Origin of the sequence: Bhargavaea ullalensis, assembly GCF_042432615.1 — a bacterium.
Taxonomy (GTDB): domain Bacteria; phylum Bacillota; class Bacilli; order Bacillales_A; family Planococcaceae; genus Bhargavaea; species Bhargavaea ullalensis.
The window spans coordinates 1-56,875 of record NZ_JBHLWY010000031.1; the positions used below are offsets into that span (position 1 = coordinate 1).

A 56,875-nucleotide genomic window follows, 5' to 3' on the forward strand; every position below is an offset into this window, starting at 1 on the left:
GAAGGATGTTCAGGAAAAAGAAAAACTGTAGCCAAAGGAGCATTAGGCTCACTTTGTCTACAGTCTGAGCCGACACAATGTGAGTGTCGGCTCTTATTCAGCGACCTCTTGGGGCCAGCCTTTTTCATCCGTCATTTTTTCCAAAAGTCATCATACACATTGATCGGCAGGTGCCGCTTGTGGCGGGATCTCAAGTAGAGGTCTTCGAGTTTCTTTTGGGCTTCTGCCGAAACTTCCTTTCCCTCCAGGAAATCGTCGACGTCGTCATAGGTGACGCCGAGCGCCACTTCGTCCGGCAGTGCCGGCTTGTCTTCTTCCAGATCAGCGGTCGGCACTTTTGTGTACAGGTGCTCCGGACAGCCGAGTTCTTTCAGCATCATCTTGCCCTGGCGCTTGTTGAGCCGGAAGAGCGGCATGATGTCCGCACCGCCGTCGCCGAATTTCGTATAGAAGCCGGTCAGCGCCTCGGCCGCCTGGTCGGTTCCGATGACGACCGCATTTTTCATAGCGGCGATCGAGTACTGCACCTTCATCCGTTCCCGGGCCTTTTCGTTTCCTTTGACGTAGTCGGTGAGGACGACACCGGCTTCCGCCAGCGCCGCCGCGCTCGCGTCGACCGCTCCCTTGATGTTCACCCGGTAAGTGACGGACGGCGAGATGAAGTCGAGGGCGTCATCGACATCCGATTCGTCGAACTGCACGCCGTACGGCAGTCGGACGGCGTGGAATTTGTACCGCTCTCCGCCGTCTTCCGCATTCAGTTCATCGACGGCGATTTGTGCGAGCTTGCCGGCGAGCGTCGAATCCTGGCCGCCGGAAATCCCCAGCACGAACCCTTCAAGGAACGGGTGCCGGCGGGCATAGGCTTTCATAAAGTCGACGGACACACGGATTTCATGAGCCGGGTCGATCTCCGGCTTCACTTTCAGTTCTTGGATAATCTCTTGCTGCAACGTCATCGGCAGTTCCTCCTTCTTGTTCTCACGCCCCGGTTGAAGTTTCCGCAAGGGCCCTGTCTGTCAGTCCAGCTCTTTCTCGTGGAGTTCAAAATCATGGATGCGTTCGCGGACTTCGTGGATGTTGCGCATCTTGTTGTCCCAGCACTTCTGGCTCAGGTCAACCGGATATTCCTCGGGATTGAGGGAGCGCTTGTACTCGTCCCAGAACAGGCTGAGCCGTTCATGGGAAAAATCGACGATTTCATCGAGCGTCGGCAGCGTGTAGATGACCTCTCCGTCTTCGACAACCTTTGTATGCAGGTTGACCGCATCGAAATTCGTCACGAATTTCGAGATGAACGTGTGAACGGGGTGGAACATCTTGAGACGCTTTTCTTTTTCCGGCTCTTCGTCTGCAAGGGTGATGTAGTCCCCTTCCGACTTGCCGTTTTCCCGGTCAATGATCCGGTATACTTTCTTAATCCCCGGCGTTGTCACTTTTTCGGCGCTGGAGGAGATCTTGATCCGGTCTTCCATCTCACCCATTGAGTTTTCCACGGACACCAGTTTGTAAACCGCCCCGAGTGCCGGCTGGTCGTACGCGGTGATGAGCTTCGTCCCGATTCCCCACTGGTCGACCTTCGCCCCCTGCAGGTGCAGGTTCATGATCGTGTATTCATCCAGGTCGTTCGACACGATGATCTTTGCATCCGGGAAACCGGCTTCATCGAGCATCCGCCTTGATTCCTTTGACAGATAAGCGATGTCCCCGCTGTCGAGACGGATGCCGTGGAAATTGATCTTGTCGCCGAGCTCTTTCGCCACGCGGATCGCCGTCGGCACGCCGATCTTCAGCGTATCGTACGTATCCACAAGGAACACACAGTCCTTGTGCCGGCGGGCATACGCATGGAATGCCTCATACTCGCTTTCATAAGCCTGCACCATCGAGTGGGCATGCGTGCCGGCAACCGGAATGCCGAATAGTTTCCCCGCCCGGACGTTGCTCGTCGCCTCCACCCCGCCGATGACCGCCGCACGCGCGCCCCAGATGGCCGCGTCCATCTCCTGGGCACGGCGGGAGCCGAATTCCATGACGACATCGTTTTTGACGACTTGTTTGATCCGGCTCGCCTTCGTGGCGATGAGGGTTTGGTAGTTGATGATGTTGAGCAGCGCGGTTTCGATCAGCTGCGCCTGAATGAGCGGCGCCTCCACCCGGATGAGCGGCTCATTGCCGAACACGACCTCGCCTTCCGTCATCGAGTACACATCTCCCGTAAACCGGAGCTCCGCCAGATAAGACAGGAAATCCTCCCGGAACCCGAGCTCGTCCCGCAGATAGCCGATATCACTCTCCGTGAACCGGAAACTCCTCAAGTAATCAAGCACGCGCTCAAGCCCCGCGAAAATCGCATACCCGTTCCCGAACGGCAGCTTGCGGAAATAAAGATCGAACACCGCCTTCCGCTCATGGATGCCGTCCGCCCAGTAGGACTCCGCCATGTTGATCTGATACAAGTCGGTATGGAGCATCAGGCTGTCATCTGCGTACTTCGTCGACATGAAAAATCCCTTCTTCCGAAACATGTTTGCGATTAGTATACACTATCCTTCACTTACCCCGTCCGCTCTGAAGACAACCCTGCGAACGAATTTGTCATCAGAACCCGAAAAAGACCCCGTGCGATGCACAGGGCCCTTAATACCCGTCAAGGCATTGTTGTTTCACATGGCGGAAGCAGGTGAACGACATAGTAGGTCACAGACAGCTTGGTGTCAATTTCACAGAAAGAGCATCCAATTGCGAAGGAGACTGTGTTCTCGTTGCAGAAGTCCGGGCATGTATTAAGCCCGGAATCAACGCAGAGTTGCTGATCCACACAGGTCGTGCCGGTTGCCGTGATGGCAAGCGGTACACTAGCACCACAGTTGTTCGCTCCGTTGTTGAAGAACGTCTCGAGTTCAAAGCAGAGATGCCAGTTGATGTGGCCGGTTACACGGATTTCCATACCGTTCACTGGATCTACCGGTCCGCAACCGCACGGGGAGGAAGGAATGCCCGGAACCGGGTCTTCCGTCTCTCCTTCGCAGCATCGGAGGAAGAATGGATCGTTTCTTACTTCTGCGTACAATGGAGGGAACTCGAGCAGTGAATCATTCGGCAGAACAATCGTCGCCAAATCAACGACTACCCGGTTCGGATCGATGATCGACATCTGATTCTGCAGGTTCTGAAGACCGCGGACTTCCGCATTCCGATTGCCCATCGACTGTGCCATGTTTATGGCGTTGCTGATTTTTTCTCCAAGCTCTGCTTGGGTCATGCCAGTCGGCATTGTTCTTTGAGATCTTTTCATCATTTCTATCACCTCCTTTCACTGCTTATTGGCCTTGCTCTATCAATCTATTCAGGGGAACCATTTGTGCACGGGCGAATCTACCGGTGCCCGCCGGTTGTTTCGCCCTGAATCTCGGATAAATAGAAAACCGCACAGCCGGCAGGAGCGCCGCTGTGCGGTTTGGGATAAAAATGGGGACAGTCCGCCCGCCCTGGGTCTAATCGCCCGGCCGGGATGGTAGAACCGGGACAGGGCGGTGGGTGAGGTTAAGAATCTTTCCGGCAGGACCTGCATGGTAACCACATAAAAGATGAATCGTACGCATCGGGCCTTGAGTCGTACGGGTCCGCCTCCGAGTCGTACGGATTCAACCTTGAGTCGTACGGGTCCGCCCCCGAGTCGTACAGTTCGGGCAAAAATTCAAATGAAAAAAGCCCCTCCACGGAAAACGGGGATTTCCGCATTCCGTGAAGGGGCTGCTCGCGCTGTTATTTGTCCTCCGTGCTTTCCTCCGCCTGCTTCATCTGCCCTTTGCCGCTTTGTTCCGGTTCGAAGTCGGGCATCTGGCCGTCCGGCATGCCGGTGAACTGGTTGTCGCCGTCGGGGCCGAGCGCCAGCTTTTCGGGATCGTCGGACCGTTTCACTTCATCTTTTTCCGGTCTGTTTTCTTGCTGATTGTCCTTTTTCATTGCGGATCACCCCTTCCTCGTCTCGTTTACTTTACCCGAACCGAAACCCGGACAATCAAAAAAACAGCGGCTCCCCGCGCACAAAAAATCCCGCCCGCTCCATTCGGGAGCTGCGGGACGGATTTTATTGGTTGGCGGAAGCCGTTTCTTTTTCGTAGAACTTGATGAAGTTGTCGACGACGCGGTCCAGGAAAGCGACCGTCGCTTCGTCGGTGAGGGTGCCGTCTGCGTCCAGTTTCGCATGGACCGCTCCGATGTACACTTCGTTTTGAGGAAGGATCGCCGGTGCAAGGTTCGGGTTCGACAGGATTTCGCGCAGATGTTGCTGGGCTCGGACTGAGCCGAGGTTGCCCATCGAGGCGCCGATGATGAATGTCGGCTTGCCCTGCAGGACGAGTTCGCCGCGGGACATCCAGTCGATCGCATTTTTCAGCGTTCCCGGAATGGAGAAGTTGTATTCCGGAACGGCGAACAAGACGGCGTCGGAATCGGCGACCTCCGCTTTGAAGTCCAGCACGTTCGGCGTCGGGTCGTTTTCGATGTCGATGGCAAACGGCTCGAGTGCATTGATGAAGACCGGGGTGATCTCCAGCTTGCCGGCGTAGCGCTTGCGCATGAATTCGACGACTTTCAAGTTATAGGAAGTGGAGCTGGTGCTCCCGATGATGGCTTTTACTTTAATCGGCATATGGAAAACTCCTTAAGTTTATTTCTTCTCCATCATAACAGGATTTTGCCCCATTCCGCCTGTAATATGCCTTGAAGCCAAGGTATCCGCCTTGTAAACGATTACAGAGAAAACCTAAAGGAAATAGCTTGTTTCCGCCCCCGAAAGGTGGTAAGGTTGGTTTATCGAATTTTTCGAACTATTCCACTTACAACTTCATCAGCGATTCTTATCAAGAGAGACGGAGGGACTGGCCCTGCGATGTCTCAGCAACCTGCCTGTCGGCGAAGGTGCTAATTCCAGCGGATTCCACACGGAGGATCCGGAAGATGAGAAGACGATTCCGCATCATTTGCCGGGCCTTCTTCTTCATTGGAGGGTCCGGTTTTCATTTTCCCAAAAGAGAAAGGAACGAAGAACCATGACAAAGAAAAGCATTTCCACGCTGCTCGCCCAGCTCGGCAACCGGAACGATCCGCTCACCGGCGCAGTGAATCCCCCGATCCACTTGTCGACCGCCTATGAACACCCCGGGCTCGGCCGGTCCACGGGCTATGATTATTCCCGAACGAAGAATCCGACGCGCGCACTTCTTGAAGAAGGGTTCGCAGAGCTGGAGAGCGGCGACGCTGCGTTCGCCTGTTCTTCCGGCATGGCGGCCATCGGGCTCGTTTTGTCCCTGTTCCGGCCGGGTGACGGCATCCTCGCGCCGGAAGACCTGTACGGCGGAACGTATCGCCTGTTTGAGCATTACCGCAGGCAGTACGGGGTGCCCGTCGACTATCTGCCGTTTGGCGACCTTGCCGAAGTGGAACAGGCGATCACCGGCGGGACAAAAGCGCTGTTCATCGAATCTCCGACAAACCCGCTTCTTCAGGAGATCGACATCCCCGCTTACGGCGAACTCGCCAAGAAACACGGGTTGCTCCTCATCGTCGACAACACATTCTACACGCCGATTCTCCAGCGGCCGATCGAGCTCGGGGCCCATATCATCATCCACAGCGCGACGAAATACCTCGGCGGCCACAACGATGTACTCGCAGGGCTCGTCGTTGCAAAAGGCGAGGATCTTTGCGAGCGTCTCTCAGCCCAGCACAATGCGGAAGGCGCCGTGCTGTCTCCGTTTGATTCGTGGCTTGTCATCCGCGGGCTGAAGACGCTCCCGCTGCGGATGAAGCAGCATGAGGCAAACGCGAAGGACATCGCTCAATGGCTGCAGTCCGAACCGTCTGTGGCAGACGTGCTTTATCCCGGCAAGGGCGGCATGCTGTCCTTCCGCGTCGACAATCCGGCGCTCGTCGCCCCGCTGCTTGAGAAACTGGAGCTGATCGCGTTCGCGGAAAGCCTCGGCGGCGTGGAGAGCTTCATCACGTATCCGTCGACCCAGACCCACGCCGACATCCCGCTTGAAGAGCGGACCAAACGCGGCATCGATGATTCCCTGCTCCGGCTGTCGGTCGGCATCGAAGACGCACAGGACCTCATCGGCGATTTAGAACAAGCTTTCGAACTGGCACGTTCCTCCCTGGCGGCAGGCTCGGCAGGGCAGGCTTGAACACTCCATTTATAACCACTCCATAAAATTAGAAAGAAGGAATATCAATGACCATCCGCACAGAAACCACACCGCGCGTCCGCGCACCGTTCAAAGCAGATCACGTCGGCAGTTTCCTCCGTCCCGCCCGGCTGAAAGAAGCACGGCTCCGGTTCGGGGACGGAGACCTTTCCCGCGAGGAACTGACCCGCATCGAAGACGAGGAAATCCGGCGTCTCGTAAAGGCCCAAAAAGAAAACGGCATTCAGGGAGTCACAGACGGGGAATTCCGCCGCAGCTGGTGGCACCTTGACTTTCTGGCGGGGCTGGACGGCATTGAACTGTATCAACAGCCGGAAGGAACCCGGAAATTCCAGGGCGTCGAGGTCCGGCCCGGCGGTATCAAAGTAACAGGCAAAGTGGGCTACAGCGGGAGTCATCCGTTCATCGGCCATTTCAAGTCACTAAAAGAAATTGCAGGAGAAGACACTGCCGTAAAATTCACCATTCCGAGCCCGAACCTCGTGGTTGCCCGCGCCCGGTTTGAGACCGCTGCCTACGACAGGCCGGAAGATGTATATGCCGACTTGATTCCGGCCTACCGGGCGCTGATCCGGGATTTGTACGATGCCGGATGCCGCTATCTCCAAATCGATGATACGGCGTGGACTTCGTTCTTTACCGATGAAGAGAGAAACCGGATCCGGGAAGGCGGGTCCGATCCGGATGCACTCATCCACCGGTTTGCGGAGGCGATCAACGGCGTCATTGACGGCCGGCCGGACGATCTGCTTGTGATGATGCACATCTGCCGGGGCAACTTCCGCTCGCATTACTTCACAAGCGGCGGCTACGAGCAGGCAGCAAAAGTGATTTTCGGAGAACTTCAGGTTGACGGACTGTTTCTGGAATTTGACGATGAGCGCTCGGGAGGATTCGAGCCGCTCCGCTTCGTGAACCGGCCGGACCTGACTGTCGTTCTCGGACTCATCACGACAAAGCGCCCGGAGTTGGAAGATGAAAAGGTGATCAAGGCACGGATCCTGGAAGCGGCCCGCTACCTTCCGCTTGAGCAGCTAGCCCTCAGTCCGCAGTGCGGTTTTGCTTCCACAGAGGAAGGCAACAACCTGACGGAAGAAGAGCAATGGGCGAAAATCCGGCATGTGGTGAGCATCGCCGAAGACATCTGGGGACCGGGCGCCAGATGAACTGAAGAACCAGGCCGGGCATCCGTGCGTTTCTCTTTCAATGCCCGAACGGGACTTCCGTACCAGAAACCGCCGGACGGCCACTTCCGTATAAAAAGCGGAAGGAGTGAACTCCATGGCCTCAAAAACATATCGGGTGAAACTGAATTGGCCCTTGAAGATGCTGAGCGTCTTTTTGTCCGCACTGCCTCTTGCGGGAGCTCTGCTCACAGCTGCCGGCGTCATTTATACCCTGATTCTCGGCGAGTGGGCCGTCGCTCTCTTCTTGCTCGCCATCACGGCCTTTCTGTTGCCGCTCGGCTGGTGGGTGCTCCGAATTTCCATCCGGGTTCCCCGCCGGGAAGATATCGTGCAGGTGACCGGGTCCGGAATCGTCCATGAATGGGCACTGCCTAAAACCGGTGATGCGGGGAAAGAAGAAATTCCCTTCAGCCGGATGACCAGTCTTTATATCCTGCCCCACGCCCAGCGGTTCATGGCGGGGAAAACCCCTTTCTATGCAGAGTACCCGCGGCTGGTTGCCGAGTGGAGGGAGGACGGTGAACGGCGGTTGCTTTCCATCACCGAAAAACGCCCGGAAGATTTTTGGAAATTATACGAACAGTTTCCGCCGGGCATCCCCGTAAAGACCGGGTATTTCAACATTGCACATTATCCGGACTACGCCCTGGGTCCGGTGCTGGATGAGCATGAATATCGGGAGATTCTCACCGGCGAGCCTCTTTTGCTGCCGTTTGTCCCCGGGCGGATCACGCTGTTCGGGCCGCCGACGCCGAGGCTTCTCATGCCGGGAGAAGAACGCAAGCGGTATGTGTGGATTTTCGACCTGAGCGGGGTTGCGGTCCTGATGGTCTGCCTCTCGATCATGCTGATCGGGCTCGTCCGGAGCATGCCGGGCTGGGAAATCGAGAACGGGATGTTCGTCTCCGATGATGAATATAACTACGTCCTTCTGTTCCTGGTCCCCCTGTTCTTCTTTTTCCATATTCGAAAACGGGCTTACCTGGTTCGTCTGATCATCCAGGCAGCCGTCATTGTTGCCATCTGGCTTTTTGCCGGCTGGATTGCCGCCCGGTCCCACCCGGTTCATCCGGATTTCATGGAAAGCGTCCGGTTTTCCGCCATCCTGACAACCGTTTGGATCTTGCTGTCTTATGCTGCCGGCAAACTGATCGCGGGAGCAGGCGTCCTTTATGCCAGGTGGGAGGAAAAACGCCGGCTGAATGCTTAAGATGAAAATCATATTGACTTTTCATGCATGCATCATTATAGTATGGACAATCGTGGTTGAACGATTTTTTTCGGGCCCTTGATCACAGGCCCGAAAAATTATTTGGCTCAAATCCCGACTATTCCACTTAACATTTAATATTATACATTATCGGAGGAGGCGTTCAGCGTGAATTTATGGATTCAAACAGAGCAACAGAGACAGTGGGCGGAGCGGCTGGAAACACTCGGCCGACAGTTTGCCGAAAATGCCCAGCAGCGCGATGAAGACGGAGAATATCCGGAAAAGCAGATTCGAGAACTGGCCGCTTCCGGCTACACGGCGCTCGCCGTTCCGGAAGCGTTCGGCGGTACCGGGATTGGCGTGTACGAAATGGTGCTGTTTCAGGAAACGATCGCCAAGTACGATGAAAATGTGGCTCTTTCCATCGGCTGGAACCTGGGCATTGCCGGCAGTATTTTCGAGAAGCGGGACTGGACACCGGAAATGCTTCGTTTTTTTGCAGATGAACTGCTCGGAGGGGCGCTCGTCAACCGTTCGGTCAGCGAAGCGGTCACCGGCAGTCCTTCCCGCGGCGGTCGGCCGGGAACGACCGCTGTTCGTGACGGAGGCTCCTATCTTCTGAACGGACGGAAGGCCTTCACGACCGGCTCCCCTACCTTGACTTATTTCATCACATCGGCATGGGTGGAGGATCAGGAGCAGATCGGGTTTTTCCTGTTGCATAAAGACCTGGACGGCCTGCAGGTCGAAGAAACCTGGGATGTGATTTCGATGAGAGGGACCGGGAGCCATGACCTGGTGCTCGACAATGTCCGTGTCGGTGAAGAGGCGCTGGTGGAGCTGCCCGGAAAATCTTCCGGCGGTCCGAAGTTTGACGGCTGGCTTCTCCATATTCCGGCCACTTATCTGGGAATTGCCCAGGCGGCACGGGACTATGCGATTTCATTTGCCGATCAACACTCGCCGAACAGCATCAAGGGGCCGATCAGCGAACTGCCGAATGTCCGCTCGCTCATCGGGGAGATTGAGTTGGAACTCACACAGGCCCGCCATTTGATTTACAGCGTTGCGCAAGCCTGGGACAATCCGGATCGCCGTCCGTTCCTGACAAATGAAGTACCCGCGGCGAAGACGGCCGTGACGAACGCCGCTGTTTCCATCGTTGACAAGGCAATGCGGATTGCCGGCGCCAAAAGCCTGCAACGCACAAATCCGCTCCAGCGGCTGTACCGGAATGTCCGTGCCGGCCTCCACAATCCGCCGGCGGATGACATCACCATCCGCGCGCTTGCAGAGTCCGCCATCGAATCTGTCCGCCGGCGAAATTCTGTCCAAAACGGCCACCGCCAAAAAGCAAATCCAATCAGGGGGGAAATGAAATGAAATTCGGCAAACGTTTAAAAGTGTTCATGCTCGGAGCGTCAGCGGCGCTTCTGCTTGCGGGTTGCGGAGCGGGAAAAGCGGCGGATGAGGACGGCGTCCGGAAAGTGAAAATCGCGTACGACCAGTCTTCCAAGCCGATGTCGTGGCTTGATGAAAACGGGAATCCGACCGGCTATGACGTGGAAGTGATGAAACTCGTGGATGAAGCACTGCCCGAATACGAGTTTGAATTCGTCGGCACGACAAGCGACGACCTCCTCATCGGCGTCGAACAGGGCAAATTCCAGGCGGGGGTGAAAAACGCGTTCTGGACGGAAGAGAGGACGAAAAAGTTCCTTTATCCCGAACAGTTTCTCGGGCTGAGCAGCGCGGGGCTCGTCCTCCGAAAAGAGGATGAAGCGATCAAGTCTCTCGAAGACTTCGCCTCTGCCGGCTACTCGCTCGCCCCGATTGCGGCGAATAACGCACAGTACACCGTCATCGAGGAATACAACCTGGCCCACCCGGACAACCAGGTGAAGCTGAAGGCCGGGGATTCGTTCACGGTCGACGTCGTCCAATGGGTCAATGAAGGACGGGTCGACGGCGGCGTCATGATCGAGGGGCCGTTTGAAAAGCAGGTGACGGCGGAAGACGGGCCGTATCACCACTTGAAAGACGAAGTGGTCTACAACGAATTCGCCGTGATCAAAACATGGCCGCTGTTCAACCGGAACGAAAAAGACCTCGCCGCAGCCTATGACGGGGCAATCGAGCAGCTGAAGAAAGACAAAAAGCTGGAGGAACTGAGCGAGAAATTCTACGGGCGCAACTTGTTTGACGTGCTGGAAAGCGCCGAGCGGTAACGGGCGGCCCGGCAGATGATTGAAAAGTATTTTGACGCTTCATATATCTGGAGTTCGTTTCCCCAGTTGCTTCCGTTCCTCGGTGTGACGTTTCTCGTCGCCGGCCTGTCGGTCCTGTTCGGCACCGCGGCCGGACTGCTTCTCGCCGCAGCGAAGCTCGGCCAAAGCGGGACCGCCCGCAGACTGGCCGACGGATACACGACGATCATGCGGTGCACGCCGTCGATCGTCCTTCTGTTCCTTGTCTATTACGGCGTGCCGTTTCTCGCCGGGCAGTTCGGGCTCAACCTGCACGATGTCCATACCGCGGTTTTCGTCGTCATCACGTTCACCCTGCAGTTCGCCGCGATCCTGTCGGAAGTGGCCCGCTCGGCGATTTTGGCGATCAACCGCGGGCAGTATGAGGCGGCGGTGAGCGTCGGGCTGAGCCCATTGCAGGCCTACCGGCGGATTGTGTTGCCGCAGGCCGCAGTGGTGGCGCTTCCGAATTTCGCAAACGGGCTCATCGCCCTTCTTCAGGAAGGGGCGCTCGCCTATACGATCGGCCTGATCGATATCGTCGGCAAGGCCAATCTGATCGTGGCGGCAAATTTCAACGCCCACGCCCTGGAAGTGTTTATCGCCCTGGCGCTCCTTTACTGGGTGTTGTCGATCTTGATCGGGCAGTTTTTCGGTTTCCTCGAAAAGCGGCTCGGCAAGGGGCGGCGCACCGTGAAGGCCGCTTGAAAGGAGGTGCCGGAAAATGCAGCAGAGCCTGAACATCCCCTTCCTGATCGAAACGTTTTTCACCGCGCTGTCCGGTGTGCCGGTGACGCTTGCCGTCACGGCCGTGGCGCTCCTCTTGTCGGTTCCGGCCGGATTCCTTCTGGCCCTTTCGAGGATCCGTGAAATCCCGGTTCTGCGTGAATTGGCAAAAGTGTATGTCTCGTTCGTCCGGGGAACGCCGATCATCGTGCAGATCTTCATCACGTATGCCAGCGTCCCGCTTTTCCTGACCGCTTTCTTCGAGAAGTACGGCATCCGGGCGAATGTGTATGAGATCAATCCGATCTGGTATGCCTTTATTGTGTTCACGTTCAGCACGACGGCCATCTTGTCGGAAGTGTTCCGCTCGGCACTGGCCACGGTCGATCGCGGCCAGCTCGAGGCGGCTTGGTCGGTCGGCCTGACGGGATTCCAGGCGTTCCGCCGGATCATCGTTCCGCAGGCACTCGTGTCGGCGCTTCCGAATTTGGCGACCGCCACGGTCAACCTGATCAAGGCCACGTCGCTCGGCTATGCGCTCTCCCTCCAGGAAATCACCCTGAAGGCGAAAGTCGCGGCGAACGCCGGATACAATTACATCGAAGCATACATCGACATTTTCCTCGTGTACCTGATTCTCTGCATGCTCGTGGAGTTTGCATTCAAGAAATACGAACAGCGTGCTTCGCGCTTCATGGTGCGGCATGCTTGAAAAGGGGCAATCCGATGCTTGAATTCAAAGAAGTCCGGAAGTCATTCGGCCCGCTCGAGGTCCTGAAAGGCGTCGATCTCACCATCAGCAAGGGGGATGTCGTCGTCATCCTCGGCCCGAGCGGCTCCGGCAAGACAACGCTGCTCCGCTGCCTGAATTTCCTGGAGCGGGCGGATGCGGGTTCGGCGCGCTTGTCTTCTCTTGAAGTGGATCTTCGCAATGCCACAAAGAAAGAAGTCCATGCCGTCCGTCAGAAAACTGCGTTCGTCTTCCAGAACTACAACCTGTTCAACAACAAAACCGCGCTGGAGAATGTGATGGAGGGTCTTGTCACCGGCCGGAGAATCCCGAAAGAGGCGGCACGGGAGAAGGCGCGCCGGGCACTCGACAAAGTCGGGCTTTCCGACAAACTGGACGCTTATCCCGTCCAGCTTTCCGGCGGCCAGCAGCAGCGGGTCGGCATCGCCCGTGCGCTCGCGCTCGATCCGGAAGTGATTTTGTTTGATGAACCGACGTCCGCGCTTGATCCCGAACTGGTCGGAGAAGTGCTGGGAGTGATGCGCCAGATCGCCGCGGACGGCACGACAATGCTTGTCGTCACGCATGAAATGCAGTTTGCAAAAGAAGTCGCCAGCCGGGTCGTCTTCATGGACGGCGGGGTCGTCGTCGAATCCGGCACACCGGAGGATATCTTCGGACGGCCGAAGGAGGAGCGAACGCGGCAGTTCCTGCGCCGGGTGCTGCCGGAGGAATACAACTACTCGATCTGACGAACCCGGACAGTCCCCTTTCAAATCTATCACCTCCCCGCCATTCGCCCCGCCGGTTCCGCCGGCACGGCATATGGTAAATGGAGGAGGTGAACATAATGGCAAACTGTTCCTGCAACCCGCTCGTCTGCCTCTACCTTGCAGCCATCCTCGCCGGCTTCGCCCTGCTCGGGCTCATATTCCTGTTGCCGCATGTCCTGGCAATCGGAGGCCTGCTCGGGATTCTGGCGATTCTTGTTGTCGTGGCGATCGCTTTGTTTGCGCTCGCCATCATTTTCAAAGCGCTGTTCAGGCTGCTGCATTCCCTTGGAAGATAGCGCTTTGACTCACGCGGCTGCCCCCGGGCGGCCGTTTTTTTAATCAGCGCCCCTCATGTATAATGGAGGAAAGATTGCATGAGGGTGGGGAATGGCGTGGATCGACGCAACGATTTTCAGGGGGACTCGTCCAAAGACGAAAAGCGAACGGACGGAGACGGCCACACGGCACGGGAGCAAACTCCATATGAGGACGATCTCTGGGAAGATGAGTATGACGATGTCTGGGAACCGGATGACTGGGTGATCTGGGATTCAATCGCCGAAGGATCCAGGGAGCCGATAGAAGAAGACGGAGACTACGAATTCGGCGAAGACGAGCCGGGCACCGGCGGTCCGGATGTGCCGGACGCACCGGACGGGCAAGAAGCCGATGATCCGGAAGATGAAGAAATCCGGCGGCTTGTCCTGGCCGCACAGCGTGAGGCACTCCAGCAGGAATACCGGGAACGGAGCGTACCGAAAAAGCCTTCCTTCGGGACAAAGGCAATGATCTGGATGATTTCCGTGGCGATGGTCGTCAGTACGTTCGCCTTCGTTCTTGAGCTGTATCCGATTGCGGCGGTGGATTTTCTCCGGACATCTTCCCGTCTGTCGGAACAGGATACGGTCCAGGTTCAGAAAAAGTCAGTTGTATCGGTCGTGACCCCCGACGGATCGGGAACCGGGTTCATCATCTCGGATGGCGGGACCATTCTGACGAACCATCACGTGGTCGAGGGGTATGACCGGGTCTCGGTCGTCCTTTCAGATGATCGGCGGTTCATGGCAGATGTGACGGAATCGTATCCCGACATGGACATGGCTGTCCTGGAAACCGGCGAAAAAGGCCTTCCTTCCCTGAAACTCGCGGAATCGTTGGACTTGATGGAAGGCGATCCGGTCACGTTCATCGGCAATCCGCTCAGCTTCCGGGGCGTGGCAAATGAGGGAACAGTCATCGGCCCGATCACACTGGCAGGAATGGACCGGCCGGTGATTATGATGAAAGCGCCGGTCTACCGGGGCAACAGCGGCAGCCCGGTGCTCGACCGAGACGGACTCGTGGTCGGCATCATCTTCGCGACGCTGGAGCACGAGTCGGAAGGAAAAGTCGGCCTGTTCGTGCCAATCAGCGAACTGTACCGGCTGCAGGGCACTGAGTGAAACCTGCGCCGTTTATGGATACGGCCGTTAATGATGCCTGACGGCAGACATTGACGATCCGGTCCGAAACGTTGATTGTATTGAACGAAACGTTGATGGTATCGGTGAAAACGTTGATGGTATCGGTGAAAACGTTGATTGTATCGAACGAAACGTTGATGGTATCGGTGAAAACGTTGATTGTATCGAACGTCAGGTTGATCATTCGCCCCTAAACGCGAAATTGTTCCGCCAACACCCCGGCAAAATAAAAAAGTGCGAATCCCACGCTCTAAGTGCGAATCCAACGCCCTAAGTGCGAAACCATCGCTCTAAGTGCGAAACCATCGCTCTAAGTGCGAATCCCCCGCTCTAAGTGCGAATCCCACGCTCTAAGTGCGAAACCCACGCTCTAAGTGCGAATCCATCGCCCTAAGTGCGAATCCATCGCCCTAAGTGCGAATCCCACGCTCTAAGTGCGAAACCCACGCTCTAAGTGCGAATCCCTCGCCCTAAGTGCGAATCCCGCGCTCTAAGTGCGAATCCAACGCCCTAAGTGCGAATCCATCGCCCTAAGTGCGAAACCCACGCTCTAAGTGCGAATCCAACGCCCTAAGTGCGAATCCAACGCCCTAAGTGCGAATCCAACGCTCTAAGTGCGAAACCATCGCTCTAAGTGCGAATCCCACGCTCTAAGTGCGAATCCCACGCTCTAAGTGCGAATCCCACGCTCTAAGTGCGAATCCCACGCTCTAAGTGCGAATCCCCCGCTCTGAGTGCGAATCCATCGCCCTAAGTGCGAAATGCAATAAAAAAAAGCAGGAGAGGAAACCAACCGTTTCCTCTCCTGCTTTATTAAGTTCAGATCGTTTCCACTTCTGCCGGCGCGGCTTCCGCATCCGGATCGCCGAGGACACCCTCCGACTGGGAGACGACGACTGCGCAGGCTGCGTCGCCTGTGATGTTGACCGCGGTGCGGACCATGTCGAGCAGGCGGTCCACTCCGAGGACGAGCGCAATTCCTTCAACCGGCAGACCGACCGACGTGAGCACCATCGCCAGCATGATCAGCCCGGCACCCGGCACGGCGGCCGTTCCGATGCTGGCGAGAACAGCCGTGAGCACGACCGTGACAAGCTGGCCCATCGTCAGCTCAATCCCGAATGCCTGTGCGATGAAGACGACCGCCGCTCCCTGCATGATGGCGGTTCCGTCCATGTTGATCGTCGCGCCGAGCGACTGGGTGAATGAGCTGATCGACTCCGGCACCTTCAGCCGCTCCTGCGCGGTCTTCAGCGAAATCGGCAAAGTTGCTGCGGAACTGGCCGTGCTGAAGGCGACCACCTGTGCTGGGAAGAAGTTCTTGAAGAACCAGACCGGGTTTCGCTTCCCGATCAGGGCGACCGATCCGCCGTAGACGATGATCGAGTGAATGACGAGCGCTCCGAGCACGACCCCCATGTAGAGACCCATCGCACGCAGGGCATCGAACCCCTGGCTTCCGACGGCGGAGGCGATCAGCCCGAACGCACCGAACGGGGCAAAGCCCATGATGAACGTGATCAGGAACATGACGAGCCGGTCGGCCTGTTCAAACAGAACCTTCAGGCGGTCCGTCTTTTCTCCGAGCATCGCCAGGCCGAATCCGACAAGCGCCGCGAAGAAGATGATCTGCAGCATGTTGCCGTCGGCCATCGCCCCAACCGGGTTGGTCGGAATGATGCCGAGCAGCGTATCGGAAACAGGCGGCGCCTCATTCGCCTCATACGCAATCCCTTCCGTTTCAAAGCCCCCGCCCGAACCCGGCTTGACGACGAGCGCGAATGCGAGCGCAATGACAATGGCAATGGCCGTGGTGATCAGGAAATAACCGAGCGTCTTGGCACCGATCCTGCCGAGCTTTTTCGGGTCCCCGATCCCGACCGTTCCAAGGACAATGGAGATGAACACGACCGGCACGACGAGCATCTTCATAAGGTTCAGGAAGATGGTTCCGAGCGGCTTGAACAGGAACACGTCAGCCTTGGCAAACAGACCCGGCGCAAATAGATTAAGGACAAGACCGACCAAGACACCGGCGACAAGAGCAATCAGGATGTTCCTTGCCAACTTCATTGCAATCCCTCCATTCTATATTTCCACCAAATCTACCCCTGCAAATGAAAACGCTTTCTTTTATTATATCGCCCGATTTGAAGTGAAGTCAATACAGTTTATTAAAATTTCTGTCTATTTATGCATATACCTTGCGCTGCAATGTACCTTGCGATACAATGTATATAAAATTCACTCAAAGGAGCGATCCCCGTTGGAAAAAGAAATGCTGAAAGGCAGCATCGACCTGATTCTCCTGTCTCTGCTCCGGCGCGAAGACCTTTACGGCTATGAAATTGTCCAGCTCGTCCATGAACTGAGCGGCGGTGCCTACGAGATGAGCGAAGGCACCCTGTATGCAGCACTCAAGCGGATCGAACGGAAAAACTGGGTGGAGTCCTACTGGGTCGACGGAAGTGGTCAGCGGAGGAAATACTACCGGCTCACCGACAAAGGCGGCGAAGCCGTGAATGAAAAGATGGAGAGCTGGAATCAGGTGGATTCCCTCATCCGAAAAACGGCGGAGGGCCTGCAATGAGGCCCGTATTCATCCGTTTCGCCCGGACCATCGCCCGGCGGACAGACGGTACCCGCGAGGAGCGGCAGGATCTGACGGAAGAACTGGCCGGGCACCTGGAGGAGACTTTCCGGCAGTTGCAGGAAGAAGGGCATCCGGAAGTAGTGGCCGAATCAATCGCCATGAAACGCTTCGGCGACGGACGGCAGATCGGACGGCAGATCCAGGAGGCCCTTTATCCCTACCGTCGCGGCATGATCCTCACGCTTGCCGCCGGTTCCCTGCTGTTCGGTTTCGCCGGATTTTATGCGGTGCTGCTGACGTCTTGGCATGCCCTCACCGCCTGGCTGGTGCTGTCATCCTTCGTTGGTTCGGTGCTCCTGGCATTCGCCCTGGATCCCCCGGCGGCTCTCAACCGGCGGCTTGCCCTCAACAGTCTGTTCATCTTTCAGATCGGCGTGCTGCTGGCCGGAACCCTGTTGACCGCAGATATGGCCGGCTCTGCGGGCGGCGCGCTCGGTGTCGCGGGCTGGCTGCTTATCCTGCTTTCGCTTGCCCTGATCTACCGCACGACCGCCTACGATTACAGGACCAGCCGGTCAAAGAATGAAAAGCATGAGATTGCGATCAACGCCGCCAATGTGACGACCGGCATCTTCTCGCTCGCCGTTTCCCTGTTTTTCTTTTGGGCAGCCCTCGCCTTCTCGGACGGCACCGACAGGGTCTGGATGTTCGCCTTCATCCCCGCTGCCTTTTGGGGATTCACTTATCTGGCCCAGGCAATGCTCCTGAACAGAGGGCGCATTAAAATCGCCTACGGGATCACCGGAATCCAAGTCGCCGTCATCATCACCGGACTGCTGCTGTTTTTCCGGATCCCCTGAAGGGAATGAATCATGATGAAGAGACCGCTTTTGATTGTTCTGCTGCTGATCGGGTTGGCGACGGCCGCCTCCGCTGCCGCCGGGTTTGTCCTCCAGAAGCCGGAAGACGAGCGGGAGGAGGGCCTGTCGGAGGTCTATGACGTCTCCGCCGACGGGACGGTCGCCTATGTTTCCTACACGGAGGGCAGTGCGGGGATTTACCTTCTGAACAGGGAGGGACAGACACGCGGACCGCTTGCCGGCACGGAATCGGACAGCCGGATCGCCGACCTCTCCTTCTCCCCCGACGGAAGTGCATTGTTTTTTGCTGTGAACCCGAAAGACCGGACAACCGGCTTGAAAAGCACCGTCCGGAAGATCGACTTGAAAAGCGGGAGCGATACGGGAGTCTACCAGGACGGAGGGCTCATCACAGAGCTTGCCTTCAGCCTTGATGATCCCGGCCGGATTTACTTCCTCCGGGCGGGCGTATTTGAGAATTACTCGCCGGTCGCCGCTGCACACCCGCACGATTTTGACGTGCACGAACTGGAGCTGTCCGACCGCTCCACCCGGGCGCTGACCGAACTGAAAGCGTACGACATGCGCTCGATCAACATCCCGGAAGGTTCGGATTCCGTTTTCTTCACGATGTTTGGAGAAGATGAAGCCGAATTTGCCGAAGAAACATTTGAAGCCACCCAGCAAATTTACCGAGCGCCGAAAACAGCCGGCGAAGCGGAAAAAGCCGGAACCGGATTCCCGCAGGACGTCTATGATTTCCTCGTTCTCCCGGATGGTAGAGTCATTTATCAGACCGTCGCGAAAACGTCCAACAGCGGATTGTTCGAATACGAACTGTTCATCCATGAACCAACCGGCGGGAAAGACAAGCAGCTTACACGGACCCGGACGTACGCCGGCAAGCCGGTTATAAGCGCCGATGGACAGACGCTCTGGTTCATCGAGGACCGGAACTTCGGCGGCGGCAGGCCGGATTACTTCCTGTACCGGATGCCACTGGAAGGGGGGGCGGCTGAACAAGTGCTGCCCGCTCTCTGACCTCTCTAACTGTCTGCTGAGCGGCAAAACGGCCGGCCCTGTTTAAAAGGGCCGGCCGTTTGATTCGGTTTCATTCAGTGAGAATGGTAAGTCCGTTTCCGTTCAATAAGTCTCTTCCAGGTTGCGGCTCTTTTCGGGAAGGGCCGCTTCTTCAGATTGCGGATCGCCGAGCACCCCTTCGGACTGGGCGATCATCATGGCGCATGCCGCGTCGCCGGTGATGTTGACCGATGTCCGGACCATATCGAGCAGGCGGTCGACACCGAGGACGAGCGCGATTCCTTCAACCGGCAGGCCGACCGACGTGAGCACCATCGCGAGCATGATCAGGCCCGCGCCCGGCACGGCGGCCGTTCCGATGCTCGCAAGCACGGCAGTCAGGACGACTGTAATAAGCTGGCCCGTCGTAAGATCGATGCCGTACGCCTGTGCGATAAACGCGACGGCCACCCCCTGCATGATTGCCGTGCCGTCCATGTTGATCGTCGCACCGAGTGACTGGACGAACGAGCTGATCGATTCCGGCACTTTCAGCTTTTCCTGCGCCGTTTTCATCGACAGCGGAAGTGTTGCGGCAGAACTTGCGGTGCTGAACGCGACGACTTGCGGCGGGATGAAGTTCTTGAAGAACCAGACCGGATTCCGCTTGGCGAGGAAGGCAACCGTTCCGCCGTAGGTCACGACCGAGTGGATGAGCAACGCGCCGAGCACGACGGCCATGTACAGGCCCATCGCCTTGAGCGCATCGTATCCCTGGCTTCCGATGGCGGAAGCGATGAGTCCGAACGCGCCGTACGGAGCGAACTTCATAACGAACGTGATGAGAAACATGACCAGTTCATTGCCTTGCTCAAGCAGTTCGGTCACTTTCTCGGTCTTTTTGCCGAGCATCGCGAGACCGAAGCCGACAAGCGCCGCAAAGAAGATGATCTGCAGCATATTGCCTTCCGCCATCGCCTGGATCGGATTGGTCGGGATGATGCCGAGGAGCGTGTCGGAAATCGGCGGCGCTTCTGCCGGCTCATAGGTCGCATCATGGGTGCCGAAGTCGCCCGCTGCGCCCGGCTTGAAGATGAGTGCGAGCGACAGGGCAAGCACGATGGCGATTGCCGTCGTCGTAAGGAAATAGGCGATCGTCTTGATGCCGATGCGTCCGAGTTTTTTCGGATCGCCGAGCCCGACGGTGCCGAGGGCGATTGAAATGAACACGACCGGAATAACGAGCATTTTCATGAGATTCAGGAAGATGGTGCCGAGCGGCTGAAACAGGAACACATCCGCTTTCCCGAATACACCCGGTGCAAACAAGTTTAAGACCAGGCCGACCACGACTCCGGCGGCCAGCGCGATGATGATGTTTCTTGCGAGCTTCATACAATTCCCCCATTCTGGATGCGGTATCTGGTTGATGGATCTTTCTGAATGTAAACGCTTTCTTAAAATAATATTAACGTTCTTTGTATTTAGGGTCAATCATTTTTTTCCCGAATGGGCCGTTATGCCCGCATTAAAAGATAACAGGCGGCATGATTGGCCTTTGAAGCACAGGTCCTTAAGCCCTGTTCCTCTCATGCCGGCCATGCCGCCGGTGAATAGTTCCGGAATTCCGGTGATTTAATTATTTGGTAATAGTATCTGTCGGCGCGGGCGGCAGTGCATCAAGCTTCGGCTTTTTCCAGAAGAAGGACAGCACCACGCCGCCGAACAGAACGATCGTCGCAAAGTAAAAAGGAAAATCGAGCTTGATGTCGAACAGCAGGCCTCCGATGATCGGGCCGAACACGTTGCCGAGACTCGTGAACATCGAGTTCATCCCCCCGGCAAAGCCCTGCTCGTTCCCCGCCACTTTTGACAGATAAGTGGTGACGGCCGGACGTACCAGGTCAAAGCCGACGAATACGGTCATCGTCACGAGCAGGATGAGCACATACGACGACACGAGCGTGACGCAGAACACGAGCACTGCGGACACGATGAGGCACCACCGGATAAGCCGGATTTCGCCGAGCCATTTGTCGAGCCGGTCGAACAGCCACACCTGGGCGACCGCACCGATGATGCCCCCGCCCGTCACCATGATGGCGATGTCTTTCGGTGTGAAGCCAAACTTATGGTCGACGAACAGGGCGAACAGCGACTCAAACGATGCCAGACCGAACGACAGGATGAAGATGATGAGGAAGGCGATAAAGTAGACCGGCGCAAAAATCCGCTTGAAGCCCGATACTTCCATCGCCCCTTCCTGCATTTCCTGGCGCTCCGGTTCCCTTAGGGCGAGCAGCGAAAACATCGCCGCCACGAAAGCCAGCACGGCCGCGGCGAAAAACGGAACCCGCGGGCCGATCTCTGCGAGGAATCCCCCGATTCCAGGTCCGATGATAAATCCGGTGGAGATGGCCGCGGACATGAAGCCGAGCGCTTTTGGACGTTCCTCCATCGTCGTGATGTCCGCGATGAATGCCGTCACCGCCGGCATGATGAACGCCGCACTGACGCCGCCGACAAGCCGGGAAGCAAACAGCACCCAGACCTCCTGTCCGAGTCCGAACAGCAATTCCGATGCGCTGAATAAAAACAGACCCATGACGATCATCGGCTTTCGTCCGAGACGGTCGACCATGCGGCCGGCCAGCGGAGAAGCGATCAGCTGAGTGATCGCAAACGCGGCGACCAGGTTCCCTGCCGCCTTCCCAGACATGCCGAGTTCATTCATGATGGCCGGCAGCACGGGAATGACGAGGCCGATGCCCATAAAAGCGATAAATAAATTGACGAGCAATGTCACGAGCGTGACGTTCAGTTTTTTCTTCATACACTGCGTTCCCCTTTGATCCGATTCCTTCTATGATACAAGGGGCTCGCCCGCTCCGCCAGTAATAGGCGTGCAAACCGGAGAAGACAGATTACAGCCCTCCCGGCGTTCATTCTTTTACCTAAGGGCGGAGGTTTTCTCCCAGAGCGGCCAGTGGCTCCACGGCTTTTTCGGCGGAGGCAGAGATTCAAAGCGCATCTCTTCCTTTTTCACCGGGTGTACAAAAGACAGCGTGCGCGCCCAGAGAGCGAGTTGCTGTCCCGGCCGGTTCACGGCCGCGCCGTATTTCTGGTCGCCGTACAGCGGACAGCCGGATGCCGACAGCTGCACCCGGATCTGGTGGGGCCTTCCGGTGTGCAGGCGGACCGACAACAGGCTGAGGCCCCCCGACCTGCTGATTGTCCGGTAATGAAGAACCGCTTTTTTCCCGTCCGGATGGCCGGTCCCGACGACCGACACCCGGTTCTCCCTGCGGTCCTTTGCCAAGTGATGCTCCAGCCTGCCCGACCGGTCCTTCATTCCTCCCCGGACGGCCGCCACATACTCCCGCTCCACGTCATGGCGGCGGAACGAGTCCGACAGGCGGGACGCAGCCTTGGATGTTTTGGCGAACACCATGACACCCCCGACCGGCCTGTCCAGCCGGTGGACAAGTCCGAGATAGACGTTTCCGGGCTTGTTGTCCCGCACTTTCAGATACTGCTTTAGCAACGTCAAAAGATCTGCATCCCCTGACCGGTCTTCCTGCACCGGCACATTCACCGGCTTCTCGACGACAAGAATATGATTGTCTTCATAGATGACTGGAATTTCCATGTGCTTCTATCTCCTTCGGGTGATTTCCAGCCCATCTTCTCTTATTCTTGCGGAAAAAGCCATCCTTAAAACAAAAGTTTAGTGAGACGGACGAAGCGGGGGTTGAGTCGGATGCCGCTTGCTTTCGGCCTTGAAACACAGCATCCACGGGTCTGCTATACTGGAAAAAGATTAAAGGAAGAAGTGATTCCCATGCATCAAACGATCGGCGTCCTGGCCCATGTGGATGCGGGCAAGACGACGTTTTCCGAACAGCTGCTTTATCACACAGAGGCGATCCGCAAACGCGGACGCGTTGACCATCAGGATGCGTTTCTCGATGGGCATGACATCGAGAAAGCACGCGGGATCACCGTGTTTGCGGACCAGGCGGCCTTTCAATTCAACGGGACGGACTATACGCTGATCGACACGCCCGGGCACGTCGACTTCTCGCCGGAGATGGAGCGGGCGATCGGCGTCATGGATGCGGCGGTCGTTCTCGTGAGCGCGGCCGACGGCGTGGAAGGCCATACCGAAACGGTCTGGGAGCTGCTTGCCGCCCACAACGTCCCCGCCTTCCTCTTCATCAACAAAACCGACCGGGAAGGAGCCGATCCGCAGGCGGCTCTTGAAGAAATCCGGAGTTCCCTGAGCGAGGATGTGTTTTTGCTTGACGGAGGGCTGACGCCGGAACTTGCCGAGTGGATCGCCGAGCGTGACGAGGACCTGCTGGAGCGGTTCGTGGAAGACCGGTACGACGAGACCGTGTGGCTCCGGGCCATGAAAAAGATGACCGCAGAACGCAGGATTTTCCCGGCACTGAGCGGTTCCGCACTGAAGGATGACGGCGTCACGGATTTCCTCGGCTGGCTGGACCGGCTGACCTCGGCGGACTGGGATCACAACGCCCCGTTCTCCGCGCGCGTCTATAAAATCCGGCACGACTCGGGCGGACAGCGGGTGACGTTCCTCAAGATTTTGTCCGGCCGGCTTGCCGTGAGGGATGAGCTCCATCTTCACGTAGACCCCGAAAAGATCACTCAGATCCGCCGGTACAGCGGCCACAAATTCACCGTGCAGGAATCAGCCGCTGCGGGAGAGCTCATCGCGGTGACCGGTCTCACGGATGCACGTGCCGGCGGGCTGATCGGTGCGGACGGTCCCCCGATCGGCTTTGACCTGGTCCCGTCCCTTTCCGCTTCCGTCCGGTTTGACCCTGCCATTCCGGCGGCGGACATGCTCGGCCACTTCCGCAAGCTTGACGCCGAGGATCCTTCACTATCCGTCCTTTGGGATGAACCGTCCCGGGAGATCCGGGTTCGGGTGATGGGCAAAATCCAGCTCGACGTGCTCCGGGAAGTCGTGAAGGAGCGGTTCGGCGCGGAGATTTCCTTCAGCGAGCCGTCGATCCTTTATAAGGAAACGATCCGCTCGGCTGTAACCGGATATGGACATTTCGAGCCGCTCCGCCACTATTCGGAAGTGCATCTTCGGATCGAGCCCGGCAGAAGCGGGAGCGGCATATCATTCAAAAGCGAATGCCATCCAAATGACCTGGCTCCCGGCTATCAGCACCTTGTCGGACAGGCGCTCACCGAAAAACCGCACCGGGGCATCCTGGCAGGCGCGCCGCTCACCGACCTGGCGATCACTTTGCTGACGGGACGCGCGCACAATGAGCATACATCCGGCGGAGACTTCCGGGAAGCCTCACTCCGTGCCTTGCGCCAGGGACTGGAAAAGGCGGACAATGTGCTGCTCGAGCCGGTGTATGAGGTGAAAGTGAAAGTGTCTTCCGAACTGATGGGCCGGGTCCTGTCTGACCTTCAGCAGGCACACGGACGGTTTGACCCGCCGGAAACCGACGGCGCGTCCACGCTCATCACCGGCCGTGTTCCGGTCGCCACGTTCATGGACTATCCGGCGACCTTCGCCTCGTTCACAAACGGGAAAGGCATGCTCTCCCTCCGGCCCGGCGGCGATGAACCTTGCCATAATGCGCAGGAAGTGATCGGACGGATTGCTTACGACAAAGATGCCGATCCGGAATACTCCTCCTCCTCGATTTTCTGCGCCAAAGGCAAAGGCTACGCCGTGCCGTGGGATGAAGCGGAAGATGCAATGCATTTATTGAAATAAACGCTTCTTAAAAGTGGGTTTTGTCGGAACGTTATCTTTATCCGGCGGAACGTTATCTTTATCTGCCCAACCGTTATCTTTATCCGGCGAAGCGTTATCTTTATCCTTTACCGGGCAACGAAAAAAGGACCGTCCTCCATTGGGGACGGTCCTTTCGCGATCAGGCAGCTTCTCGAATTTATTTAAGCAGGTTGATCGTCGTGATGATGATCGGGGCGCTGAACACGACGTCCATGAGGAACGCGCCGACAATCGGGACGACGAGGAACGCGGTGCGGGACGGGCCATATTTATTGACCGTCGCGCCCATGTTCGCCATGGCGTTCGGCGTGGCGCCGAGACCGTGGCCGAGGAAGCCGGAGATCATGACGGCCGCGTCATAATCTTTGCCGAGCATGCGGAACATGACAAACACGGCGAACAGGACGATGAAGACGACCTGGATGGCGATGATGCCGACGAGCGGAAGCGCCAGTCCGGCGAGTTCCCAGAGCTTGATGCTCATGAGTGCCATCGACAGGAAGATTCCGAGGGAGACGTCGCCGATCAGGTTGATCTCCTTCATGTTGATCGTTCCCGGCAGCATGCGGTCCATGACGTTTCGCACGATGACGGCAACGAACATCGCTCCTATGTATGCAGGCAGGACAAATCCGGTCGCTTCCGTGAACAAGTCACCGAGGAACGTGCCGCCTGCCATCGACAGCGTGATCATCGCGATCTGGACCATGAACGAATGCTCGTGGATCGGTTTTTCGTCTTGTTCGACGTACTCTTCCACCTGGCCCTCTGCCGGTTTCAGGTCATGCTTTTTGATGAGGTGGCGGGCGATCGGACCGCCGGACAGGCTGCCGCAGATCAGGCCGAGCGTGGCAGCCGCCATGCCGATCGTCACTGCGGAGTTGATGCCGAGTTCTTCAATCGTCTGGCCGTAGGCGGCCGCGCCGCCGTGGCCGCCGCTCATGGAAACCGCGCCGCTCATGACTCCGAGGAGCGGTTCGATGCCGAACAGCTTTGCAAGCGAGACACCGATGACATTCTGCATGAAGATCGTCACACCGCACAGCAGCAAATAAATGATCAGCAGCTTGCCGCCGAGCTTGATCAGCTTCAGGCTGGCCCCCAGGCCGACCGTCGTAAAGAAGGCGATCATGAACAGCGACTGCAGAGAGGTGTCGAGTGAAATTTCCACAATGCCCGACGTTTGGAGCACGAGGGCGATGATGGCGAAGATCAGGCCGCCCACTACCGGCGCGGGGATCAAGAAACGGTCAAGGATGCCGATCCGGCTGACGAGCGCCGTGCCAAGGAGATAAAGGGCGACCGCCAGGAACAATGTGGTGATTTGATTGATTTCGATCATAGGGCTCCACCTTTCAGAAGTACCGGCACATGAGAAACGGCAGTTCCCCGAACTCGATGGAATCGCTTTCTTCTTTTCGTGTAACCGGATTCACAAATTATATGGGATGAATCATTCAGTCATACTTGCACTGATTGATAATCATACAGCAAGGAAAACAGGGAAATCAATAGAAAGTGACAAAGCCTGTCTTTTTAGTAAAGAAGAAATAGTCAATCATATTATTGTTTGATTCCGGTATTTTCCCCAAATAGGAAAAGCCTCCCGGAACGCTGGGTCGGAAGGCTCTGTTTTCAAGTTTCCTTTGTGCGGGCGGCCGCCCGGATCAGGGAATGATGCATTCCATCCTGATAAACAGGCCGCCTGCAAATGAGTCGAGACGCCTGACGGAGATGCCTGCTTCCCGGACGAGCTGTGCCGTGTCACGGTCAAGCCGGCACCCGTCGGCAATCTTTGACCAGGCGGGCGTCAGTTTTTTCTGAAGGGCTGCCAGCGGACGTGACGGCATGCGGACATGCTCAAACAAAACAAACCGGGCACCCGGCTTGGCCACTCGGCGGATTTCCCGCAGTGCCCGCTCCGGTTCCGGGATCGTGCAGAAGACGAGCGTGGCAATCACCGTGTCAAACCGCCCGTCCGGAAACGGGAGTGCCTCCGCTCCTGCTGCAAACAGCCGGATCGGCACCGAGGCTTCCCGGATCCGCGCAAAGGACTGCCTGCCCATCTCCGGGTCAGGTTCAACGGCGTCCACCGACTTCGCCTTCGCGTAGAACGGAAAGTTAAGCCCCGTTCCGGCGCCGATTTCCAGCACCCTACCTGTTGCATCCTGCGCGATTTCCCTTCTCACTTTCCGGAAGCTGACGGCTTCAAGCGGACTCATCAATTGATCATACGTTCGGCTGAATACGGACATCTCCTGTCTATTCCCCTTTCCGTGGGTGCGCAATCAAAAAAGCGGAGGAAACAATTGGTTTCCCCCGCCTGACTTTATTCCGTTCAACGCTCAAATGCCATCAATACGGGTCGGCTTCATGTCCTTTTTGGACAGCTTCATCGACCGCTTCGTTCTGGGCGGTCGTACCACCCTCACCATATTTCGACTTGACGCCCGCTTCCTGTCCGGGCAGACGCTCATCGGCACCTTGCGCTTCCAGCTCTTTCATCTTTGCATCAATGCCTTCCTTCACTCGGCGGCCGTAGTCTTCATCCGCCTTCGTGAAATGCTGGACCATCGCTTCCTGGATGCGCGGGTCGCAGATCGCAAGCACATCCGACAAGTTCGAGATGAGCTCCTCGCGCTCCCATTCCTCGAATGCCCGGTAAGTTTCGCCGGCCTGGCCGTAGTTGTTCGTCCGGTCGATCGGCTGGCTCATGACATCTGCCGCATCATAGTGAGGACGATATTGAGGACGGTCTTCTTTGCTTGCTTCCCGCAAGCCGCCGACCATCGACGGCTCGTAGTTGATGTGCGGATTGCCGCCGGCTTCCTCGGGCGTGCGCATGCTCATCATGCCACGGGCCTGGTTCGTGCGGACCTTTGCCTTCGGGGCGTTCGTCGGCAGCTGAAGATAGTTCGCGCCGATGCGGTAGCGCTGCGTGTCCGAATAAGAGAACGTCCGGCCCTGCAGCATCTTATCATCCGAGAAGTCCATCCCGTCGACGAGGACGCCCGTACCGAACGCCGCCTGCTCGATCTGCGTGTGGAAGTCGGTCGGATTCTCGTTCAGGACCATCTTGCCGACCGGCAGCCAAGGGAACTTGTCTTCCGGCCAGAGCTTCGTATCGTCAAGCGGATCGAAGTCGAGTTCCGGGTGGTCGCCGTCTTCCATGAGCTGGACGTAGAGCTCCCATTCCGGATAGTCGCCGCGCTCGATCGCTTCATAGAGATCCTGAGTGGCGTGCGAATGGTTCTTCGCCTGGATCTCCTGGGCTTCCTTTGTCGTCAGGTTCCGGATGCCCTGCTTCGGCTCCCAGTGGTACTTGACGAGGAATGCCTCGCCTTTGTCGTTGATCCATTTGTACGTGTTCACGCCCGATCCCTGCATGTGGCGGTAAGTGGCAGGCCGTCCCCATGGCGAGAACAGGAAAGTGATCATATGGGTGGCTTCGGGAGAGCGCGACACAAAGTCGAACATGCGCCGCGGGTCCGGAACATTCGACGCCGGGTCGGCTTTGAACGCGTGGATCATGTCCGGAAACTTCATCGCATCCCGGATGAAGAAGATTTTCAGGTTGTTTCCGACGAGGTCCCAGTTGCCGTCTTCCGTGTAAAACTTCACAGCGAAGCCACGCGGGTCACGGTCTGTTTCCGGCACGTCCTTGGATCCGGCCACCGTCGAAAAGCGCACGAGAACCGGGGTTTTCTTGCCTTTGCCCTGGAACACCTTCGCCCGGGTGTACTTTTCCGGAGGTTCGTTCCCGACTTTACCGTACGTTTCAAAGTAGCCGAGCGCCCCGGTGCCGCGTGCGTGGACCACCCGCTCCGGCACTTCCTCCCGGTCAAAGTGGGACATTTTCTCGATGAAGTGGTAGTTCTCCATCATGGCCGGACCACGGTTGCCGAGTGTTTTGATGTTCTGGTTGTCGGTTACCGGGTGTCCCTGACGCGTCGTGATCGTTTCCCGTTCAGCCTGTTCGTTTGAAGCATTCATCTTTTTATCTTCCGCCAAAATGAAAACCTCCCCGATCTTGATATTCTCCGCCACCTGTTACCGGAAAATTCCGATTGGACAATCAGTTCCGATTCTTTCGGTGTCAACTCCTATTCTAGAATGATTCTAATCAACTGTCCAATGATATGATGCGAAGATTGCATCGGACAAAAAAAGCGACGGGAGCCAAAGCTTCCCGCCGCAGTGGTATTCCCTGTTTTCAATCCGATGATTCCGCCCGGTAGTGCCAAATGCCCCGCGTCATCGTCTTTGAAATCTTGCCTTCCGATTCAAGAAAGTCAAGATGACCGATGATTTCTGACATGATGAGCGGGAAAACGGCATGATACTTCTTGCCATAATAGGCTTGCGCAATCTCCGCCGGGACATGGGTGCCGCCTCGGATCAGGTCCAGGATCCGGACGTCTTTCCTGTCCATCCGGGCAATTTTCTCAGCGGCCAGTTCCCGGTGATTCCGGATTTCATTCCGGTGGCCGGGCAGCAGCACATCGGTGTCGAGTCCGCTGATTTTCTTCAGCGACTGCCGTTGTTGGCTCACCGACGGCAGCCGGTTCCCGTCCAGGTCCGGGTCGATGAGCGCATTCACGGAAGCCCCGTCGAGAATGACATCCCCGGAAAACACGAAGCGGTTTCGCTTGTCGACGAAACTGATGCAGTCGGGCGAGTGCCCGGGCGTCTCGATCACGTCGAGCCTGCAGATCGAATCGCCTTCTTCCAGTGGCCGGATTTCTGTTCGCAGTGCAAGCTCGTCCGCGTCCCGGATGGTTTCTTCAAGTGTTTCAAAGCGGGCTGCCCCCATGTCTCCGCACCCCATTTCCCGGTAGAGCGTGCGGAAGAATTCCAGGCGCATTTCAAGGAATTTCCGGTCCGCCTTCAGCCTCGGGACCGCGTCCGGATGCGCATGGACGGGGATATTCTGCTGTTCAAGCAACCAAGGTACGAGGCCGGCATGGTCTTCATGGTGGTGGGTCAGGAGAATCCGGCTGATGTCGGCAACCGTTGCGCCGATATTCTTCAGCTCGCTCTGGAGCCGTGTCCGGCATTCATCGGAATCCAGCCCCGCATCAATCAGGACGAGCGAGCCGCCGGTATCCAGCAGATAAAAGTTGATCGAACCGACCATTCCATAATCAGTGTCCCAGATGACGGGATGGACGGCCCTGTCCGTCATTGTATGATTGTGTTCCAACTTGTTCACTTCCTCTATCTGCTCTGGCTGTCGTTCAACGTAAACTGCGTAGCTTGTCCATGGCGTGCAGGACAGAGTCCAGAAAACCGTCCAGCTCGCCCATGTTCTCTTCGCCGATCCTCGTCAGAAAGCGGACATCGATGTTATTGGTGATGACAGCGGGCACCGCGGGATAGGTCCAGCTCAGCGTCTGCGTGAGCCTGACGCCGTCTTCCCAGATTCCGTTCAGCACCCGTCCGATTTCCGGGCACTCCTCCGCCGGTTCCCGGACTTCCGTTTCAAAACGGACAGTCAGTGTGCAGGCAGGCTCACTGCCCGGTGTTTCCAGGATTTCTCCGGCAAGATCGTTCCCGTCCGCGAAGAGACTCACTTCAGCGGGGATTCCGGATGACCCGGCGAGCTTAAACCGGACGGTGAGCGCCCGGCTGAGCGCGGCGAAGTCCATGATGTCCGCCCGGTCAAGAATGTCGATTCGGCGTTCGATCGTATCCAGGTCATAGATCCGGTTTTCAAGCGCCACTTTGAGATTGTCGAAAATCGTCGGGTCGTACATCGAGCCCGCCTCCCTTCCCGGTTTTTCTCATTGTATCGTACATCAGTTCAGAGGATCGCTCAAACTTCCGGGTTAACCGGGGAGCCAGAGGGAAAAGAAGCAGAAAAAGCATTGATTGGGAGGGCACTTCATGAAAATCACCCTGCTCCAGCAAAACGACTCCCACGGCGTTCTTTGGGAGCATGACGAGATGTTTTGGGAAACCGGGCGCCCTGTCTTGAAAAAAACGGGCGGTTTGGCAAGGATTCTGCAATATGTGAAAGACGTAAAAGCCGAAAATGATCGTGTTCTGTTTTTCGACGGCGGAGATACGTTCCACGGTACCTTGCCCGTCGTGGAGTCGAAAGGGCAAGCAGCGCTCGACGTAATCCAAAAAATGCCGATTGACGCAATTGTTCCGGGAAACTGGGACTATGCATACGGAAAAGAGCGTCTGAGCGAGATGGCAGCCCAATTGCCCGGGGCGATGCTGGCATGTAACTGTACCGTCCGCAACACCGGTGAACCGTATTTCAAGGAATATCTCATCCGCGAACTCGACGGGATGAAGGTCGGCATCATTGGCCTAACCTACCCTCATGAAGACAAGACGATGCCGTCGTCATTCTCCGAAGGCCTCGCATTCACAACGGGTGTCGAAGAAGTGCGCCGCCTCGTCGGAGAACTTTCGGGAAACACTGACCTGATCATTGTACTCAGTCATATGGGCTTGCCCCTTGACGCCAAGCTGGCGGGGCTTGTCGACGGAATCGACGTCATCCTGTCCGGCCACAGCCACGACCGTGTCCAAGTGCCGGACGTCATCAACGGGACCTACATCGTCCAGGCCGGATTCAGCGCTTCATTCGTCGGCCGGCTGGATCTTCGCGTGGAAGAAGGCGAAATCCGGGATGCCCGGTATGAACTGGTCCACAACGATGATTCATTCGGAGAGGACCCGGAGATCCGGTCGCTTGTCGAAAAGGTTTTGGGAGCCTACGAAAAAGAGCGATGCGAAGTGGTCGGGGAAACCAGTGTGGTGCTTCACCGGATGGCGCTTGAGGAAACACCAATGGACAAGCTGATCACCGACAGCTATTTGGCCTCGCTTGGAGTGGACGCCGCTTTTTCAAATGGCTGGCGCTACGGGCCTCCAATTGCGCCCGGTCCGCTCACGCTGTTCGACCTGCACACAATCATTCCGCCGAACCCCGAGCTGTTCAAAGTCTGTATGACCGGCCGGGAACTGACCGATGCGCTAGAAAAGAACCTCCAGTTTGTGTTCGCATCAGATCCCTTCAACCAACAGGGGGGCTACATTCTTCGGTCAAGCGGCATTTCGATGACGTATAAGCCGTACAATCCGGACGGTGGCCGCATCCAGACACTGCAGGTCGGCGGGAAGGATATCGATCCGGATAAGACCTACACGGTTGCCGGCGGCGACGGACAGACATTCGGTTCTCTTTCGGAACGCAAGCAGATGACCGGCATCCATGCCGTCGATGCCATCCGGGAATTCCTCAGGACGAACAGCCCATTTCCCGGCATCACCGAAAAGCAGATCATCAGCGCCTGAATCCAAACAAATCAAACAGCGGCACCCGGACGATTCAGCCCGGATGCCGCTGTTTTTGATCCGGCCGGAGCTCAGACCGGCCGGATCGTAATTTCGTTCACATTCACATGCGCCGGCTGGGTGACCGCGTAGACGATTGCCTGTGCGATGTTCTCCGGATCAAGGATTTTCCGGTCCACGCTCCGGGATCCCATGAGCGGTGTGTCGACCATGCCCGGCGAAATGTTCGTCACCCGGACGCCGGTGCGGGCAAGCTCCTTCTCGAGCCCCATGGAAATTGCGCGCACCGCGAATTTCGTTGCGCTGTAGACGGTGCTCGTCTTCGTCACTTCATGGCCGGAGACCGAGTCAATATTGATCAGATGGCCGCTCCCCCGCTCGATCATGCCGGGCAAAACGGAATGGATGCCGTACAGGACGCCTTTGATGTTGACGTCGATCATGCTTTCCCACTCCTCCGTCTTGCCGGAGCGAACCGTGCCGGACAGCATTTGGCCGGCGTTGTTGACGATGATATCGACCGCGCCGTACGCTTCCTTCGCCTTCGCCGCCATTGACTCGACGCTCTTGCGGTCGGTCATGTCGGTCGCCACGGCAATCGCCTCCCCGCCGCCCGCTCCGTTGATCTGCTCTTCCAGCTCCGTCAGTTTCTCGATGCTCCGCGCAGCCAGGATCACATTCGCCCCTTCCGCTGCAAGCCGGGCAGCGACCACTTTTCCGATTCCGCTGCTCGCCCCCGTCACGACCGCGGTCTTGCCTTCCAGTGTCATCATTCCAACCAGCCTCCCTTCATGATTGTGTATACCACTTCAATAAGTTGCCTATCCCTTTTTAGTCAGTCCCCGTCATGTTTCTGCAGCGTCCTGGAATAAACGAGTCCCGCCGCTCCGACGAGGATGAACAAAACAGCTCTGATCATCACAGAAACGGCCGCCATGTCGATCAAGAACAGCTTGAGGAACGAAACCGCGAGCAGGATGAAGCCCGCAATCCGGACCCCTTTCCAGTGCCGCTTGCCGCCCGCCGTGATCGATGCGAACGCAAACAGGAAAAGCAGGAACGTGTGCATGAACAGGGACGTTTCGCCGGTCCACCCGTATTCCCGGGCCGCCGCGAAAAACCACTTGTTCATATAAATGAAGTAAACCGCCAGCAGGAAGATGGCATAGCCCGATGCCGAAATCTGCACCGGCAGCGCATCCCGGGCCTTCACGGCCGATGCAGAGAGATACGCGAACCCGGCGGCAAACAAGAGTCCGATCACCAGGCTGGCCGGGTAGCTGCCGCCGGCCCAGCCGCTCATCGGCACGAACATGATGAGGATGCCGAGGACCGCAAACTCGATTGCTCCGGCGACGGCGACGTACTTGCCGTGCGGATGCTTGTGAAGCAGGAAACTGCCGAGCGCCGCCGCACCAAGTATGCCGAGCCGGATATGCAATTCCGGACCGAATGAAACAACCGACCCGAAAGTCATGGTGCCTGGTCCGAGAAGCAGAACGCCCGACAGCCTGAACAGATACACCATGACAGCCGCCTGCCCCGCAATGAGCGAGGCATCCAGGCCGTCCCGTTTTGTCCAAGGCTGCGGATACTTGTAAAGGGCGATGTAAATGACCGCAAGCGTTGCAAGCAACACAAGCCAGACGGCATGCTCGATTGAAATGATGGAGCCGAACCCGACAAAGGCAGCCGTGAGCGCCGCATTCAGCATGTATACTGAACCCGATACGACAAGCGTCCGGACCGCTCCGAGCCGGAGGGCAACCCAGATGCCCGCCGCTCCCGCAGCGAGCAGCATCATGACCTTGGCGACCGGTTCATCCAGATAAAAGCTCAGTATGAAGACGGATGCAGCCGCGACGGCCATCGCCGAAAGCACATCCCGCAGCGTCCGGTCCTCCAGCAGTTTCGAGTAAACGGCCAGCGCGGCGTAGAGCACTGCCCCCACACCGTATGCGGCCTGCATGAGCGGCTCTTCCAGCAGGCCGATCCAGGCCATCCCGACCGCAAAGTTCACATACAGCAGGACTTCCGTGAAGGTCTGCCGGGGGATGCTCCCCTTTAGATAAAAGAACAGCAGCACGAGATGCTGCACCAACGCAGTTCCCGCCACCAGGTTCTCATGCCCGCCGAGCACGCCTTCCAGCATCAGATAGACGAACAAAGTGAGATGGGACAAGGCGAACACCACATAGAACGTCACCTTGTGCCGACCGCGCACAGACACGCCGAGCAGTGCCAGGAACAGCACCAGCACATAAAGGCAGAACATGAGCGCGGAAGCCCCTTCGCCCTCCAGCAGGAACGGGAGCAGGAATCCGGCGACGGCCGTGAACACGGTGAGCGTCTCGGAATGTGTCCGGACAGACGCATAAAGACCCGCAGCCACGTAGCCGATCCCGATGATGAACGCCGCCATGATCGGCAGGAACCCGTACAGCTGGTTGGCCGCAAACGTCGTCAATATCCCGAGGGCGATCGTCCCGCCCCAAAGAGTCAGTCCATATCCGCGCTTTCCTATTTGAATCGACCGGAATCCGAGCCAGCCGAGCAGGACGGATGCGGCATACCCGAGCGCAATGCGGACACCGGGCGTGATCCACCCCATGTCGAAGCTGACTTTGAGCCCCCAGAGCACGCCGAGCAGCAGGATGAACATGAACACCCTCGGCAGCCAGACGGCAAACTGGCGCTCGAAATTAAACGGTTCCGGTCCGGGAACCTCCGGCCGTCCCGCAGGCATGTTTTCCCGCGGCGGCTTTTGGAACACCGGAGCTTCCCCCGCCGGTACCTCTTGCGCGCCGCCGGACGGCCGTTCCGGCTGTCCGGAAATTTTCAGCCTTTCGGATGACCCCGCCTGCGATTTTTCGCCGGACGGCTTTTCCGGGGCGAAGCCGATGCTCGCCATCATATCCGACAAGGAGGCCGCGGGTGCCGTCTGCTTTTTACCCCGCCTGTCTGTTTGTCCGGGTTCTTCCCGCCGGACATCCGGTTCGCCGGACTGCGGCGGCACCGGCGCTTGTTCTTCCCGGCGGTTCTCCAAAGCCGTTTCTTCACTTGCCGGCCGCACCGGTTCCGGCTGCTCCTTTTCTTCGGCCTGCATCTCTTCCAGCCGAATCCGGATGGCCCGCATCTCTTCTTCCGCCCCTGCCAGCCGCCTGAGCAATTCTTTCAGTTCGTCGTCCACGATGCACCTCCCCCGAGATTTTTCCGAAATTGCGCAATGCTCTTCCTTCTAATCATACTTATATCCCCCTTGCCAAAGCAACACCCGGACCAAACGCTCATTTTCTGAAAAAACCTGGACTGATGATGTTTAATCTGCGGATATTAGGAAAGAGTTGTTGATAGACCTCCCCCGCTTCCTTGCTTGCCTTCAGGGCACGAGTACATAGGGACCCGGTCGAACCGCAATCATTATCGCAATCATTTTGACAAGGAGGCAGGTAACATGGCTGACTCAAAACCAACACCCGAAAACAAGGGCATGGACCGCAGACAGTTTCTGAAAAGCAGCGGACTGCTCGCAGGCGGGCTCGTCGGCGGCGGACTGCTCGGCAGCCTCATCACGTATGAGGTGAAAGATTCCAAGAAAGGCTCGGGCGGCACAGCCGGAGATACAAGCAATGCCGATCACCTTTCCGATGCCCGGATCTTCTTCAGCCGGGAAGAGGACTTCCAAATCCTCGCAGCCGCAACAGAGCGCATCTATCCGGAAGACAAAAACGGCCCCGGAGCCATCAAGCTGGGCGTCCCTTATTTCATCGACCGCCAGCTTGCAGGCGAATGGGGCCTCAACGCACGTGAGTATATGAAAGGTCCGTTCCTGAACATTCCGGAAGCCAACCAATATGAAGACTTGAGCCAGACGGATAAAGGCCGTGCCGATCAGGGGCCGAGCGGAGATACACTCAATCCGCTGCCGACGCCCCGTTACCAGTCCCGCATGACACGTGCAGAGATGTTCGTCGTCGGGGTACGCGCAATCGACGAAGCGGCCAGGGAAAAATTCGACACCGGCTTTGCGAAGCTCGAGCCTGAACAGCAGGATGAGATCCTTACACATTTCGAGAATGACGAAGTCAACATGCCCGGCGTCTCTTCCTCGACATTTTTCAATCTGCTTGCACAGACAACGATCGAAGGCTGCTACTCGGATCCTGTTTACGGCGGAAACCGGAACATGGAAGGCTGGAGAATGATGGAATACCCTGGACCGCGGGCCAGCTATGCGGATCAAATCGAACCCGATGAATTCATTGTCCTTGAACCGAAGGGGCTCACCGAATATCAGGGGCATTAATGACTGGAGGAATCTGAATGGCTAGGAAATTGGAGAAAGTCGATGTCGTGGTCGTCGGAAGCGGATGGGCCGGCGGCATCGTGGCAGCAGAGGCTGCAAAGGCGGGACACAGCGTTGTGGTATTGGAACGGGGGAAAAACCAGAAACGCTCTGACTTCATCGGTTCCAAAGACGAACTTCGGTACACGGACCGCTTTGATATGATGCAGCCCCTCTCGTCGGAGACCATCACCTCCAGGGTGAATATTGACGATGTGGCGCTTCCGGTACGGACACAAACCGAAATGATGGTCGGCAATGACCTCGGCGGCGGGAGCGTCCACTGGGCGGGCTCCACTTACCGCTGGCGGCCGTACGACTTTGAAATCCGTTCCAAGACGATCGAACGCTACGGGGAAGGGAAAATCCCGAAAGACAGCACGATTGCGGACTGGGGCATCACCTATGAAGAAATGGTGCCTTACTATGACAAATGGGAAAAGACGGCAGGGGTTTCCGGCGAACTGGATCCGCTTGGCCCGCCCCGGGACAATGACTGGCCCAACCCGCCGCTGAAAGAAACCCCGGCCCTCAAGCTCTTCAAAAAAGCAGCCAAAGACCTCGGCTATCACCCTTATCAGCTGGCGGCCTGCAACATGTCGCAGTCCTATACGAACCCGGACGGCGAGACACTCAATCCATGCATGTACTGCTCCTACTGCACGATGTACGGCTGCGACTTCAGCGCCAAATCCGACCCGATTGCGACGGTCATCCCGACCGCACAGAAAACCGGCAAGGCGGAATTCCGCACAAACGCACTCGTTCGCCGGGTGCTCCATGAGGGCGGCAAGGCGACGGGCGTCATGTACACTGATGTGATGACAGGCGCGGAATATGAACAGCCTGCAGACGTTGTCGTCCTCGCGGCGTTCACCTTCTCGAACAACCGGCTCCTGCTTCTGTCGGAAATCGGAGAGCCGTATGATCCGAAAACCCGCAAAGGGGTCATCGGCAAAAACTTCACCATCCAAGGGAATATTACATTCCGCGGAGCGAGAGGGTTCTGGGAAGACAAGAAGTTCAATCTGTACGCAGGCGCAGGCGCACTCGGCGCCGGGTACAGCGACTATGACGGAGACGAATTCGACCATACGGACCTGAACTTTATCCATGGCGGCGGCATTGAGCTGCGCCAATACGGCTACGGAGCGGTCGGACTCAACCACGTTCCAAAAGACACGAAAAAGTGGGGAGCGGAATTCAAGGAAAAATCACTTCATTACGCTTACCGGAATCTGGTGGTCTGGTATACGATGGCGGTAATGTCCTACTGGCACAACTACCTGAGCCTCGACCCGACCTATAAAGATGATTACGGTGATCCTCTTCTGCGTGTAACGAACAAGTATACCGACCAGGAACGCAACCTCGCCCGGTTCGGCATCGAAAAATGTGCCGAAGTCGTAGAAAAAATGGGTGCGGATATCATCGACAAAGACACGGTTTCCGACGACGAGGACTTCGACCACATTTACGACGGCGGCCACTACACCGGCGGCGTCATGATGGGACCGGAGCCGGGAACCTCGGCCGTCAACTCCTATCTTCAAATGTGGGATATGGAAAACCTGTTTGTCGTCGGCGGCTCCGCATTCCCTCAGTTCGGCGGACACCACCCGACACCGACAATCGGCGCACTCGGATACCGTGCGGCGGAAGGCGTCGTGAAGTACCTGAAAGACGGCGGCATGCTCGTCCAGGCGAAAACTGCCCAGGCAAATGCATGAGCCGGATAAGATGAAAACGAAGGAACAGGCTCTTTCCGGGGCCTGTTCCTTTTTGTTTTGAAAGAAAGTCAGTCTTGGGGTGTTTTATGGATGTGATGGCTTCCGGGAGCACAGACCGACAGACCGGTTTTGCACCAGTAATCGTTGCTGGAACATTGCATGCCCGAAAAAGCGTACTCTCCGAACCCACGCCTATGCGCTCACTCAAGGTTTATATGATTCCACTCGAGCCATCTACACGCTCACTCGCAGCCCCTGCGATTCCACTCGCCTTCCTCTTCCCCTTTCTTTTCCGGTCCAACTTGGCTACATGGATTTTTCACTCCCCACACAGAGATTTCAGGATCGTCTCCGTGCCTCCCCCGAGTTTCCTTGGCCCCTTACTCCAATTTTGACTCGCTTACTCCGATTTTCCGCTCCTTACTCCGAATTTGTCTCCCTTACTCCGATTTTCTGCTCCTTACTCCGAATTTGTCTCCCTTACTCCGATTTTCTGCTCCTTACTCCGAATTTGTCTCCCTTACTCCGATTTTCTGCTCCTTACTCCGAATTTGTCCCCCTTACTCCGATTTTCCACTCCTTACTCCGAATTTGACTCCCTTACTCCGATTTTCCACTCCTTACTCCGAATTTGCTCCCCTTACTCCGATTTTCTGCTCCTTACTCCGAATTTGCTCCCCTTACTCCGATTTCCCACTCCTTACTCCGAATTTGTCTCCCTTACTCCGATTTTCTGCTCCTTACTCCGAATTTGTCCCCCTTACTCCGATTTCCCACTCCTTACTCCGAATTTGTCCCCCTTACTCCGATTTTTCGCTCCTTACTCCGAATTCGCTCCCCTTACTCCGATTTTCCAATCCCCCCCGTACTCCAAATCCACCCCCAATCCCCCTCACTCCTCCCCCTCAACGGAAATCCGGAAAAGAAAAGAAAAACTGCAGTCAAGGGAGCCTTGCGCCCATTTGTCTGCAGTCTGTCTGTTCCCAAAAAAGAACAGGCCCTCAATAGGACCTGTTCCTTTTTCACATATTATTAAGCATTGACGGTTTCGGACTGATGGCGAACCAGGTAATCAAAGGCGCTGAGAGAAGCGGTGGCGCCGGTTCCCATCGAGATGATGATCTGCTTGAACGCGCTGTCCGAGCAGTCTCCCGCTGCAAACACGCCCGGCACGTTTGTCGCACCGCGCTTGTCGACAATGATTTCGCCTGCCCGGTTGCGTTCAATCGTGTCACCGAGCCAGTCCGTGTTCGGCACGAGACCGATTTGGACAAACACGCCGGCGAGTGCGATGTGGTGCTCTTCACCGGTCGAGCGGTCGATGTAGGAAATTCCGTTCACTTTGTCGGTCCCGGTGATTTCCGTCGTCTGGGCGTTTGTCAGGATCGTGACGTTCGGCAGGCTGTTCAGCCGTTCCTGAAGGACGGAATCGGCTTTCAGCTCGGCGCCGAATTCCAGGACGGTCACGTGGTTCGTGATCCCGGCGAGGTCAATGGCTGCTTCAACCCCGGAGTTGCCGCCGCCGACGACCGCCACGTCCTTGCCTTCAAAGAGCGGGCCGTCACAGTGCGGGCAGTAGGCAACGCCTTTGTTGCGGAACTCTGCCTCACCCTGGACGCCGATGTTGCGCCAGCGTGCACCGGTCGCGAGAATGACGGATTTGCTCTTGAGCACCGCTCCGTTTTCAAGCTCGATTTCGATGAGGTCTTTCTTCTCGAGGCGCTTGGCACGCTGAAGATTCATGATATCGACATTGTAGTCTTTCACATGCTCTTCCAGGCCGGCCGCAAGTTTCGGACCTTCCGTGTGCTTTACGCTGATGAAGTTCTCGATCGCGGCCGTATCAAGGATCTGGCCGCCGAAGCGTTCTGCCACGACGCCGGTCCGGATGCCTTTGCGCGCCGCATAGATCGCCGCGCTTGCACCGGCCGGTCCGCCGCCGACAACGAGCACGTCAAACGGCTCTTTGTCTTCGAATTCGGATGCGTCGGCGCCGCTGCCGAGTTCCGCCAGGATTTCCTCCAGCGTCTTGCGTCCGTTTGTGAACGGTTCGCCGTTGAGGAACGCCGTCGGAACCGCCATGATGTTCTTGCGCTCGACTTCATCCTTGAAGACGGCGCCGTCAATCATCGTGTGGGTGATGTTCGGGTTCAGCACGCTCATCGTGTTCAGCGCCTGAACCACTTCAGGGCAGTTCTGGCAAGTGAGGCTGATGTACGTCTCAAAATGGAGCTCGTCCTTAATGTTCTTCACTTGATCGATCACTTTCGCATCGACTTTCGGCGCCCTGCCGCTCACTTGCAGCAGCGCAAGGACAAGTGAAGTGAACTCATGGCCGAGCGGAGTACCGGCAAAGACGATGCCGGTTTCCTCTCCCGGACGGTTGACACTGAAGCTCGGGGTCCTGTCCAGCTCCGCCTTCTCCACTTTGATGCGGGAAGACATGGCGGCCAGTTCATCCGTGAGCTCCAGCATGTTCAGGGATGCCTTTTCAGAATCCGCGCTCACCTTGAGGACGACGTCGCCCTCCATCAGTTCCAGGTACTGGGCCAGTTGCTGTTTGATGTCTTTATCTAGTGCCATGCGATCGTCTCCTTAGATTTTGCCTACGAGGTCAAGGCTTGGCTTGAGTGTTTCTTCGCCTTCCTGCCATTTTGCAGGGCAAACTTCGCCCGGGTTTTTGCGAACGTATTGTGCCGCTTTGATCTTGTTCACGAGCGTGCTTGCGTCACGGCCGATGCCGTCTGCATTGATCTCTGCCGCCTGGACAACGCCGTCCGGATCGATGATGAATGTTCCGCGCTGCGCAAGGCCAGCTTCTTCATCAAGAACGTCGAAGCTGCGGGAAATCTGGTGGGACGGGTCGCCGATCATGATGTATTCGAGCGTGCTGATTGCGTCGGAGTGGTCATGCCAAGCTTTGTGAGTGAAGTGCGTGTCGGACGAAACCGAGTAAACTTCAACGCCGAGGTCTTTCAGCGTCGCGTACTCTTTCTGAAGATCGCTCAGTTCAGTCGGGCAGACGAACGTGAAGTCTGCAGGGTAGAAGCAGACGATGCTCCACTGGCCTTGCATGTTTTCATCCGATACCTCGATGAACTCGCCTGTGCCTGCATGGTACGCCTGTGCTTTGAATGGTTCGATTTTCTTGTTGATAAGGGACATTTGTCAATTCCTCCTGTTGGTATGTATTTATAGTATGACCGGACGGATGTGCGTCCATTCAAACTATAATTATTCTAATCACATACTCATTATTATATGATTCAGCGTGTAAGTCAACCTCTTTGCTTCTGATTCGGCGAAAGACATGAATTGTTCAAAAAGCCGCCAACAACCGGTCAAACCTGCATTCGCTCCGTCCTTCCGCCTCCCGGTGGCCCAATGCCCCGCTTCTTCGTCCGACGCGTTCCGCTCATCCCGCCGATTATCAACTGATTCTCTTTCTTATCAGTTGCCCGCCAGGCGATCAAAGAAGCGCCGCCCCGTTTTATCAGGGCGGCGCCGAAATCATTATTGCTCGTCCGGATCGTTTCTCGCATCTTCGTGCGTCTTGTGGACGGTGCCCGGCTTGTGGTCCGGATCCGCATAGATGGAGTAAATCTTCAGCGGCTCATCGCCCTTGTTTGTGATGTTGTGCCAAGTGTTCGCCGGAACGAGGATCACATCATCATCCCCGACTTCCTTTTCGAAGTTCAGATTATCTTCCGCAGGTCCCATCTGGCAAAGTCCCTTCCCGCTTTCAATCCGCAGGAACTGGTCGATGCCCTTGTGGATCTCGAGGCCGACGTCATCCCCCGCCGGTATGCTCATGAGCGTCACCTGGAGCTTCTCGCCCGTCCAGATCGTTGTCCGGAAGTTGTCGTTTTGCAGTGTCGCCTCTTCAATGTTCAGTACGTACGGTTCTTTTCCGTGGTCTTTGAAATCAATCGTCATCGAAAAATCCCTCCCTGCCTATCTATACACTTGTCCGCAAAAATTAAACTCTTCCGCGGTCCGTCAATGAACAAAGCGCCCCCCAAAAGGGACGGCGCTCAGTTCAGGTTCATCGGACACAGAACGATGATGCGGTATGGGACAGTTTGGGCGGGGATGCTTCTCGTTGACGGGCCATACAGCACGATTAAATCACGGTTTGCCGGATACTTTGTAAAAAGCTGCCCGTTCGTCGACAACACCAAAGTCGCCGGGGACAGATTGAGTTTCAGCATTTGGTCGCTGCTCACCAATTGGCTGTCAAAGTGAGCGACTTTTACATTCTGTGCCGGATTATCTTTCACCATGACAAGCGCCGGATACTGCGGAGGGTAAATCAGGATTGCCGGTAAATCCCCGTCATAATAACCTGTCACCTGATCTCCCACGCGGATGATTTCATGGTCCACGAAATAAGTGGACGGCGAAACGACAAAGTTTACGATGGAACCGAATCCATTCTCCATTGTAAACAGTTGATGGCAACCTTCGCTTCCGGGATTTATACCAAAGTCACTGATTGCAGTGACCGTGCCTTGAAATGCATAGAAATTTATCATGTCATGACGTCCCTCCAATAACAAGATGAGGACTACTGTTCATCTGTGATTCCCAAGAGCCTCCTGACCACGTTCACATATGGTTCCTTAGGATACTCATTATACAAAGAGCTGGCGATGCGGACCGGATCACCGAAAAAGTACCGTTCATACTGCATTCCCCTCGTTCCGAACGAACTCATCGTCAAATCCCAGGCCAGCCGGAAAATCTTCACCCGTTCTTCGGCGGATCTCGTGGCACCTTGAAGATAGAGATCAAGGTCCGGCCTGATGCCGGAATGGAAAGCGGTCTCGGTCGGAATCGTAATCATTCCGCTGGCTCCGATGATCTGGATGATCTCAGTGAAGCGCGGATACAGCTTTGGAAACACGGCACTTGCCGTATTCAGCGGAATCACATTTGGCCTCATCACGCCAAATTCATCGATGGCAGCATGGTTTTCCGCCTTCTCCAGCAATGCCTTCATGGTTTCAAGGCCTATAATGATCTCCGATACTTTTTCCTGTATATGCTGGTAGCCATCCACCTTGATGGTTTCGGACAATAACTGGGCGAGCCCTAAAATAAATTCGGTCTTCACAATTTGCCGTGTCACGACTTGATGCTTGGCAAATGCGTGAAAAGAACTACGCTTGATGAATTCTTCAGCCACTTCACCATCATTGTAATAGAACACCCGGTCCCAAGGGACCAAAACATTGTCGAACACGACAACTGAATCCATTTCCTCGTATCGCGAGCTTAATGGATGATTGAACGGCGAGGACCCTCCGATGAATGTGTCCCGGCAAATGAATTTCAACCCCTTCGCATTGGATGGGATTGAAAATGCAAATGCCTCGTCTTCATTGAATAGGAATTTGCCGACACTAAAAACAAGGACCTCATCGGTCAATCCGCCCTGTGTGGCGAGTAAACGCGCACCTTTGATGACAATCCCGTCCGGTTTCACATCCACCACTTTCGCAGCGATGGGTTCTTTGCTGGTTTCGACATAGATTTGGGAGCGGTTTACCTGCGGACTGACGAATGTATGAGTGAACGATAAGTCCTTTTCCCTGGCCTGTTTATAAAACGCAACAAGATTTTGCGGATAACTATTTTCCTTGCCCTCCAAAAAACCGGCGCAAGAAGCAAAGCTCATCAAGACAGAGTTCAAGTAATCGGGACTTCTCCCCATCATCCCGAAGCTTTGGGCAGCCCAATGTTCCATCATTTCCCGTCTTCTTTTCAGATCTCCCATGCTTTTTGGCTGCATATACGACAGTCCGATCGGATCACCTGTTTCAGGCGAACGAAACGTCATCTTGTCTTTGAACCGGGGATCGAGTTGCATATCGTAGAGAGCCGCTTTTTCCCGGATGATTCCCTTGAACACAGGGTGACTGGAAATCGGCCCTTCCACTTTTTTGCCGTCCAGCCAGATTTCATTGTTCAGGCTGTCAATTCGCTCGATGTACGCCTTCCCGTTGATGGCTCCCACTTGGTCACTCCTAATCAAAGTCTGGAGGCGATAGCACCGGATGGCCGCCCTTTCTATGCTATGCATCAGCCCGCTATTCCTGAACCCCGGAAAATTAAGCGGACATTGAAAATCATTGTGGTATTTCGTACTTTCCCTCTCCTGCAGCCGGCACTTTATGCATCCACCCGTCGGCAGATTGAGAGATTTGAACTATTGGAATGCTGCGGTTCATTGTTACACTAAGATAGGAGATCCACCCGTTGGATCAAACATCATTCAAGATAAATGGGGATTTGAGATGCTAAGGATTTTGAAAATCGCCGGGGCTTTCGTCGGCGTCATTGTCGGTGCAGGCTTTGCATCCGGTCAAGAGGTTTTGCAGTACTTCACCAGCTTTGGCTACAAGGGGACGATTGCAGCAGTCGTCGCGACTGCGCTGTTCGCCTATCTCGGAATGATCTTGACGAATATCGGAAGCCGGTTGAAGGCAGATTCACATAAAACCGCCATTTATGAAATCAGCGGGCGCTATCTTGGCGTGATTGTGGATGCCATCATCATCTTCACCCTGTTCGGTGTCGGCGTCGTAATGATCGCGGGCGCGGGGGCAACGGTCCATCAGCAATTCGGTCTGCCTGTTTTTGTCGGCAGTCTCATCATGTCGGTCCTTGTGATCCTTGCCATGATGCTCAAGATTGATAAGGTGATCGCGGTGATCGCGAGCATCACCCCGTTCCTCCTCGTGTTCATTGTCATCATTTCGGTGTACAGCATGAGCACGATGGACGCATCATTTGCTGCACTGAACGCGGTCGCCGAAAGTCAGGAAAAGTCGTTTCCGAACTGGTTGGTCTCTGCGATCAACTATGTCTCCTTCAACATCGCGGTCGGAGCCGGAATGGCATTGATGACAGGAGGATCGGAAAAGAATCCGCGGATCGCGGGCTTCGGCGGACTGCTCGGCGGACTGGCCATCGGCGTGATGATCATCCTGTCCCACTTCGCCATCTTCGCCAAAATCGAAGAAGTGGCATCGTATGACCTGCCGTTGCTGAAAATTGTGGAGGACATTTCACCTGTCCTCGCGATCCTGATGTCCATCGTCCTGTTCGGGATGATCTTCAATACGGCGCTCGGGATGTTCTACGGATTTGTCGCCAGATTCTTTGAAATGGACACGAAAAAAGCCCATACGGCGACGATCATCACCGTGGCCATCGGATTCGTCCTGAGCTTTGTCGGCTTCACCACACTGGTTTCCAAGTTCTACTCACTGATCGGCTATCTGGGGCTGTTCCTGATGGTGGCCCTCATTTACGCGCCGTTCAAGCTGAAGCGGGAAGGTAAATAATCCTGATATCCGAAAAGGCCCCTCCTCCATATCGCATGGAGGAAGGGCCTTTCTTGATTGCTAAAGAGGGATAAGTTCACCGTCCTTGGGTGATGATGCGCCGTAGTCAGATTCATTACAGATATTCAGGGGATTGCAATCTGTTTACAATCAAATTAAGAATCGCTCATATCGGCCTTTTTCCAAAGGTTTTCCTTTATAATGCGATGATACACTTCCATGGAAGGAGATCGTTATTCATGAAAAAAATGATGTTCATTATAATGACCAGCTTTTTGGCTGTTGCTTTGGCGGCCTGCGGAGGAAATGACGAAAGCAAGGGAACCGCCAATGCCGATCAGGCTGCAACAGCGGAAAACGATCAGCAGAAGCAAATGGAAGACATGCAAAAGAAACTGGAAGCACAGCAAGTCGATGAAAAGAAAACCGTAGCCGTCGTGAATGACCAGGAAATTCTGGGGAGCGAATACAATGGCGCTTTGGCGTCTTCACAGGGACAAATGCAGCAAATGGGGCAAGACCCGACGTCCAAAGAAGCGGCCGAGCAATTAAAAAGCCAAACACTCGACAACTTGGTCGGACAGACTCTTATTCTGCAAGAGGCCGATAAAAAGGGCTATCAGGCTTCAAAGTCCGATATCGATCAGCGGCTGGACGAAGTGAAGGGACAATTTAAAACCGAAAAAGAATTCAAAGCCGCGCTCGATGAATCGGGCATGGATTTGAAATCACTTCAAACTCAAATCGCCGAAGACCTTAAATTCCGTCAGTATGTGGAGAAAGAAGTGCCGGCAGGTGATATCACCGATGAAGAAATCCAAAAAACCTATGATCAATATGCGGAACAAGCAAAGGGTGCAGGTCAGGAAGTTCCAAAGCTTGAGGAAATGAAACCACAGATCAAGCAATCCCTCCAGCAGCAAAAGCAGCAGGAACAACTCGTTCAGCAAGTTGAAAAGCTGAAGGAACATGCGAAAATCGATATCAAGATATAAGAGATGCACAAAAGAGGTCAACCGTTCTCCGTGGTTGACCTTTTCTTTTGCCCCTTTCAAGCGGCAGCCCGGCACAAAGACTGGAATGGCGACTGCTTCAAAGCTCAAAAAACCTCCCCGGATTTTTCCGGGGAGGTTAAGGAAATGCAACTCTTACATCATGCCCATGCCGCCCATGTCCGGCATGCCGCCGCCTGCTGCAGGCGGTTCCGGAATGTCTGCGACAACTGCTTCCGTCGTGAGGAAGAGAGCTGCAACGGATGCGGCGTTCTGAAGCGCATAGCGCGTCACTTTCGTCGGGTCGACGATGCCGGCATCGGTCATGTTCACCCAAGTGCCTTCTGCTGCGTTGAAGCCAATGCCGACTTCTTCGCGCTTCAGGCGGTCTACGACGATCGAGCCTTCGAGGCCCGCGTTTTCTGCGATCTGGCGGACCGGCTCTTCAAGTGCGCGGAGGACGATCTTGACGCCGGTTGCGACGTCGCCTTCGGAGCTTTCCTGCAGTTCGGCCACTTTGTTGTAGACGTTGACGAGCGCCGTGCCGCCGCCGGAGACGATGCCTTCTTCAACGGCTGCGCGCGTTGCGTTCAGGGCATCCTCGATGCGGAGTTTGCGTTCTTTCAATTCAGTTTCGGTCGCTGCGCCGACTTTGATGACTGCCACGCCGCCTGCAAGTTTCGCCAGGCGTTCCTGGAGCTTCTCTTTGTCAAACTCGGAAGTTGTTTCTTCCACTTGTGCACGGATCTGGTTCACGCGGCCGGCGATGTTGTCCTGGTCCCCGCTGCCTTCAACAATGGTCGTGTTGTCTTTGGACACGACGATTTTCGCAGCACGGCCAAGCTGTGTCACGTCAGCCGACTTCAGCTCGAGGCCGAGGTCTTCCGTGATCACTTGACCGCCCGTGAGGATGGCGATGTCTTCGAGCATGGCCTTGCGGCGGTCGCCGAAGCCAGGTGCCTTGACCGCCACGACATTGAATGTACCGCGGAGCTTGTTGAGCACGAGTGTGGCGAGTGCTTCGCCTTCCACGTCTTCAGCGATCATGAGGAGCGGACGTCCCTGCTGGACAACCTGCTCGAGCACAGGAAGGATTTCCTGGATGTTGGAAATTTTCTTGTCCGTGATGAGGATGTACGGGTTCTCAAGAACCGCTTCCATCTTCTCGGAATCGGTCACCATGTAAGGCGACGCATAGCCGCGGTCAAACTGCATTCCTTCCACGACGTCGAGTTCCGTTGCGAAGCCCTTCGACTCTTCAATCGTGATGACGCCGTCGTTGCCGACACGTTCCATCGCTTCTGCAATCAGTTCACCGACTTCATCGTCTCCGGAAGAAATGGCCGCAACCTGTGCGATCGATTCCTTGCCCTGGATTTCTGTGGAGATGTTCTTCAGTTCTTCGACAGCCGTATCGACCGCCTGTTCGATCCCTTTTCGGATGCCGACAGGGTTCGCGCCGGCCGTCACGTTTTTGAGTCCTTCACGGATCATTGCCTGTGCAAGGACAGTAGCAGTCGTCGTTCCGTCACCGGCCACGTCGTTTGTTTTCGAAGCGACTTCGGAAACGAGCTTCGCGCCCATGTTTTCAAACGCGTCTTCGAGTTCGATTTCTTTTGCAATCGTCACGCCGTCGTTCGTGATGAGCGGCGATCCGAAGCTTTTTTGGAGTACAACGTTGCGGCCTTTAGGCCCAAGTGTCACTTTCACCGCATCAGCCAGTTTGTCCACGCCTTTGAGCATGAGGCTGCGTGCATCTTCGTTGAACTTGATTTCCTTTGCCATCGATGAGTCCCTCCTGATAATCAGTCATTGTTCATGTAATAAAACCCGGTTTCAATCCATCCGGCCGGCAAATCAGCCGAGGATGGCCAGTACGTCGTTTTCGCGCAGGATGAGGTATTCTTCCCCGCCGTATTTCACTTCGGTGCCTGCATATTTGGAGAAGATGATGTGGTCGCCCTCTTTGACTTCCAGGTCCACTTTCGTGCCGTTGTCGAGGTAGCGGCCGGTGCCGACTGCGATGACTTTGCCTTCCTGTGGCTTTTCCTTTGCGGAATCCGGAAGTACAATGCCGCTCGAAGTAGTTTCTTCCGCTTCGATCAATTCAATGATGATGCGATCACCCAATGGTTTCAACACGTGAAACACCCTCCTCTGAATCTGTCGATGATTGTCGTTTATTAGCACTCGGTAATTAGGAGTGCTAACACAAGTATTATAATAATCAATGCGCTTACATTTTGCAAGCGGAACGCCCGAGGTTCCCTCTTTGAAGTTTCGATCCCTTCCCTCTACAATCAAGTTATGGGAACCCTGCTTGGAGAAAGGATTCTGACCTTGAAAAAACGCCATACTTCACTTTGGATATTTCTCGTTTACGTCGCCGCCCAGCTGTCCGGAAAGCCGGCACTGGACCTGATCATCCCCCGGCTCATCGCGGCCGGAAGAGAACAGCAGGAAGCGGTCCTGCTCGCAACCGGATGGTGGATCTTCATTTCGTTCGGCGTCGCCGTGGCGGCGACGCTGCTGATCGCCCGCTCGGATCGAACCTATTTCCTGACGCCCAAAGGAACAAAAACCCATCTCGGGATTGCCGTCCTCCTCGGCACCGCCGGATTCTTAATGGTGTTGTTCGCCCAGGGACTGGCCGGCGTGATCGAAAAATGGATCGGCATCGAAGCCGGATCCGAGAACACCGCCGCGCTCGTCACGGTGGCGGACGTGGCGCCGCCTGCCATATTCGCGATCGTCTTTTTCGCCCCGATCCTGGAAGAATTCATTTTCCGGAGAATCGTTTTCGGCGCGCTCGTCGACCGGACCAACTTCTTCGTCGCGGCCGCCGTGAGCTCGGTCGCGTTTGCGGCGATGCACATGGAGTTCACGCACATCCTGCTTTACGCGGCATCCGGCTTCGTCTTCGCCTTCCTCTACCACCGGACAAAGCGGCTCATCACCTCGATCATCGCCCATATGCTGCTGAACGGATTCGTCATGACGATCCAGCTCAACATCGACAAGATCCAGCGGTTCATCGAAAAGATGGAAAAGCTTTCGAACATGCAATAACCAGCGCAGGCAAGGGGAATTCTTCGACTGATGGAGTTTGCACAACCACTTGGACACAATCAAAAAACGCCTCCCGCGGACTCAGTCCGTGTGGAGGCGCTTTTGTTGTTCCTCGAGAATGCGTTCGCGTTCTGCCTGCATTTCTTCCTGCTGGCGTTTCTGTTCGGCCTTCAGGAACTTCCGGTAGCCGGCGCGCGAGATGAGCACGCTGATCTCATACAGGGCGATGAGCGGAACCGTCGTGAACATGTGCGAAAACAAATCGGGCGGCGTGATGAACGCCGCGAGCACGAACAGCCCGAACCAGGCGAACTTCCGGAACTTCACGAGCAGCATCGGATCCAGCACGCCGAGCCTGGAGAAGAACAGCAGGACGACCGGCAGCTGGAACACGATCCCGAACGGCAGCGTGATCTGGAACAGGAAGTTGAAGTATTCATTGACCCCGATCGTCTGCTGGATGTCCAGGTTCACCGACAGATTCGTCATGAACGAAATCAGGTACGGGAACAGGACAAAATACGAGAACGAAATCCCCGCGATGAACAGCAGGAAAGCGAACGGGATGTAGCTGAGCGTCACCCGCCGCTCCGTCTCCGACAGTCCCGGGGCGACGAACGCCCAGAGCTGGTAAAGGATGACCGGCGAGGTGAGCACGATGGCGATGAAGATGATCACCTTCAGATAGATGAACATCGGATCGGCCACGCTGAACGCGTTGAGCGTGAACCGCTTCGCCTCGTCACTGTTTTGCAGGAACTGGATGATCGGGCTTGCGAGAAAGAAGCCGCCGATGATCGCAATAACAAAGAAAACGACGATCACCATCAGCCGTTTTCTCAGTTCCTCTATATGTTCGATGATCGACAGTTGTTTATCATTCATAAAGGATGACTTCCTAACTCATGAGGCGTCTTATTTGACGTCTTTTTGTTCGGCAGCTTCTTTTTTGCTGTCCTCGTCATCATCTACGAGACCTTTTGTCGCGTTCTTGAACTCGCGCAGCGACGAACCGACCGCCTTGCCGAATTCAGGAAGCTTCTTTGGACCGAAGATGATCAAAGCGACGATGGCAATCAGCACAAGACTCATTGGACCTGGTGACATGCCGACACCTCCCTTGTTAATACATCAATTCTACACGATTTGCGCCCAAAACTCCATTTTTCCGGCAGGCAATTTATGTCGATTTTTCGTCATTGCGGATTGCATAGATGAGCGCCTGCATTTCGACGGACAAATCGATCGAATGAAGCCGTACTCCTTCCGGCACATTCAGGCGCACCGGCGCGAAGTTCAGGATGCCCTTGACGCCGAGCGCCGCCAGCCGGTCGGCCATTTCCTGCGCGGCCCTCGACGGCACCGTGAGAATGGCCATTTCAACGCTGTATTCCCCGAGCCGCTCCTCAAGTTGGTCCGGACGGAAAATCGGAATGTCGTTGACGACCGTCCCGCCGTCGGCCGCATTCGGGTCGAATGCCACGACAATCCGGGTATTGTGGTTTTTATGGAAATTATATTTCAAAAAAGCGTTGCCGAGACTGCCCACGCCGACGAGCGCCACATTGGTCGCCTCGTCCTGATCGAGCGTCTTCCGGAAAAACTGAAGCAGCGTCCGGACATCGTATCCATAGCCTTTTTTCCCGAGCGCCCCGAAATAGGAAAAGTCCCTCCGGATCGTTGCAGGATCGATTTTCATCGCCTCGCTCAGCTCCTGAGAAGAAACTCTCTCCTTGCCGGAGTTGGCGAACTTCTGGATGAACCGGTAATAAAGCGGAAGCCGCTTTGAGGTCGCCTGCGGGACTTTATGTGTTTTTTCGTCCATGTTTTCCTCCTGTGGAGCCTTCCTTCTTGAGCCGATTCCATCTTACAGCAGTCCCCCCTTCCTGTAAAGGCGAGCCGTTGCGCCGTGCGGTTCCATCGATTAAACTGGAGAAGAATAGAGGTGGAAATTTATGATCGTCCTTCAAGTGAACAACGTGACGAAATCATTCGCCGGGGAGGAGATCCTGTCCGGCGTCAAACTGGAAGTGCAGCACCGGGACCGGGTCGCGCTCGTCGGCCGCAACGGCGCCGGAAAATCGACACTCCTGAAAATCATCACCGGCGAGCTCAGCCGGGATGAAGGCGACATCATCATGCCGAAGGACGTGCGGATCGGCTATCTTGACCAGCACACCGGACTGGACTCCGGCCGGACGATCTGGGAAGAGATGATGACGATCTTCCAGCCGCTCCACGACATGGAGACTGAGCTCCGCTCGCTTGAACAGCGGATGGCCGACCCTGCCGTCTACGGCGACGAAGAGGCGTACCGGAAAGTGATGGAGGCCTACGACACCCTGCAGCACAAGTTCCAGGAGTCGGGCGGCTATCAATATGAGTCGGAAACGCGCTCCGTCCTGCACGGCATGAGATTTTACCTGGAAGACTACGACAAGAAGATCGATACCTTGTCGGGCGGCCAGCGCACACGCCTTGCCCTCGCGCGCCTCCTGCTTTCCGGACCCGACCTGCTCATCCTCGACGAACCGACCAACCACCTGGACATCGAGACGCTGTCCTGGCTGGAAAGGTATTTGCAGGGATACGAAGGGGCCATCCTCATCGTCTCCCATGACCGCTATTTCCTCGACCAGGTCGTGACGATCGTCTATGAAGTTTCCAGGCGGAAAGTGTCCCGGTATGTCGGCAACTACAGCGCTTATCTCGACCAGAAAGCGAAGAACTACGAACGGGACCGCAAACTGTACGAAAAACAGATGGATGAGAAAGCGAAGCTCGAAGATTTCGTCCAGAGGAACATCGCCCGGGCATCCACGACGAAAATGGCCCAGAGCCGGCGGAAGGTGCTCGAAAAAACCGACTGGATGGAATCACCGGACGGAGATGAAAAGTCCGCCGCCTTCACATTCGGCATCGACCGAAAGAGCGGGAACGATGTGCTGGCGGCGCATGACCTGGCCATCGGCTACGGCGGACAGCCGGTTTCCGAACATCTCGACTTCCGCGTGTACCGGCAGGACCGGATCGCCTTCATCGGGCCGAACGGCGTCGGCAAGTCGACTCTCCTGAAAACCATGACAGACCGGCTGCCGCCGCTGGCCGGAGAGATCGCCACCGGCACGAATGTCCAGTTCGGCTATTACGATCAGGAACAGGCCGAACTGACCGGCAACGGCACGGTGTTGCAAGAGATCTGGAACGAATGGCCGCTCATGAACGAAAAAGACGTCCGGACGCTGCTCGGCCGGTTTTTGTTCAGCGGGGACGATGTAACAAAGCCCGTCGCCTCCCTCTCCGGCGGGGAAAAGGCACGGCTTGCGCTCGCCAAGCTTGTGCTGGAAAAGTCCAACACGCTCGTTCTGGATGAACCGACCAACCACCTGGACCTCGACAGCAAAGAAGTGCTGGAAAACGCACTGCTCGACTATCCAGGCACGCTCCTGTTCGTGTCGCATGACCGCTATTTCATCAACCGGATTGCGACCAAGGTGATCGAATTGTCCCCGGAAGGATCCGAAGAGTTCCTCGGAGACTACGATTATTACATGGAGAAGAAAAAAGAACAGGAAGAGATCCTGCTGGAGATCGCCGCTGAACAGCAGGCCGCCGGTCCGCAGAAAACCGCGCCTGCCGGCGGCAAGCCGGTCCCCGAAAGCAAAGAACGCCAGCGGGAGCGCCGCCGCCTCCAGCGTGCGCTCGAGGAAGCCGAGCGGGAAATGGAAGAGCACGAATCCGATATCGCCCGCCTCGAGAAAGAACTGAACGACCCCGGCCATTCCGATGACCATGTGAAGCTGGCGGAGATCCAGGCTGAACTCGATCGCTCGAATGAATTGCATGAATCGTCGATGGAGCGGTGGATGGATCTCCAGGCATCACTTGAAGAAGCCTGATTCAATCGAAATGAAATGCCAAGGTGCTGCAGCCCTGTCTGCCGGCACCTTTTCCTATGAGTACGGAAAAGTTGAGAGTCACCGCCCACTTCTCCACAAACTTATTCACATGTCAGACCGCGCAATAACGGGATATACACACAGTTATGCACATTATCCACAGAGCACTTGGCCGTTTTACACACTTATTTTTCAAAAGCGGAGGATAAGTGATCTGTTTATTCAATACTTATGCACAAGTTATCCACAAATGTGCATAAGTACAGATGTTCCCTCTTGACAGCAAAAGCGGATTATGATGAAAAACAGAGGAGCTTGTCGAAAGACAAACTCCTCTGTTTTTGCTTATTTTTCTGATGGCCGTGCGGCTGCCCAGCTGAGCAATTCCATGCCCGGCCGGCCGTTCATCCGCAGATCGCTCCGGACTCCCGCCCGGTACATGGACGTGCCGGCAGCCGCAATCATCGCCGCATTGTCCGTGCAAAGTTTGAGGGGCGGAACGTGGAATCGGATGCCTTCCTCCTCAAGCGCTGCCGCCAGTGAATCCCTCAGTCCGCGGTTCGCCGCCACTCCGCCGGCTGCGATGACCTGGCGCACACCGTATTCTTTGGCCGCCCGCACTGTTTTGGCGGTGACCACGTCCACGACGCTTTCCTGGAAGCCCGCCGCGACTTTCGCTTTGTCGACGGGCTGTCCTTTCTGCTCGGCGTTATGGACGTAGTTGATCACGGCCGACTTGAGCCCGCTGAAGCTGAAATCATACGATCCCTCCTCGAGCCAGGCCCGGGGAAATTCGACTGCCCCGTCCGATTCATGCGCCAGCCGGTCGATGTGGGGCCCGCCCGGATAAGGCAGGCCGATCACACGGGCCACTTTGTCGTAGGCTTCCCCGGCCGCGTCGTCCCTCGTCTCGCCGATGAGCTCAAACGATCCGTCCCGCTCCATGAAGATCAGTTCGGTATGACCGCCGGAAATAATGAGCGCAACAAGCGGAAACTCCAACCCTCCGCCGAGCCGGTTTGCATACACATGCCCCGCGATATGATGGACGCCGATCACTGGAAGCCCGTTTGCGAACGCAAACGCCTTGGCCGCATTTACCCCGATCAGCAGGGCACCGACAAGGCCGGGCCCTTCCGTCACGGCCACTGCCGCCAGTTCTGCCGGCGTGAGATCCGCCTGTTTCAACGCTTCTTCGATGACGAGGGTGATCTGTTCGACGTGATGCCGGGAAGCGACTTCCGGAACAACACCGCCAAATCGCTTATGGCTTTCGATTTGGGAGGCCACGACATTGGAGACGATTTCCTCCCCGTTTTTGACGACGGAAGCCGCCGTCTCGTCACAACTCGTTTCGATTCCAAGAATATAAAGGTCTTTCATTCTGTCAACTCCGTCCACATGACGAGGGCATCTTCCCCGTTGTCTGTGTAATAACCGCGGCGGATTCCGCCTTCTTTGAAGCCGAGCTTGCGATAGAGATTCCGCGCCGGTTCGTTGGATACCCGCACTTCCAAAGTCATCGTGCGGGCGCCGCGGATTATCGCACGTCTCATCGTCTCCCGCATGAGCGCTTCTCCGATACCGGTTCCTCTATGCGAGGCGAGCACCGCCACGTTCGTAATATGGCTCTCATCGAGAATGAGCCACATGCCCGCATAGCCGATAACTTCTTCGCCCGCTTCCACCAAAACATAATAAGCATACTCATTGCGGAGCATCTCCTGCTCGAATGCTTCAAGCGACCACGGAGCTGGAAAGGCGTCCGTCTCCACCCGGTAAACCGCCGGAACATCCGCCAACACCATTTTGCGGAATGAGACCGGTGCCGAAGGTTTATCGCTCATGAGTGTCCTTCCCTTCCTGTGCTTTCCGCCAATTCGCTTCGGCCTCCGTGACCCGCCTGTACTCGGGCGTGAAGCGGTGCAGGTCCCCCGCAGGCGGAAGGTCCTGCGCCTCCTCGATCAAAAGGGAGGCGCGCGGAACGTCCTGCACGGCATGGGCACGGACGGCACGGTTTCCGAGAGCTTCTCTTGCCGCCTCCCAGTGCACATCCGCCCCGGGACCGAGGAAGATGACCTGCCCCCTCTCTTCCATGAGGCGCTCCAGCAGGTCGGAAAACGGCTGGTGCCGGTCTTCTTCCAGCGCCTCCAGCTTACCGGTGCCGCTGCGTTGATACAGCCCGGCAAATACATTGCCGCGCCGCGCATCGATCAGCGGACAAATCATCACGCCCGGCGCAAACACGTTCGCCGCCAGCACCTGCAGGCTCGACACGCCGGTCAGCGGCTTGCCGAGCGTCCAGGCGAGCGTCTTCGCGATCGTCACCCCGATTCGGACCCCTGTATAAGATCCGGGCCCTTCCGACACCGCCACGGCGTCCAGGTCTGCCGGTTGCAGACCCGCCCGCTGGAACAGCTCCTCCACGGCGGGCATTGCCCCTTCCGAATGATTGAGTCCCACTGCGGAATTCAGTTCCGCCAAAAGCTTTCCGTCCCGCACAATCGCCGCAGAAAGCGGCAGATTCGATGTATCCAATCCAAGCCAGATCATAATCCGATCTCCTTTACCAATGCCTCATAGCGGCTGCCGGACGGCCGGAAACAAAAGATCCGTCCGTCATCGCCGGACCGCCTGATTTCGATGTCCAGCCGCTCTTCCGGCAGCTCTTCTGATATATAACGGGCCCACTCGATCACCGACACCGCATCCCCGTAAAACAGCTCGTCCCATCCGAGATCTTCATCGCTGTCCGCGAGCCTGTACACATCCAGGTGATTCAGCGGCAACCGCCCTTCATATTGCTTCAGGATCGTGAACGTTGGACTGTTCACGGTCCTGCGGATCCCCAGCTCCTTCGCCAGGGACTGGGTGAACGTCGTCTTTCCCGCTCCCAGATCCCCCTCCAGCGTAATCACTTCTCCGCCCTTCAGCAATGAAGCCAGCCGCTGCGCCAATCTTTCCGTTTCCGGCAGCCCCGCCACTTTTATTGTATACTCCATCTTCTCACTCCACCTATCCGGCCGCCCGGGGCACTCTGCTGCCCCCGGTTTCGCCGAGCCATTCACTGACACAAGTGTACCGGAACCGAGGGAGCTTTTGAACTGATTTGAAATAAAACCTGTGGCGGACGAGGGCGGGAGGAGGCCGGGATTGCAGGAAGATCCGCCTGGAGAGCGGGATCCGTACGACTCGAGGGCGGATCCGTACGGTTCAAGGGTGAATGCGTACGACCCGGGGTGCTGCCTGTTTCACTCTTGGAAAGTGGAACCCGTACGACTCAGAGCCGGATCCGTACGGTTCAAGGGTGAATGCGTACGACTCGGGGACAGATCCGTACGACTCGCCTTGGAGAGT

At 56.3% G+C, this 56,875-nt stretch carries 52 protein-coding genes and 1 riboswitch; of the genes, 21 read left to right on the forward strand and 31 right to left on the reverse strand.

The features are described from left to right. Positions 1-131: 131 nt before the first annotated feature. The 5 genes from nadE to ACFFIY_RS07760 form a co-directional block, all read right to left on the reverse strand. Entirely contained in the window at positions 132-959 is an 828-nt protein-coding gene (nadE, locus tag ACFFIY_RS07740; protein ID WP_354198459.1) for an NAD(+) synthase, read from the reverse strand. A 60-nt stretch (positions 960-1,019) separates the two neighbouring features. Beyond that, positions 1,020-2,504, reverse strand: coding sequence for a nicotinate phosphoribosyltransferase (locus ACFFIY_RS07745; protein ID WP_354198457.1), 1,485 nt, complete (start codon positions 2,502-2,504; stop codon positions 1,020-1,022). Positions 2,505-2,650: 146 nt separating this feature from the next. Further along, positions 2,651-3,301: a hypothetical protein gene (locus ACFFIY_RS07750; RefSeq protein ID WP_354198455.1), complete on the reverse strand. Its 651-nt coding sequence runs from the start codon at positions 3,299-3,301 to the stop codon at positions 2,651-2,653. Between the two features lie 467 nt (positions 3,302-3,768). After that, entirely contained in the window at positions 3,769-3,969 is a 201-nt protein-coding gene (locus tag ACFFIY_RS07755) for a hypothetical protein (protein ID WP_354198453.1), read from the reverse strand. A 124-nt stretch (positions 3,970-4,093) separates the two neighbouring features. Continuing rightward, on the reverse strand, positions 4,094-4,657 hold the full coding sequence (locus ACFFIY_RS07760; RefSeq protein WP_354198451.1) for an NADPH-dependent FMN reductase: 564 nt from the start codon (positions 4,655-4,657) through the stop codon (positions 4,094-4,096). 205 nt (positions 4,658-4,862) lie between these two features. Then, a riboswitch (SAM riboswitch) is annotated at positions 4,863-4,972 on the forward strand. An 85-nt stretch (positions 4,973-5,057) separates the two neighbouring features. On the opposite strand from ACFFIY_RS07760, the gene ACFFIY_RS07765 reads away from it, so the two are divergent. The 10 genes from ACFFIY_RS07765 to ACFFIY_RS07810 all read left to right on the forward strand — a co-directional run bounded on the left by ACFFIY_RS07765 (position 5,058) and on the right by ACFFIY_RS07810 (position 14,532). Beyond that, positions 5,058-6,194 carry a methionine biosynthesis PLP-dependent protein gene (locus tag ACFFIY_RS07765; RefSeq protein WP_354198449.1) on the forward strand — a complete coding sequence of 379 codons (1,137 nt, stop codon included), beginning with the start codon at positions 5,058-5,060 and terminating at the stop codon, positions 6,192-6,194. 47 nt (positions 6,195-6,241) lie between these two features. Beyond that, positions 6,242-7,381, forward strand: a complete 1,140-nt coding sequence (locus ACFFIY_RS07770) for a 5-methyltetrahydropteroyltriglutamate--homocysteine S-methyltransferase (protein ID WP_354198447.1) — start codon at positions 6,242-6,244, stop codon at positions 7,379-7,381. 136 nt (positions 7,382-7,517) lie between these two features. Continuing rightward, positions 7,518-8,612: a hypothetical protein gene (locus ACFFIY_RS07775; RefSeq protein ID WP_354198445.1), complete on the forward strand. Its 1,095-nt coding sequence runs from the start codon at positions 7,518-7,520 to the stop codon at positions 8,610-8,612. 168 nt (positions 8,613-8,780) lie between these two features. Continuing rightward, positions 8,781-9,998 (forward strand): acyl-CoA dehydrogenase family protein, encoded by a 1,218-nt coding sequence (locus tag ACFFIY_RS07780; RefSeq protein ID WP_354198443.1) that lies wholly within the window; start codon positions 8,781-8,783, stop codon positions 9,996-9,998. Then, on the forward strand, positions 9,995-10,843 hold the full coding sequence (locus ACFFIY_RS07785; protein ID WP_354198441.1) for a transporter substrate-binding domain-containing protein: 849 nt from the start codon (positions 9,995-9,997) through the stop codon (positions 10,841-10,843). Before ACFFIY_RS07780 ends, ACFFIY_RS07785 begins: the two co-directional genes overlap by 4 nt. A 15-nt stretch (positions 10,844-10,858) precedes the next feature. After that, entirely contained in the window at positions 10,859-11,569 is a 711-nt protein-coding gene (locus ACFFIY_RS07790) for an amino acid ABC transporter permease (RefSeq protein WP_354198439.1), read from the forward strand. A gap of 16 nt (positions 11,570-11,585) precedes the next feature. Continuing rightward, entirely contained in the window at positions 11,586-12,299 is a 714-nt protein-coding gene (locus ACFFIY_RS07795; protein WP_354198437.1) for an amino acid ABC transporter permease, read from the forward strand. A 14-nt stretch (positions 12,300-12,313) separates the two neighbouring features. Further along, positions 12,314-13,069, forward strand: a complete 756-nt coding sequence (locus tag ACFFIY_RS07800; protein ID WP_354198435.1) for an amino acid ABC transporter ATP-binding protein — start codon at positions 12,314-12,316, stop codon at positions 13,067-13,069. A 98-nt stretch (positions 13,070-13,167) separates the two neighbouring features. Continuing rightward, on the forward strand, positions 13,168-13,386 hold the full coding sequence (locus ACFFIY_RS07805; protein ID WP_354198433.1) for a hypothetical protein: 219 nt from the start codon (positions 13,168-13,170) through the stop codon (positions 13,384-13,386). A 78-nt stretch (positions 13,387-13,464) separates the two neighbouring features. Next, positions 13,465-14,532, forward strand: coding sequence for a S1C family serine protease (locus ACFFIY_RS07810; protein ID WP_354198431.1), 1,068 nt, complete (start codon positions 13,465-13,467; stop codon positions 14,530-14,532). Here ACFFIY_RS07810 and ACFFIY_RS07815 read toward each other — a convergent pair. Continuing rightward, positions 14,498-14,737 carry a hypothetical protein gene (locus tag ACFFIY_RS07815; RefSeq protein WP_354198429.1) on the reverse strand — a complete coding sequence of 80 codons (240 nt, stop codon included), beginning with the start codon at positions 14,735-14,737 and terminating at the stop codon, positions 14,498-14,500. The genes ACFFIY_RS07810 and ACFFIY_RS07815 overlap by 35 nt on opposite strands. 635 nt (positions 14,738-15,372) lie before the next feature. Further along, positions 15,373-16,626, reverse strand: coding sequence for a dicarboxylate/amino acid:cation symporter (locus ACFFIY_RS07820; protein WP_354198427.1), 1,254 nt, complete (start codon positions 16,624-16,626; stop codon positions 15,373-15,375). Positions 16,627-16,819: 193 nt separating this feature from the next. Between ACFFIY_RS07820 and ACFFIY_RS07825 the strand changes: the two genes are divergently transcribed. Genes ACFFIY_RS07825 through ACFFIY_RS07835 form a run of 3 tightly spaced genes read left to right on the forward strand, consistent with a single transcriptional unit; the run spans position 16,820 to position 19,047 of the window. Continuing rightward, the gene (locus tag ACFFIY_RS07825) at positions 16,820-17,143 is read left to right on the forward strand and encodes a PadR family transcriptional regulator (RefSeq protein WP_354198425.1); all 324 of its coding nucleotides are present in this window, start codon (positions 16,820-16,822) and stop codon (positions 17,141-17,143) included. Beyond that, complete coding sequence (locus ACFFIY_RS07830; protein ID WP_354198423.1) at positions 17,140-18,006, forward strand: permease prefix domain 1-containing protein; 867 nt, start codon at positions 17,140-17,142, stop codon at positions 18,004-18,006. Before ACFFIY_RS07825 ends, ACFFIY_RS07830 begins: the two co-directional genes overlap by 4 nt. 12 nt (positions 18,007-18,018) lie before the next feature. Continuing rightward, positions 18,019-19,047: a TolB family protein gene (locus ACFFIY_RS07835; protein ID WP_376837226.1), complete on the forward strand. Its 1,029-nt coding sequence runs from the start codon at positions 18,019-18,021 to the stop codon at positions 19,045-19,047. A 102-nt stretch (positions 19,048-19,149) separates the two neighbouring features. On the opposite strand, the gene ACFFIY_RS07840 is transcribed toward ACFFIY_RS07835, so the two are convergent. From ACFFIY_RS07840 to ACFFIY_RS07850, 3 genes are all read right to left on the reverse strand, one after another. Then, positions 19,150-20,421 (reverse strand): dicarboxylate/amino acid:cation symporter, encoded by a 1,272-nt coding sequence (locus ACFFIY_RS07840; RefSeq protein WP_354198419.1) that lies wholly within the window; start codon positions 20,419-20,421, stop codon positions 19,150-19,152. Between the two features lie 244 nt (positions 20,422-20,665). Then, a complete protein-coding gene (locus tag ACFFIY_RS07845; RefSeq protein WP_354198417.1) occupies positions 20,666-21,859 on the reverse strand; it encodes an MFS transporter in 1,194 nt (397 codons plus the stop codon). 117 nt (positions 21,860-21,976) lie between these two features. Next, a complete protein-coding gene (locus ACFFIY_RS07850; RefSeq protein WP_354198415.1) occupies positions 21,977-22,675 on the reverse strand; it encodes an RluA family pseudouridine synthase in 699 nt (232 codons plus the stop codon). A 192-nt stretch (positions 22,676-22,867) separates the two neighbouring features. Between ACFFIY_RS07850 and ACFFIY_RS07855 the strand changes: the two genes are divergently transcribed. After that, a complete protein-coding gene (locus ACFFIY_RS07855) occupies positions 22,868-24,796 on the forward strand; it encodes a GTP-binding protein (protein ID WP_354198413.1) in 1,929 nt (642 codons plus the stop codon). 178 nt (positions 24,797-24,974) lie between these two features. Here ACFFIY_RS07855 and gltS read toward each other — a convergent pair whose 3' ends face one another. From gltS to ACFFIY_RS07880, 5 genes are all read right to left on the reverse strand, one after another. Continuing rightward, the gene (gltS, locus tag ACFFIY_RS07860) at positions 24,975-26,159 is read right to left on the reverse strand and encodes a sodium/glutamate symporter (RefSeq protein WP_354198411.1); all 1,185 of its coding nucleotides are present in this window, start codon (positions 26,157-26,159) and stop codon (positions 24,975-24,977) included. A 325-nt stretch (positions 26,160-26,484) separates the two neighbouring features. Then, complete coding sequence (locus tag ACFFIY_RS07865; protein WP_354198409.1) at positions 26,485-27,072, reverse strand: methyltransferase domain-containing protein; 588 nt, start codon at positions 27,070-27,072, stop codon at positions 26,485-26,487. A 100-nt stretch (positions 27,073-27,172) separates the two neighbouring features. After that, entirely contained in the window at positions 27,173-28,810 is a 1,638-nt protein-coding gene (locus tag ACFFIY_RS07870) for a catalase (RefSeq protein WP_376837227.1), read from the reverse strand. A 220-nt stretch (positions 28,811-29,030) separates the two neighbouring features. Continuing rightward, the gene (locus tag ACFFIY_RS07875; RefSeq protein WP_354198405.1) at positions 29,031-30,020 is read right to left on the reverse strand and encodes an MBL fold metallo-hydrolase; all 990 of its coding nucleotides are present in this window, start codon (positions 30,018-30,020) and stop codon (positions 29,031-29,033) included. Between the two features lie 34 nt (positions 30,021-30,054). Continuing rightward, positions 30,055-30,573 carry a hypothetical protein gene (locus tag ACFFIY_RS07880; protein WP_354198403.1) on the reverse strand — a complete coding sequence of 173 codons (519 nt, stop codon included), beginning with the start codon at positions 30,571-30,573 and terminating at the stop codon, positions 30,055-30,057. A 130-nt stretch (positions 30,574-30,703) separates the two neighbouring features. Here ACFFIY_RS07880 and ACFFIY_RS07885 point away from each other — a divergent pair, with 130 nt between their 5' ends. Beyond that, positions 30,704-32,131 carry a bifunctional metallophosphatase/5'-nucleotidase gene (locus ACFFIY_RS07885; RefSeq protein ID WP_354198401.1) on the forward strand — a complete coding sequence of 476 codons (1,428 nt, stop codon included), beginning with the start codon at positions 30,704-30,706 and terminating at the stop codon, positions 32,129-32,131. Positions 32,132-32,202: 71 nt separating this feature from the next. Here ACFFIY_RS07885 and ACFFIY_RS07890 read toward each other — a convergent pair whose 3' ends face one another. Beyond that, a complete protein-coding gene (locus tag ACFFIY_RS07890) occupies positions 32,203-32,904 on the reverse strand; it encodes an SDR family oxidoreductase (protein WP_354198399.1) in 702 nt (233 codons plus the stop codon). Between the two features lie 62 nt (positions 32,905-32,966). Beyond that, the gene (locus ACFFIY_RS07895; protein WP_354198397.1) at positions 32,967-35,321 is read right to left on the reverse strand and encodes a DUF2339 domain-containing protein; all 2,355 of its coding nucleotides are present in this window, start codon (positions 35,319-35,321) and stop codon (positions 32,967-32,969) included. Positions 35,322-35,585: 264 nt separating this feature from the next. Here ACFFIY_RS07895 and ACFFIY_RS07900 point away from each other — a divergent pair, with 264 nt between their 5' ends. Both ACFFIY_RS07900 and ACFFIY_RS07905 read left to right on the forward strand, forming a co-directional pair. Further along, complete coding sequence (locus tag ACFFIY_RS07900) at positions 35,586-36,437, forward strand: gluconate 2-dehydrogenase subunit 3 family protein (RefSeq protein ID WP_354198395.1); 852 nt, start codon at positions 35,586-35,588, stop codon at positions 36,435-36,437. A 17-nt stretch (positions 36,438-36,454) separates the two neighbouring features. Then, complete coding sequence (locus tag ACFFIY_RS07905) at positions 36,455-38,206, forward strand: GMC family oxidoreductase (protein WP_354198393.1); 1,752 nt, start codon at positions 36,455-36,457, stop codon at positions 38,204-38,206. 1,032 nt (positions 38,207-39,238) lie between these two features. Here the strand turns inward: ACFFIY_RS07905 and ahpF are convergent. From ahpF to hpaB, 5 genes are all read right to left on the reverse strand, one after another. After that, entirely contained in the window at positions 39,239-40,789 is a 1,551-nt protein-coding gene (ahpF, locus tag ACFFIY_RS07910; protein ID WP_354199345.1) for an alkyl hydroperoxide reductase subunit F, read from the reverse strand. Positions 40,790-40,801: 12 nt separating this feature from the next. After that, positions 40,802-41,371 (reverse strand): alkyl hydroperoxide reductase subunit C, encoded by a 570-nt coding sequence (gene ahpC / locus ACFFIY_RS07915; protein WP_354199343.1) that lies wholly within the window; start codon positions 41,369-41,371, stop codon positions 40,802-40,804. 348 nt (positions 41,372-41,719) lie between these two features. Beyond that, positions 41,720-42,142 carry a cupin domain-containing protein gene (locus tag ACFFIY_RS07920; protein ID WP_040225129.1) on the reverse strand — a complete coding sequence of 141 codons (423 nt, stop codon included), beginning with the start codon at positions 42,140-42,142 and terminating at the stop codon, positions 41,720-41,722. A gap of 98 nt (positions 42,143-42,240) precedes the next feature. Further along, positions 42,241-42,741 (reverse strand): hypothetical protein, encoded by a 501-nt coding sequence (locus ACFFIY_RS07925; protein ID WP_354199340.1) that lies wholly within the window; start codon positions 42,739-42,741, stop codon positions 42,241-42,243. A 32-nt stretch (positions 42,742-42,773) separates the two neighbouring features. Next, on the reverse strand, positions 42,774-44,225 hold the full coding sequence (gene hpaB / locus ACFFIY_RS07930) for a 4-hydroxyphenylacetate 3-monooxygenase, oxygenase component (RefSeq protein ID WP_354199338.1): 1,452 nt from the start codon (positions 44,223-44,225) through the stop codon (positions 42,774-42,776). A 280-nt stretch (positions 44,226-44,505) separates the two neighbouring features. On the opposite strand from hpaB, the gene ACFFIY_RS07935 reads away from it, so the two are divergent. Next, positions 44,506-45,558: a YkvI family membrane protein gene (locus ACFFIY_RS07935; protein WP_354199336.1), complete on the forward strand. Its 1,053-nt coding sequence runs from the start codon at positions 44,506-44,508 to the stop codon at positions 45,556-45,558. Positions 45,559-45,797: 239 nt separating this feature from the next. Further along, on the forward strand, positions 45,798-46,553 hold the full coding sequence (locus ACFFIY_RS07940) for a SurA N-terminal domain-containing protein (protein ID WP_354199334.1): 756 nt from the start codon (positions 45,798-45,800) through the stop codon (positions 46,551-46,553). 153 nt (positions 46,554-46,706) lie between these two features. Here ACFFIY_RS07940 and groL read toward each other — a convergent pair whose 3' ends face one another. Both groL and groES read right to left on the reverse strand, forming a co-directional pair. Then, positions 46,707-48,335, reverse strand: a complete 1,629-nt coding sequence (gene groL / locus ACFFIY_RS07945) for a chaperonin GroEL (RefSeq protein ID WP_040225152.1) — start codon at positions 48,333-48,335, stop codon at positions 46,707-46,709. Positions 48,336-48,407: 72 nt separating this feature from the next. Continuing rightward, positions 48,408-48,692, reverse strand: a complete 285-nt coding sequence (gene groES / locus ACFFIY_RS07950) for a co-chaperone GroES (RefSeq protein ID WP_040225155.1) — start codon at positions 48,690-48,692, stop codon at positions 48,408-48,410. Between the two features lie 198 nt (positions 48,693-48,890). Between groES and ACFFIY_RS07955 the strand changes: the two genes are divergently transcribed. Next, a complete protein-coding gene (locus ACFFIY_RS07955; RefSeq protein WP_354199331.1) occupies positions 48,891-49,619 on the forward strand; it encodes a CPBP family intramembrane glutamic endopeptidase in 729 nt (242 codons plus the stop codon). A gap of 81 nt (positions 49,620-49,700) precedes the next feature. Here ACFFIY_RS07955 and tatC read toward each other — a convergent pair whose 3' ends face one another. The 3 genes from tatC to ACFFIY_RS07970 all read right to left on the reverse strand — a co-directional run bounded on the left by tatC (position 49,701) and on the right by ACFFIY_RS07970 (position 51,444). Next, positions 49,701-50,504 (reverse strand): twin-arginine translocase subunit TatC, encoded by an 804-nt coding sequence (gene tatC / locus ACFFIY_RS07960; RefSeq protein WP_354199329.1) that lies wholly within the window; start codon positions 50,502-50,504, stop codon positions 49,701-49,703. A 30-nt stretch (positions 50,505-50,534) separates the two neighbouring features. Beyond that, positions 50,535-50,726: a twin-arginine translocase TatA/TatE family subunit gene (locus ACFFIY_RS07965; RefSeq protein WP_076759809.1), complete on the reverse strand. Its 192-nt coding sequence runs from the start codon at positions 50,724-50,726 to the stop codon at positions 50,535-50,537. 73 nt (positions 50,727-50,799) lie between these two features. Further along, entirely contained in the window at positions 50,800-51,444 is a 645-nt protein-coding gene (locus tag ACFFIY_RS07970; protein WP_354199327.1) for a redox-sensing transcriptional repressor Rex, read from the reverse strand. Between the two features lie 130 nt (positions 51,445-51,574). On the opposite strand from ACFFIY_RS07970, the gene ACFFIY_RS07975 reads away from it, so the two are divergent. Next, positions 51,575-53,518, forward strand: coding sequence for an ABC-F family ATP-binding cassette domain-containing protein (locus ACFFIY_RS07975; protein WP_354199325.1), 1,944 nt, complete (start codon positions 51,575-51,577; stop codon positions 53,516-53,518). A gap of 345 nt (positions 53,519-53,863) precedes the next feature. Here ACFFIY_RS07975 and tsaD read toward each other — a convergent pair whose 3' ends face one another. Genes tsaD through tsaE form a run of 4 tightly spaced genes read right to left on the reverse strand, consistent with a single transcriptional unit; the run spans position 53,864 to position 56,520 of the window. Beyond that, on the reverse strand, positions 53,864-54,901 hold the full coding sequence (tsaD, locus tag ACFFIY_RS07980) for a tRNA (adenosine(37)-N6)-threonylcarbamoyltransferase complex transferase subunit TsaD (protein WP_354199323.1): 1,038 nt from the start codon (positions 54,899-54,901) through the stop codon (positions 53,864-53,866). Continuing rightward, positions 54,898-55,365, reverse strand: a complete 468-nt coding sequence (rimI, locus tag ACFFIY_RS07985) for a ribosomal protein S18-alanine N-acetyltransferase (protein WP_354199321.1) — start codon at positions 55,363-55,365, stop codon at positions 54,898-54,900. Before rimI ends, tsaD begins: the two co-directional genes overlap by 4 nt. Beyond that, positions 55,355-56,071 (reverse strand): tRNA (adenosine(37)-N6)-threonylcarbamoyltransferase complex dimerization subunit type 1 TsaB, encoded by a 717-nt coding sequence (gene tsaB / locus ACFFIY_RS07990; protein WP_354199319.1) that lies wholly within the window; start codon positions 56,069-56,071, stop codon positions 55,355-55,357. Before tsaB ends, rimI begins: the two co-directional genes overlap by 11 nt. Beyond that, positions 56,068-56,520, reverse strand: a complete 453-nt coding sequence (tsaE, locus tag ACFFIY_RS07995; protein WP_354199317.1) for a tRNA (adenosine(37)-N6)-threonylcarbamoyltransferase complex ATPase subunit type 1 TsaE — start codon at positions 56,518-56,520, stop codon at positions 56,068-56,070. Before tsaE ends, tsaB begins: the two co-directional genes overlap by 4 nt. Between the last annotated feature and the right edge of the window lie 355 nt (positions 56,521-56,875).

What these genes read in the sequence shown, in the direction of transcription:
- nadE (WP_354198459.1), bottom strand. Translation starts at nt 959, where the DNA reads ATGACGTTGCAGCAAGAGATTATCCAAGAACTGAAAGTGAAGCCGGAG.
- ACFFIY_RS07745 (WP_354198457.1), bottom strand. Translation starts at nt 2,504, where the DNA reads ATGTCGACGAAGTACGCAGATGACAGCCTGATGCTCCATACCGACTTG.
- ACFFIY_RS07750 (WP_354198455.1), bottom strand. Translation starts at nt 3,301, where the DNA reads ATGATGAAAAGATCTCAAAGAACAATGCCGACTGGCATGACCCAAGCA.
- ACFFIY_RS07755 (WP_354198453.1), bottom strand. Translation starts at nt 3,969, where the DNA reads ATGAAAAAGGACAATCAGCAAGAAAACAGACCGGAAAAAGATGAAGTG.
- ACFFIY_RS07760 (WP_354198451.1), bottom strand. Translation starts at nt 4,657, where the DNA reads ATGCCGATTAAAGTAAAAGCCATCATCGGGAGCACCAGCTCCACTTCC.
- ACFFIY_RS07765 (WP_354198449.1), top strand. Translation starts at nt 5,058, where the DNA reads ATGACAAAGAAAAGCATTTCCACGCTGCTCGCCCAGCTCGGCAACCGG.
- ACFFIY_RS07770 (WP_354198447.1), top strand. Translation starts at nt 6,242, where the DNA reads ATGACCATCCGCACAGAAACCACACCGCGCGTCCGCGCACCGTTCAAA.
- ACFFIY_RS07785 (WP_354198441.1), top strand. Translation starts at nt 9,995, where the DNA reads ATGAAATTCGGCAAACGTTTAAAAGTGTTCATGCTCGGAGCGTCAGCG.
- ACFFIY_RS07790 (WP_354198439.1), top strand. Translation starts at nt 10,859, where the DNA reads ATGATTGAAAAGTATTTTGACGCTTCATATATCTGGAGTTCGTTTCCC.
- ACFFIY_RS07795 (WP_354198437.1), top strand. Translation starts at nt 11,586, where the DNA reads ATGCAGCAGAGCCTGAACATCCCCTTCCTGATCGAAACGTTTTTCACC.
- ACFFIY_RS07800 (WP_354198435.1), top strand. Translation starts at nt 12,314, where the DNA reads ATGCTTGAATTCAAAGAAGTCCGGAAGTCATTCGGCCCGCTCGAGGTC.
- ACFFIY_RS07805 (WP_354198433.1), top strand. Translation starts at nt 13,168, where the DNA reads ATGGCAAACTGTTCCTGCAACCCGCTCGTCTGCCTCTACCTTGCAGCC.
- ACFFIY_RS07810 (WP_354198431.1), top strand. Translation starts at nt 13,465, where the DNA reads ATGAGGGTGGGGAATGGCGTGGATCGACGCAACGATTTTCAGGGGGAC.
- ACFFIY_RS07815 (WP_354198429.1), bottom strand. Translation starts at nt 14,737, where the DNA reads ATGATCAACCTGACGTTCGATACAATCAACGTTTTCACCGATACCATC.
- ACFFIY_RS07820 (WP_354198427.1), bottom strand. Translation starts at nt 16,626, where the DNA reads ATGAAGTTGGCAAGGAACATCCTGATTGCTCTTGTCGCCGGTGTCTTG.
- ACFFIY_RS07830 (WP_354198423.1), top strand. Translation starts at nt 17,140, where the DNA reads ATGAGGCCCGTATTCATCCGTTTCGCCCGGACCATCGCCCGGCGGACA.
- ACFFIY_RS07835 (WP_376837226.1), top strand. Translation starts at nt 18,019, where the DNA reads ATGATGAAGAGACCGCTTTTGATTGTTCTGCTGCTGATCGGGTTGGCG.
- ACFFIY_RS07840 (WP_354198419.1), bottom strand. Translation starts at nt 20,421, where the DNA reads ATGAAGCTCGCAAGAAACATCATCATCGCGCTGGCCGCCGGAGTCGTG.
- ACFFIY_RS07845 (WP_354198417.1), bottom strand. Translation starts at nt 21,859, where the DNA reads ATGAAGAAAAAACTGAACGTCACGCTCGTGACATTGCTCGTCAATTTA.
- ACFFIY_RS07850 (WP_354198415.1), bottom strand. Translation starts at nt 22,675, where the DNA reads ATGGAAATTCCAGTCATCTATGAAGACAATCATATTCTTGTCGTCGAG.
- ACFFIY_RS07855 (WP_354198413.1), top strand. Translation starts at nt 22,868, where the DNA reads ATGCATCAAACGATCGGCGTCCTGGCCCATGTGGATGCGGGCAAGACG.
- gltS (WP_354198411.1), bottom strand. Translation starts at nt 26,159, where the DNA reads ATGATCGAAATCAATCAAATCACCACATTGTTCCTGGCGGTCGCCCTT.
- ACFFIY_RS07865 (WP_354198409.1), bottom strand. Translation starts at nt 27,072, where the DNA reads ATGTCCGTATTCAGCCGAACGTATGATCAATTGATGAGTCCGCTTGAA.
- ACFFIY_RS07870 (WP_376837227.1), bottom strand. Translation starts at nt 28,810, where the DNA reads ATGAATGCTTCAAACGAACAGGCTGAACGGGAAACGATCACGACGCGT.
- ACFFIY_RS07880 (WP_354198403.1), bottom strand. Translation starts at nt 30,573, where the DNA reads ATGTACGACCCGACGATTTTCGACAATCTCAAAGTGGCGCTTGAAAAC.
- ACFFIY_RS07885 (WP_354198401.1), top strand. Translation starts at nt 30,704, where the DNA reads ATGAAAATCACCCTGCTCCAGCAAAACGACTCCCACGGCGTTCTTTGG.
- ACFFIY_RS07890 (WP_354198399.1), bottom strand. Translation starts at nt 32,904, where the DNA reads ATGATGACACTGGAAGGCAAGACCGCGGTCGTGACGGGGGCGAGCAGC.
- ACFFIY_RS07900 (WP_354198395.1), top strand. Translation starts at nt 35,586, where the DNA reads ATGGCTGACTCAAAACCAACACCCGAAAACAAGGGCATGGACCGCAGA.
- ACFFIY_RS07905 (WP_354198393.1), top strand. Translation starts at nt 36,455, where the DNA reads ATGGCTAGGAAATTGGAGAAAGTCGATGTCGTGGTCGTCGGAAGCGGA.
- ahpF (WP_354199345.1), bottom strand. Translation starts at nt 40,789, where the DNA reads ATGGCACTAGATAAAGACATCAAACAGCAACTGGCCCAGTACCTGGAA.
- ahpC (WP_354199343.1), bottom strand. Translation starts at nt 41,371, where the DNA reads ATGTCCCTTATCAACAAGAAAATCGAACCATTCAAAGCACAGGCGTAC.
- ACFFIY_RS07920 (WP_040225129.1), bottom strand. Translation starts at nt 42,142, where the DNA reads ATGACGATTGATTTCAAAGACCACGGAAAAGAACCGTACGTACTGAAC.
- ACFFIY_RS07925 (WP_354199340.1), bottom strand. Translation starts at nt 42,741, where the DNA reads ATGATAAATTTCTATGCATTTCAAGGCACGGTCACTGCAATCAGTGAC.
- ACFFIY_RS07935 (WP_354199336.1), top strand. Translation starts at nt 44,506, where the DNA reads ATGCTAAGGATTTTGAAAATCGCCGGGGCTTTCGTCGGCGTCATTGTC.
- ACFFIY_RS07940 (WP_354199334.1), top strand. Translation starts at nt 45,798, where the DNA reads ATGAAAAAAATGATGTTCATTATAATGACCAGCTTTTTGGCTGTTGCT.
- groL (WP_040225152.1), bottom strand. Translation starts at nt 48,335, where the DNA reads ATGGCAAAGGAAATCAAGTTCAACGAAGATGCACGCAGCCTCATGCTC.
- tatC (WP_354199329.1), bottom strand. Translation starts at nt 50,504, where the DNA reads ATGAATGATAAACAACTGTCGATCATCGAACATATAGAGGAACTGAGA.
- ACFFIY_RS07965 (WP_076759809.1), bottom strand. Translation starts at nt 50,726, where the DNA reads ATGTCACCAGGTCCAATGAGTCTTGTGCTGATTGCCATCGTCGCTTTG.
- ACFFIY_RS07970 (WP_354199327.1), bottom strand. Translation starts at nt 51,444, where the DNA reads ATGGACGAAAAAACACATAAAGTCCCGCAGGCGACCTCAAAGCGGCTT.
- ACFFIY_RS07975 (WP_354199325.1), top strand. Translation starts at nt 51,575, where the DNA reads ATGATCGTCCTTCAAGTGAACAACGTGACGAAATCATTCGCCGGGGAG.
- tsaD (WP_354199323.1), bottom strand. Translation starts at nt 54,901, where the DNA reads ATGAAAGACCTTTATATTCTTGGAATCGAAACGAGTTGTGACGAGACG.
- rimI (WP_354199321.1), bottom strand. Translation starts at nt 55,365, where the DNA reads ATGAGCGATAAACCTTCGGCACCGGTCTCATTCCGCAAAATGGTGTTG.
- tsaB (WP_354199319.1), bottom strand. Translation starts at nt 56,071, where the DNA reads ATGATCTGGCTTGGATTGGATACATCGAATCTGCCGCTTTCTGCGGCG.
- tsaE (WP_354199317.1), bottom strand. Translation starts at nt 56,520, where the DNA reads ATGGAGTATACAATAAAAGTGGCGGGGCTGCCGGAAACGGAAAGATTG.